The organism is Gordonia sp. CPCC 205515, from assembly GCF_048537925.1.
In the GTDB taxonomy this organism is placed as follows: domain Bacteria; phylum Actinomycetota; class Actinomycetes; order Mycobacteriales; family Mycobacteriaceae; genus Gordonia.
In genome coordinates this window covers 1-52,463 of sequence record NZ_JBCLVJ010000028.1, presented here as the reverse complement: position 1 = coordinate 52,463, position 52,463 = coordinate 1, and the positions used below count along the sequence as shown (strand labels likewise).

The 52,463-nt window shown below is 67.0% G+C and carries 49 protein-coding genes; 31 read left to right on the top strand and 18 right to left on the bottom strand.

Features of this window, described 5'->3' with window-relative positions; genetic code table 11:
- Window positions 1-241: 241 nt before the first annotated feature.
- A complete protein-coding gene (locus AAFP30_RS28535) occupies window positions 242-793 on the bottom strand; it encodes a hypothetical protein (RefSeq protein WP_419233437.1) in 552 nt (183 codons plus the stop codon).
- Window positions 794-1,020: 227 nt separating this feature from the next.
- Between AAFP30_RS28535 and AAFP30_RS28530 the strand changes: the two genes are divergently transcribed.
- Window positions 1,021-3,102: an ArnT family glycosyltransferase gene (locus AAFP30_RS28530; protein ID WP_419233436.1), complete on the top strand. Its 2,082-nt coding sequence runs from the start codon at window positions 1,021-1,023 to the stop codon at window positions 3,100-3,102.
- On the opposite strand, the gene AAFP30_RS28525 is transcribed toward AAFP30_RS28530, so the two are convergent.
- Together AAFP30_RS28525 and AAFP30_RS28520 are read right to left on the bottom strand one after the other, a co-directional pair.
- Window positions 3,099-3,785: a hypothetical protein gene (locus AAFP30_RS28525; RefSeq protein WP_419233435.1), complete on the bottom strand. Its 687-nt coding sequence runs from the start codon at window positions 3,783-3,785 to the stop codon at window positions 3,099-3,101. The genes AAFP30_RS28530 and AAFP30_RS28525 overlap by 4 nt on opposite strands.
- Window positions 3,786-3,874: 89 nt before the next feature.
- On the bottom strand, window positions 3,875-4,567 hold the full coding sequence (locus AAFP30_RS28520; protein WP_419233434.1) for a DUF6474 family protein: 693 nt from the start codon (window positions 4,565-4,567) through the stop codon (window positions 3,875-3,877).
- Between the two features lie 125 nt (window positions 4,568-4,692).
- Between AAFP30_RS28520 and AAFP30_RS28515 the strand changes: the two genes are divergently transcribed.
- Window positions 4,693-6,369: a TM0106 family RecB-like putative nuclease gene (locus AAFP30_RS28515; RefSeq protein WP_419233433.1), complete on the top strand. Its 1,677-nt coding sequence runs from the start codon at window positions 4,693-4,695 to the stop codon at window positions 6,367-6,369.
- Here the strand turns inward: AAFP30_RS28515 and AAFP30_RS28510 are convergent.
- Window positions 6,334-7,371, bottom strand: coding sequence for a hypothetical protein (locus AAFP30_RS28510; RefSeq protein ID WP_419233432.1), 1,038 nt, complete (start codon window positions 7,369-7,371; stop codon window positions 6,334-6,336). The genes AAFP30_RS28515 and AAFP30_RS28510 overlap by 36 nt on opposite strands.
- A 296-nt stretch (window positions 7,372-7,667) precedes the next feature.
- Here AAFP30_RS28510 and AAFP30_RS28505 point away from each other — a divergent pair, with 296 nt between their 5' ends.
- From AAFP30_RS28505 to AAFP30_RS28495, 3 genes are read left to right on the top strand one after another with little or no spacing between them, the layout of a single operon-like run.
- The gene (locus tag AAFP30_RS28505) at window positions 7,668-8,234 is read left to right on the top strand and encodes an XRE family transcriptional regulator (RefSeq protein WP_419233431.1); all 567 of its coding nucleotides are present in this window, start codon (window positions 7,668-7,670) and stop codon (window positions 8,232-8,234) included.
- A 15-nt stretch (window positions 8,235-8,249) separates the two neighbouring features.
- Complete coding sequence (locus AAFP30_RS28500; RefSeq protein WP_419233430.1) at window positions 8,250-8,765, top strand: hypothetical protein; 516 nt, start codon at window positions 8,250-8,252, stop codon at window positions 8,763-8,765.
- Window positions 8,722-9,867, top strand: coding sequence for an MAB_1171c family putative transporter (locus AAFP30_RS28495; protein WP_419233429.1), 1,146 nt, complete (start codon window positions 8,722-8,724; stop codon window positions 9,865-9,867). The genes AAFP30_RS28500 and AAFP30_RS28495 overlap by 44 nt, the downstream gene beginning before the upstream one ends.
- 7 nt (window positions 9,868-9,874) lie before the next feature.
- Here the strand turns inward: AAFP30_RS28495 and AAFP30_RS28490 are convergent, their stop codons facing one another.
- The 3 genes from AAFP30_RS28490 to AAFP30_RS28480 all read right to left on the bottom strand — a co-directional run bounded on the left by AAFP30_RS28490 (window position 9,875) and on the right by AAFP30_RS28480 (window position 12,023).
- Window positions 9,875-10,636, bottom strand: coding sequence for an SDR family NAD(P)-dependent oxidoreductase (locus tag AAFP30_RS28490; RefSeq protein ID WP_419233428.1), 762 nt, complete (start codon window positions 10,634-10,636; stop codon window positions 9,875-9,877).
- A gap of 38 nt (window positions 10,637-10,674) precedes the next feature.
- Window positions 10,675-11,382: a TMEM165/GDT1 family protein gene (locus AAFP30_RS28485; protein ID WP_419233427.1), complete on the bottom strand. Its 708-nt coding sequence runs from the start codon at window positions 11,380-11,382 to the stop codon at window positions 10,675-10,677.
- Window positions 11,383-11,498: 116 nt separating this feature from the next.
- Window positions 11,499-12,023 carry a peptidase gene (locus AAFP30_RS28480; RefSeq protein ID WP_419233426.1) on the bottom strand — a complete coding sequence of 175 codons (525 nt, stop codon included), beginning with the start codon at window positions 12,021-12,023 and terminating at the stop codon, window positions 11,499-11,501.
- Between the two features lie 172 nt (window positions 12,024-12,195).
- On the opposite strand from AAFP30_RS28480, the gene AAFP30_RS28475 reads away from it, so the two are divergent.
- Together AAFP30_RS28475 and AAFP30_RS28470 are read left to right on the top strand one after the other, a co-directional pair.
- Window positions 12,196-14,277, top strand: coding sequence for an ABC transporter ATP-binding protein (locus AAFP30_RS28475; RefSeq protein WP_419233425.1), 2,082 nt, complete (start codon window positions 12,196-12,198; stop codon window positions 14,275-14,277).
- The gene (locus tag AAFP30_RS28470) at window positions 14,274-15,023 is read left to right on the top strand and encodes an energy-coupling factor transporter transmembrane component T family protein (RefSeq protein ID WP_419233424.1); all 750 of its coding nucleotides are present in this window, start codon (window positions 14,274-14,276) and stop codon (window positions 15,021-15,023) included. The genes AAFP30_RS28475 and AAFP30_RS28470 overlap by 4 nt, the downstream gene beginning before the upstream one ends.
- A 128-nt stretch (window positions 15,024-15,151) precedes the next feature.
- Here AAFP30_RS28470 and AAFP30_RS28465 read toward each other — a convergent pair whose 3' ends face one another.
- Both AAFP30_RS28465 and AAFP30_RS28460 read right to left on the bottom strand, forming a co-directional pair.
- Window positions 15,152-15,781, bottom strand: a complete 630-nt coding sequence (locus AAFP30_RS28465) for a superoxide dismutase (RefSeq protein WP_419233423.1) — start codon at window positions 15,779-15,781, stop codon at window positions 15,152-15,154.
- A gap of 99 nt (window positions 15,782-15,880) precedes the next feature.
- Window positions 15,881-16,033, bottom strand: a complete 153-nt coding sequence (locus AAFP30_RS28460) for a hypothetical protein (protein WP_419233422.1) — start codon at window positions 16,031-16,033, stop codon at window positions 15,881-15,883.
- A gap of 136 nt (window positions 16,034-16,169) precedes the next feature.
- Between AAFP30_RS28460 and msrA the strand changes: the two genes are divergently transcribed.
- Entirely contained in the window at window positions 16,170-16,874 is a 705-nt protein-coding gene (msrA, locus tag AAFP30_RS28455; protein WP_419233421.1) for a peptide-methionine (S)-S-oxide reductase MsrA, read from the top strand.
- A gap of 2 nt (window positions 16,875-16,876) precedes the next feature.
- Window positions 16,877-17,947, top strand: a complete 1,071-nt coding sequence (locus AAFP30_RS28450; RefSeq protein ID WP_419233420.1) for a winged helix DNA-binding domain-containing protein — start codon at window positions 16,877-16,879, stop codon at window positions 17,945-17,947.
- Between the two features lie 12 nt (window positions 17,948-17,959).
- Here AAFP30_RS28450 and AAFP30_RS28445 read toward each other — a convergent pair whose 3' ends face one another.
- Window positions 17,960-18,709 carry a VOC family protein gene (locus tag AAFP30_RS28445; protein ID WP_419233419.1) on the bottom strand — a complete coding sequence of 250 codons (750 nt, stop codon included), beginning with the start codon at window positions 18,707-18,709 and terminating at the stop codon, window positions 17,960-17,962.
- Between the two features lie 99 nt (window positions 18,710-18,808).
- On the opposite strand from AAFP30_RS28445, the gene AAFP30_RS28440 reads away from it, so the two are divergent.
- From AAFP30_RS28440 to AAFP30_RS28420, 5 genes are all read left to right on the top strand, one after another.
- Entirely contained in the window at window positions 18,809-19,672 is an 864-nt protein-coding gene (locus AAFP30_RS28440; RefSeq protein WP_419233418.1) for a S49 family peptidase, read from the top strand.
- Window positions 19,673-20,052: 380 nt separating this feature from the next.
- Window positions 20,053-20,388 (top strand): rhodanese-like domain-containing protein, encoded by a 336-nt coding sequence (locus AAFP30_RS28435; RefSeq protein ID WP_419233440.1) that lies wholly within the window; start codon window positions 20,053-20,055, stop codon window positions 20,386-20,388.
- Window positions 20,385-21,383, top strand: coding sequence for a DUF4328 domain-containing protein (locus AAFP30_RS28430; RefSeq protein ID WP_419233417.1), 999 nt, complete (start codon window positions 20,385-20,387; stop codon window positions 21,381-21,383). The genes AAFP30_RS28435 and AAFP30_RS28430 overlap by 4 nt, the downstream gene beginning before the upstream one ends.
- On the top strand, window positions 21,380-22,174 hold the full coding sequence (locus tag AAFP30_RS28425) for a glycerophosphodiester phosphodiesterase (protein WP_419233416.1): 795 nt from the start codon (window positions 21,380-21,382) through the stop codon (window positions 22,172-22,174). The genes AAFP30_RS28430 and AAFP30_RS28425 overlap by 4 nt, the downstream gene beginning before the upstream one ends.
- 18 nt (window positions 22,175-22,192) lie before the next feature.
- Window positions 22,193-23,185, top strand: a complete 993-nt coding sequence (locus tag AAFP30_RS28420) for a DUF5926 family protein (RefSeq protein WP_419233415.1) — start codon at window positions 22,193-22,195, stop codon at window positions 23,183-23,185.
- On the opposite strand, the gene AAFP30_RS28415 is transcribed toward AAFP30_RS28420, so the two are convergent.
- A complete protein-coding gene (locus AAFP30_RS28415) occupies window positions 23,172-24,224 on the bottom strand; it encodes a C40 family peptidase (RefSeq protein WP_419233414.1) in 1,053 nt (350 codons plus the stop codon). The genes AAFP30_RS28420 and AAFP30_RS28415 overlap by 14 nt on opposite strands.
- Window positions 24,224-25,018, bottom strand: a complete 795-nt coding sequence (locus AAFP30_RS28410) for a type VII secretion target (RefSeq protein ID WP_419233413.1) — start codon at window positions 25,016-25,018, stop codon at window positions 24,224-24,226. Before AAFP30_RS28410 ends, AAFP30_RS28415 begins: the two co-directional genes overlap by 1 nt.
- An 85-nt stretch (window positions 25,019-25,103) precedes the next feature.
- Here AAFP30_RS28410 and AAFP30_RS28405 point away from each other — a divergent pair, with 85 nt between their 5' ends.
- Window positions 25,104-26,690, top strand: a complete 1,587-nt coding sequence (locus AAFP30_RS28405) for a hypothetical protein (RefSeq protein WP_419233412.1) — start codon at window positions 25,104-25,106, stop codon at window positions 26,688-26,690.
- Window positions 26,691-26,693: 3 nt separating this feature from the next.
- Here AAFP30_RS28405 and eccA read toward each other — a convergent pair whose 3' ends face one another.
- Both eccA and AAFP30_RS28395 read right to left on the bottom strand, forming a co-directional pair.
- The gene (gene eccA, locus AAFP30_RS28400) at window positions 26,694-28,466 is read right to left on the bottom strand and encodes a type VII secretion AAA-ATPase EccA (RefSeq protein WP_419233411.1); all 1,773 of its coding nucleotides are present in this window, start codon (window positions 28,464-28,466) and stop codon (window positions 26,694-26,696) included.
- Window positions 28,467-28,480: 14 nt separating this feature from the next.
- Complete coding sequence (locus AAFP30_RS28395; protein WP_419233439.1) at window positions 28,481-29,872, bottom strand: AAA family ATPase; 1,392 nt, start codon at window positions 29,870-29,872, stop codon at window positions 28,481-28,483.
- 360 nt (window positions 29,873-30,232) lie between these two features.
- On the opposite strand from AAFP30_RS28395, the gene AAFP30_RS28390 reads away from it, so the two are divergent.
- From AAFP30_RS28390 to AAFP30_RS28350, 9 genes are all read left to right on the top strand, one after another.
- Entirely contained in the window at window positions 30,233-30,547 is a 315-nt protein-coding gene (locus AAFP30_RS28390; RefSeq protein ID WP_419233410.1) for a hypothetical protein, read from the top strand.
- Window positions 30,544-30,885, top strand: a complete 342-nt coding sequence (locus AAFP30_RS28385; RefSeq protein ID WP_419233409.1) for a YbaB/EbfC family nucleoid-associated protein — start codon at window positions 30,544-30,546, stop codon at window positions 30,883-30,885. Before AAFP30_RS28390 ends, AAFP30_RS28385 begins: the two co-directional genes overlap by 4 nt.
- Window positions 30,886-31,067: 182 nt before the next feature.
- Window positions 31,068-31,388 (top strand): hypothetical protein, encoded by a 321-nt coding sequence (locus tag AAFP30_RS28380; protein WP_419233408.1) that lies wholly within the window; start codon window positions 31,068-31,070, stop codon window positions 31,386-31,388.
- A gap of 20 nt (window positions 31,389-31,408) precedes the next feature.
- Complete coding sequence (locus AAFP30_RS28375) at window positions 31,409-32,764, top strand: hypothetical protein (protein ID WP_419233407.1); 1,356 nt, start codon at window positions 31,409-31,411, stop codon at window positions 32,762-32,764.
- 57 nt (window positions 32,765-32,821) lie between these two features.
- Entirely contained in the window at window positions 32,822-33,127 is a 306-nt protein-coding gene (locus tag AAFP30_RS28370; RefSeq protein WP_419233406.1) for a PE family protein, read from the top strand.
- 52 nt (window positions 33,128-33,179) lie between these two features.
- Window positions 33,180-34,271, top strand: a complete 1,092-nt coding sequence (locus AAFP30_RS28365; RefSeq protein WP_419233405.1) for a PPE domain-containing protein — start codon at window positions 33,180-33,182, stop codon at window positions 34,269-34,271.
- Complete coding sequence (locus tag AAFP30_RS28360) at window positions 34,268-35,080, top strand: ESX secretion-associated protein EspG (RefSeq protein WP_419233404.1); 813 nt, start codon at window positions 34,268-34,270, stop codon at window positions 35,078-35,080. Before AAFP30_RS28365 ends, AAFP30_RS28360 begins: the two co-directional genes overlap by 4 nt.
- A gap of 72 nt (window positions 35,081-35,152) precedes the next feature.
- Window positions 35,153-35,473 carry a WXG100 family type VII secretion target gene (locus AAFP30_RS28355; RefSeq protein ID WP_419233403.1) on the top strand — a complete coding sequence of 107 codons (321 nt, stop codon included), beginning with the start codon at window positions 35,153-35,155 and terminating at the stop codon, window positions 35,471-35,473.
- A 41-nt stretch (window positions 35,474-35,514) separates the two neighbouring features.
- Complete coding sequence (locus AAFP30_RS28350; RefSeq protein ID WP_419233402.1) at window positions 35,515-35,811, top strand: WXG100 family type VII secretion target; 297 nt, start codon at window positions 35,515-35,517, stop codon at window positions 35,809-35,811.
- A gap of 66 nt (window positions 35,812-35,877) precedes the next feature.
- Here AAFP30_RS28350 and eccE read toward each other — a convergent pair whose 3' ends face one another.
- Window positions 35,878-37,578, bottom strand: coding sequence for a type VII secretion protein EccE (gene eccE / locus AAFP30_RS28345; RefSeq protein WP_419233401.1), 1,701 nt, complete (start codon window positions 37,576-37,578; stop codon window positions 35,878-35,880).
- Window positions 37,579-37,668: 90 nt separating this feature from the next.
- Here eccE and eccB point away from each other — a divergent pair, with 90 nt between their 5' ends.
- The 3 genes from eccB (at window position 37,669) to AAFP30_RS28330 (ending at window position 41,793) form a co-directional block, all read left to right on the top strand.
- Window positions 37,669-39,159: a type VII secretion protein EccB gene (eccB, locus tag AAFP30_RS28340; RefSeq protein ID WP_419233400.1), complete on the top strand. Its 1,491-nt coding sequence runs from the start codon at window positions 37,669-37,671 to the stop codon at window positions 39,157-39,159.
- A 105-nt stretch (window positions 39,160-39,264) separates the two neighbouring features.
- Window positions 39,265-39,747 carry an enoyl-CoA hydratase gene (locus tag AAFP30_RS28335; RefSeq protein WP_419233399.1) on the top strand — a complete coding sequence of 161 codons (483 nt, stop codon included), beginning with the start codon at window positions 39,265-39,267 and terminating at the stop codon, window positions 39,745-39,747.
- A gap of 732 nt (window positions 39,748-40,479) precedes the next feature.
- Window positions 40,480-41,793, top strand: a complete 1,314-nt coding sequence (locus tag AAFP30_RS28330) for a hypothetical protein (RefSeq protein WP_419233398.1) — start codon at window positions 40,480-40,482, stop codon at window positions 41,791-41,793.
- A 168-nt stretch (window positions 41,794-41,961) separates the two neighbouring features.
- On the opposite strand, the gene mycP is transcribed toward AAFP30_RS28330, so the two are convergent.
- A complete protein-coding gene (gene mycP, locus AAFP30_RS28325) occupies window positions 41,962-43,338 on the bottom strand; it encodes a type VII secretion-associated serine protease mycosin (RefSeq protein ID WP_419233397.1) in 1,377 nt (458 codons plus the stop codon).
- Window positions 43,339-43,349: 11 nt separating this feature from the next.
- The gene (eccD, locus tag AAFP30_RS28320; protein WP_419233396.1) at window positions 43,350-44,840 is read right to left on the bottom strand and encodes a type VII secretion integral membrane protein EccD; all 1,491 of its coding nucleotides are present in this window, start codon (window positions 44,838-44,840) and stop codon (window positions 43,350-43,352) included.
- Between the two features lie 140 nt (window positions 44,841-44,980).
- Here eccD and eccCa point away from each other — a divergent pair, with 140 nt between their 5' ends.
- Window positions 44,981-49,033: a type VII secretion protein EccCa gene (gene eccCa / locus AAFP30_RS28315; protein WP_419233395.1), complete on the top strand. Its 4,053-nt coding sequence runs from the start codon at window positions 44,981-44,983 to the stop codon at window positions 49,031-49,033.
- On the opposite strand, the gene AAFP30_RS28310 is transcribed toward eccCa, so the two are convergent.
- Entirely contained in the window at window positions 49,030-49,950 is a 921-nt protein-coding gene (locus AAFP30_RS28310; protein ID WP_419233394.1) for an LCP family protein, read from the bottom strand. The two genes, eccCa and AAFP30_RS28310, sit on opposite strands and share 4 nt — an antisense overlap.
- 19 nt (window positions 49,951-49,969) lie before the next feature.
- On the opposite strand from AAFP30_RS28310, the gene AAFP30_RS28305 reads away from it, so the two are divergent.
- From AAFP30_RS28305 to AAFP30_RS28295, 3 genes are all read left to right on the top strand, one after another.
- Window positions 49,970-50,173, top strand: coding sequence for a hypothetical protein (locus AAFP30_RS28305; RefSeq protein ID WP_419233393.1), 204 nt, complete (start codon window positions 49,970-49,972; stop codon window positions 50,171-50,173).
- Between the two features lie 537 nt (window positions 50,174-50,710).
- A complete protein-coding gene (locus AAFP30_RS28300; protein ID WP_419233392.1) occupies window positions 50,711-51,601 on the top strand; it encodes an AurF N-oxygenase family protein in 891 nt (296 codons plus the stop codon).
- 5 nt (window positions 51,602-51,606) lie between these two features.
- Entirely contained in the window at window positions 51,607-52,245 is a 639-nt protein-coding gene (locus tag AAFP30_RS28295) for a DUF4873 domain-containing protein (protein ID WP_419233438.1), read from the top strand.
- Window positions 52,246-52,463 lie beyond the last annotated feature (218 nt).

The following is a 52,463-nucleotide window of genomic DNA, read 5'->3' as shown; positions in this document are numbered from 1 at the left end:
CGGGCGATCCGGAGAACTTGGAGCAGTTGCTACCGGGGTTGCGGCGGATTCGGTTCAAGGTGCCCGAGGCCCTTCGAGACGCTCGCTCGGCGGGCGCCTCGCGGGCTCCTCAGGGACCGGAGACACCACCGACTCGTTCGCAGAGTCGGGTGGCGGCCAAACATGCCCGTCGACAACAAGAACGGGAACGTAACCGTCGTCGTCGACGGGAGGAGGCCGCGAAAGAGCAAGAGCGAGAGGACTAGTGCGACGCCCAACCATTCGACTGGCTGGCCTGAATCCATTCCTGGTCCCAGAGTCCGGCGTGCCGGCGGGCGATCCGTCGGTGCACGAGTGCGACTCCGGCCATCGCGACCGCGATGGCCCCGATCCAGCAGAGGAGACCGGCCCATGTCGCGGTGATCACCCGTTCGACGGTGCCGGCGGGGTCTTGTGTGACGTTGCCGTTTCGGTCGGTCCACACCTGCACCGAGTCGCCCACTTTGGTCGATGTCGGGAGCACTGCCGTTCCGGTGTGACGACTGCCGCGCTGGTCCCAGGCGACGGTCGCACCGCGAGCGGGTGACGTCGGGTCCGATGCCGCGATCGAGACGACGCGCGCCGTGACCGGCACGGCTTCGTGGCTGCGATCGGTCACGCTCGAATACGTCGTCATCGCGGCGACGATGCAGAACGGCACCGCGATGAGGGCGACGAGAGCGGCGAGCATCGATGCGGTGGCCGCTACCCGGTCACCACGGCGCATCAGCGGGTTCTTCGACCATGGTCGTAGGACACCCACTCTGCTTGACATCGTTCCGCCCTCCATTGCCCGCCCCCGTGCTGATCGTGAATCCAATTCGTCACTATCCACAATCCGCCGAACGGCGGAAGTATTCCAGTCGCAAAGGTCCCGATCCGTGAGAAGTCGCTCACCTACGTTCACAGGCTTCTCCCAGCGACCATCCAGCCTGGCGGGAGACCGCGCGCGCATCGTTGAAGCATCGATGTTCGACGGTCGGACATCCGACAGGAGGATCCATGACCACCGTGCTGGACACGCCGGGCACGCACACGCCCGGCGGACCGCCACCACCGGCCGCGTCCGAACGCGGTCGCCCCGACAAGCCCCGGCCGCGACGCGCGGTTCGGTGGAGTCCGTTCGCGCTGACCGGTCTGCTCATCACGACCGCCGTGCTCTATATCTGGAACCTCGCGTCCAGCGGCTACGCCAACACGTTCTACGCTGCGGCCGCGCAGGCGGGCTCGCAGAGTTGGAAGGCATGGTTCTTCGGCGCCCTGGACTCGGCCAACTTCATCACCGTCGACAAGCCCCCGGCGTCCCTGTGGGTGACCGGATTGTCGGTCCGCGTCTTCGGCATGAACAGCTGGGCGGTGCTGGTGCCGCAGGCGCTGATGGGCGTCGCGGCGGTTGCGCTGCTGTACTGCGCGATGCGACGCACTTTCCGGAACCCGGTCCATGGCACCGCGGCCGGTCTCATCGCCGGTGCCGTGCTGGCCTTCACCCCGGCGGCCGCGCTGATGTTCCGGTTCAACAACCCCGACGCACTGCTCGTGCTGCTCATGGTGGCCGCCGGGTATGCCCTGACCCGCGCGATCTCCACCAACTCCGGGCGCTGGCTCGCTCTCGTCGGTGTCGCCCTGGGGTTCGCCTTCCTCACCAAGATGCTGCAGGGTCTGCTGGTGCTGCCGGCGTTCGGTCTGGCCTACCTGATGTTCGCGAACAACGGCTGGGTCAAGCGGATCGGACAGCTCCTCGGTGCGATGGTTGCGCTCATCGTCTCCGCCGGATGGTTCGTCGTCGTGACCATGTTGGTGCCGGCGTCGTCGCGGCCCTACATCGGCGGCTCGACCAACAACTCCTTCATGGACCTCGTGTGGGGTTACAACGGCGTCGGCCGGATCAGTGGTGGCGAGGGCAACGGCGGCGGTCCGGGTGGGGGCGGCCAGGCCGGCGGTTCCTTCGGTGGTTCGACCGGCCTCAACCGACTGTTCAGTTCGGAAATGGGGAACGAGATCTCCTGGCTCCTGCCGGTCGCGCTGCTGGCGCTGGCCTTCGCCATCTACCTGATGGTGCGTAGCTTCCCGATCTTCCGCTTCACGAACGGCCTGAGCAGAGTCGAAGGCGGTGCGGTGGTCGCGTGGGGTGGCTGGCTCGTGGTGACCGGGCTGATCTTCAGCTTCATGAGCGGCACCATCCACCCGTATTACACGGTGGCCCTGGCGCCCGCGATCGGTGCGATGGTCGGCATGGGCGGCGTGTTCGCCTGGCGTCGACGCGCCAACTGGGACGGTCGGCTCACCTTGGCCGGCATGATCGGACTCGCCGCCGGGTGGTCGATCGTGCTGCTCAATCGCAACGACTGGGGTCCCGAATGGTGCCGCTGGGCGATCGGGGCGGTGGCCGCGGTGAGCATCGTGGTGCTGCTGGTCGGCAGCGTGCTCGCGTGGCGCAAGGCGGTGGCCGGTGCGGTGATCGCCGGAGCGATCGCGGGGTTCGCCGGAACTGCGGCCTTCTCCATCGCGACCGCCGCGACGCCGCACAGCGGATCAATCCCGACAGCGGTCAGCACGTCGATGGATGGCGGCGGCATGGGCGGTCCAGGTGGCGGCGGCATGGGTGGCGGCGGAATGGGTGGCCAGCGGCCGTCCGGCCAGCAAGGCTCCACCCAGCAGGGTTCGGCCCAGCAGCCTAGCGGTCAGCAGGGCAGCACCGCCCCGAGTGGAACGCCCGGCCAGGGCTCCGGTCACCGATCCGGTGGGGGTCCCGGCGGCATGGGCGACATCTCGTCCAATACCGAGCTGGTGAATCTGCTGAAGGACACCACCTCCACCTGGGCGGCGGCGACCAACGGTTCGCAGTCCGCTTCGGGTATCGAGATCGCCACGGGTAAGGCCGTGATGGCGATCGGCGGGTGGAGTGGTGATCCGGCACCGACCCTCGACCAGTTCATCGCCTATGTGAAGGACGGTAAGATCGCCTATTACATCGGCGGTGGGGGCATGGGCGGTCCGGGCGGCAACTCCGAGATCAGCACGTGGGTCGCACAGAACTACACCGCGACCACCATCGGCGGCCAGACGGTGTACAAGCTGAACTAGCGTCGACGACGCAGAATCACCAAGAGCAGCAGCAGGAGACCCAGTGCTCCTGCTGCTGCCGCCGCTACGGGGGCCTTGCTGCCTCCCGACGGCAACTCGGTCGGGGCACCGGCCCGCAACTGCGCGAATGTTGCCCGCTGCGCGTCGGACTCGGCGACGACATCGACAGGTGCCGGGGACTCGGGTGCAGCAGGTTCGGGGGCCGCCTTCTGCACCGCAGCCTTGGTCGGTGCCGGTTCAGTAGGTGCCGGTTCTGTCGGTGGTTGTTCGGGCACTGCCTGTTCGGTCGGCGCGGGTTTCGCCGGGGTGGCCTTGGCGGGCGTCGGCTGTGCCGCGGCCTTGGTCGCCGGGGCTTTCTTGGCGGCTGGTTGCGGTTCGGCCGGAGCCGGTGCCGCCGGCTTTGTCGCTGCGGGTTTTGTCGCTGCGGGCTTTGACTCTGCGGGCTTTGACTCTGCGGGCTTCGGCGCGGCGGGTTTCGGTGCTGCCGACTTCGTCGCTGCGTGCTTTGGTGGTGCAGGTTTCGGCGCGGCCGGTTTCGGTGCTGCCGACTTGGGTGCCGCGGGCTTCGGTGCTGCCGGTTTGGGTGCCGGTTTGGGTGCTGGAGCCTTCTTGGCAGCGCCACCGCCGACGTTCTCCGCAGGCGGCGTCTCGTGCCGGGTGATGTTGGATTCGGGCTCGGTCATCTACTCACGCTCCCTTGCGCGGTGGGCATCCAGGTGGGGTTGGGCCCCATCGTAGGTGCTTGTCGGTCGCCTCCGGTGCCTGATCGGAATCAGGCCTGCACACCCAGCCGGGCGAGCACGTCGGCGTCGATCGCCCCGAGTTCGGCGTCGATCGACTGATGCGCGGTCCGACGCTGGGCGGGGGGCATGGTCTCCGCGGCGTCGACGGCGATCGCGAGGTTGTCCAAGCGAGTGTTCATCGTTGCGACGAACGTCTGGGCCTCGGGTGACGAATCCCGGGCCGCGACCTTCTCCAGCGCGCCGCGGGCGGTCGTGATCCGCGCCGACAAGGTTGCGCCGTGACCGGAGAACTGCCGCAACACATCGGGACTCACGCCTGCCCGATTGGCCTGCAGTGCCGTCACCTGCCCACGCGCACCCACAGCCGCACGATAAGCGATCGGTATGACAATCGGCGCGACGAGTCGTCCGACGGTGAGATAGCGACGCACGTTGGCAGGGCTGAGCGTCTTTGCGTCAGCGGCCGCCTTGGCCTTCGCCGCGACGGTCTTGGCCTCGGCCTTGTTCACCTTCTCCTGGGCCTTCGCCTCCGCCTTGGTGGTCTTGCGCTGCTGCTTGTGGTCCTGTTTACGCAGCTTGCGCTCGTCCTTGCGGCGCGCCTTCTCCGTCTTGCGTCGACTCTTGTGGTCGAGCTTGGCCTCCATCTTGGCCTTGGCCTTGAGCGCTTTGGCCTCTGCCTTACGCTGCGCTCGGGTCATGCCATCGGACGAGAACAGTCCCATATGAGGACCTACCTCCTGGTGTCTCGGTCAGGTGCTACAAGTCTTGCATAGGCTCGAATCGCCGACCGGTCCGACGAGAAGAACCGACCCAAACGAGAAGAACCGGCCCCGACGAGAGGAAACGCGTGGTGACTGTGCTGCATCCGCGGGACCTCTCGGGCTGTGAACACCGACTCGCGCTCGACCACTCGCACCCTGACCTGGTGCGTGCCCGGCTGGACACCCCGGAGGCGCAGCGGCGCAAGGACGCGGCGGCGGAGCATCGGATCGCTGTCCGGGACATGATCCGCGGACTCCACAGCGATCAGGACCCCGGCACGTTCGTCGAGGTCGCCGCCGACCTCGACCACGACAACCGGGTGCGGGCCACGCTCGACGCCTGCGCCGCCGGTGCGGCTTGGATCTGGAACGCGACGCTCCCCACCGATCGGGAGCGTGGTCGGCGCGGCCATTCCGAGCTCCTCATGCGGAAGGACGCGGGTTACCTCCCGATCATCGTCGTCAATCACCGCGTCAGCTATCCCACCAAACGCGGTCGTCAGGGAAACGGTGTCGCTCCGTCGACGGTCACCAGTCCGGTCTGGGGATGGGCGCCGAGCCCGGATCCCACCCGCAACGGCCGTAACCAACGCCGCGATCAACTGCGCCTCGCGCAGCTCACCGCCATGCTGCTTGACCTCGGGCTCAGCCCGTCCACCGATCCGGAGGAGCTACAGGCCGGACTGATCGGACTCGACGCCGACTGCATCGTCGTCTACGACATGGCGGAACTGCTCGCGGAATACGACGAGGTGTTCGCGCGCCGGATGGCCGTGGCCGACCAGCTCGTGGCCACCGAGCCGCGGCGTATCGGCGAATGCCGTGGTTGTCCGTGGTGGCCACGGTGCGAGCCGGAGCTCGTGGCGCGGCGCGACGTCAGTCTCGTCGTCGGGGGAAACCAAGCTGCATTACTCGCCGACGCCGGAGTGCAGACCATCGACGAACTCGCCCACTACGCCGGGCCGCCGCCCGACGGCTGGCCGGGCAATATCGCGTTCGACGACGTGGTGGTCAACGCGATCGCCTGGCTCACCGACACCCCGCTCATCCGCCGGCTCGACGACCCCGTGGTGGCGCGCGCCGACGTAGAAATCGATGTCGACATGGAGAGTTTCGGCGAGCACGGCGCCTACATGTGGGGCACGTTCCTCACCGACAACACCGATCCGTCGCGGCCGGTGCGCTATCGGTCGTTCGTGACCTGGGAACCGTTGCCGGCCCGCGACGAGGCGCGGTCGTTCGCCGAGTTCTGGACCTGGCTGATGACCGAACGTGCGCACGCCCATGCGGCGGGGAAAAGCTTTGCGGCCTACTGCTATTCACAGCAGGCCGAGAATCGGTGGCTGCTGGGTTCGGCGACCCGATTCGCCGGCGACCGCGGTGTGCCCACCCGCGCCGAGGTGGAGCGGTTCATCGGCTCCGACGAGTGGGTCGACATCTACGCAGCGGTCGCCGAGAACTTCATCTGCCCCAACGGAAAAGGCCTCAAGAAGGTCGCTCCGGTGGCCGGTTTCACGTGGCGCGACGCCGAGGCCGGTGGGGAGGCGTCGATGGACTGGTACCGGCAGGCCGTCGGGTTCGGCGGGGTGCCGGTGGACCTCACCCAGCGCGAACGCCTACTCGAGTACAACGAGGACGACGTCCGCGCCACCAAGGTACTTCGCGAATGGATCTCCGACGGCGCGAAACAGCAAGTGCCGCACAAAGATCAGATTCTGGCCTTTCGGTCAGGCGCGCATCGAGCGCAACGCCTCGAGGAATGATCCACTGCCCAGCAGGGCGATCGCACCGAGCAGCAACAGCGCGCCGGGTGCGAGACCGATGACAATCTTGCGGGTCGCCGCCAACTGCGCCTCGAGTCCCGACGGACTCGACGACGTGGACGACGAGTTCGTTCCTCCGCCAGAGGAATTCGACGCACCCGACGAATTGTCGTCCGAGTTCGCCGCTCCTGCTCCCGCACCCGCCGAGCCGGCCCCGACGCCCGCGGCCGTATTCGAGGACCCCGCACCGCCGGCCGACGACCCGCTGCCTGCGCCTGCGCCGTTCTGGTTGGCGTCGCTCTGACCCCCGTCCGGGTCGACGGCGAGGTTCGCGCCCGCCGTGGGGAGCGGGAGACTCGCGGTGGGCACGCGCGGTACAAGCGCACCGGCAGGAAGCTGCGGCAGTGCGCCTGCGCCGGAGCCACCTGACCCCGCGCCACCGGAGCCGGAGCCACCCGAACCCGAGCCGCCCGAGCCGGAACCGTCGGAGCCGGCAGGTGCGGGTGACGGCGGGTACCAGCCGCCGCTGCCACTCCCGCCACCGCCGCCGCTCCCGGTGCCGCCACTGCCGCCGCCGTTACCGCCGCCACCGTCACTTCCGCCGGGGGTCGTCGTGGTTGTGGTCTCACCCGACGTGCTGGTCTCGCCCGAAGTCGTGGTCTCGCCGGACGTTGTGGGCTCACCGCCGGTGGGCTTTGTTGTCCGCGTTGTCGGATCGACGGTCTTCGTGGGACCGACTGTCTTGGTCGGTTCGGTCCCGGTTTCCTTCGTGCCATTCGTCGCGGTCGCGCCGGTCCTGGTCGCACCCGTCCCCGTCGATCCCGCCTTCTCGGTCTGGGCCGCGGTCCCAGCCGGCGCCTCCTTGGCCTCGTCACCGGTCTCCGACAGCGCCACTCCCGAGCCGACGGCAAACACCAGGGCGGCAATCATCGCGACGGCGGCGGCGAATGCGCCGAAACGTCGACGAAGAGGTCGGGTGCGTCGGGGAAGGCGGTGTGTCATGACGCTCCAGGTTGGCTGTGTAACGGATTATCTGCGTTCGGTAACGGATATGCGAAGTGTTGTGTCGGCATTGTCGCTCTTCGTTCACCCTTCGGTAAACTCAGATTTGCGCGATCGCACCTTATTTACGATCTAGTGTGACAAATGCCACAATAGGTAATCAACGGAGCATAGGCACAGGTGATCCGCGTGGAGGTGACCGTCGGGTAGGTTCAAGACCGCTCAAAGCGTTGCATGAACGATGCACGGCCGCCTTTAATGTTTGCAGGTTCAAGGTTTGTTTGCCGGGGAGAAGAATGACTTCACGAGGTACGGAGATGGCTGCAAGAGACTCGTCGCATGGCGATTCGCCAGGCCAGCCGGAGGTGCTGGATCCCGGGCTGTTCGCACGTCGGCTCGAGGAACTCTTCCGCACTGTCCCGGGACCGAATGGCCGTGCGTACAGCGCAAAGGCCATCGCCGCCCGCTCGACGGAACGAGGCTTCCGCCTGGGTGAGTCGTACCTGAGCCAGCTGCGGTCCGGCAAGGCCAAGTCGCCGTCGTTCCGCACTGTCGAAGGCATCGCCGCGGCGTTCGGTGTCGACGTGCACTACTTCCTCGAGGACCGTGCGGCGCAGCGCACCCGAGACGAGATCGACTTGATGCGACTCCAGGCCGACACCAATGTCCAGCTCGCCGCATTCCGGCTCGCCGGACTGTCCAGCGATTCGGTCACCGTGGTCAACGAACTGATCAAGGTGCTGCGGGAGCAGCAGGGGTTGCCGAAGGATCCGCCGGACGTCCAGGCCGTCGGACTCACCGAGGAGCAGGAGTCCGCCGATTCCCACCTCCGGGTCGTCAACGGTCAGCCGCGCAAGGACTGACCCCGGCCTAGGCCGATGCGCCGAACTACCCGCGCGCTCCGTTCACTGTGTCGAGACACGCTTCGTGGTCTCGATCTCGACCTTCCCCTCGACGTCACCCAGCTGTGCGACCGCTACGGCACGCGCCGGGGACGTCCGATCCGGCTGATCGCCCATCCGCTGCCCGCCGGGGTGCCCAATGGCATCTGGCTGGCCGCCGAGGACGCCGACTACTTCTTCTATCAGGCCAACACCTCACGGGTGCATCAGGACCAGATCATCGTCCACGAGTTCGGCCACATGATCGCCGGACATCAGATGCTCGGTGGACTGTCGGCGGTGGCCGCACTCGACGGTCCGTCCGACGACGACTCGGACGCTGCGCTGCGTCGTACCTGCTACGCCGACGATCGGGAGTGGGAAGCCGAGATGCTGGCGTCGATGATTCTCGATTGGGCCGGCGAGGCGAGTGATACCGTCGGCCACACGTCGGACAATGCCGAGTTGCGTGGACTCCAGCGACTCCTCGGTGGCCACAAGGGATGGTTGTAGCGTGATCGTCGTCGGTGTCCTCAACGCACTCGCCGCGGTGGTCTTCGCCGGCGCTCTGTGTTGGCGGCTCGAGCAGATCCGTCGTCAGGGCGGGGGACTGCAACCCATCGCCATGACCGTGGCGATCGCCGCGCTCACGCTCGCGTTCGTCGTGTCCAACGACGACGTGGCCGACGCACTCAACACCGCCCTGTTCGTCGGTGCCGAACGCGTCGTCTACTGCGCTCTGCTGGCCCTGGGTGTGGCCGCACTGATCGTCGTGTTCTTCTTCCCCGATCACTCGACGCGCGAGCACCGGGCGGGGGTGGAGGCGATCCCGCTCGTCGCGGCGATCATCGGCCTGCAGGTCACCATGCTGGTCATCCCCACCGACATGCGGACGGAGACGATCTCCGAACCGACGGTGCAGAACATCGCGTTCGCGCTGTTCGTGCTCATCGCCAGCGGCTACCTGACCTACGGTTTCCTCGCCTGCGTGCACAGTGTCCGACGGTTTCTCCGGGTCGCCGACGGGTATCTGCGGATTTCCCTGGGCTTGCTGGTGCTCGGGCTGGCCGCGCTGGCCCTGAGCTCGCTGCTGCAGATCGCGTTCGTCATCGGGGCGTCGACCGGGCTGTTCGGCTGGGACTGGCTGCTGACCTGCAACACCGTGTGCGCAATCCTCGGGGTGGTCGCCTTCCTGATCGGTATCAGCTATCCGATGCTGCACGCCCGCTGGCAGTCGATGACCGCCGGTCGTCGGCATCGCCGGGAGGCCGAGGAACTGTTACCGCTGTGGACGCTGATCACCGATGCGATCCCGGAGGTGGTGCTGCCTGCCGGCTCGAGCATGTCGTCGTCGATGCTGCTGCGCCGCCGGGTCATCGAGATCCGCGACGGATTGACCCAGCTCAGCCCGTACCTCACCGAGGACTTCGAGGTCGTCGACGACGCGGCCCGAGCGGAGATGCTGTGGGCCGCCGCCGACGAATATGTCGCAGTCGGACGAGCGCGGGGCGCCGTGCGTGACGTCCTGCCCGCCGACGCCGTCGACCTCGACCAGGACGCCGCGCCGCTGATCCGGCTGTCCCACGCCCTGGCCGAGGTGCAGGCCAGCGTCTAGTACCGACTCAGCGCGGACCCATCCGGATGGCCCCATCCATCCGGATGGTCTCGCCGTTGAGGTAGTTGTGCTCCACGATGAACTCCGCGAGCTGCGCGTATTCGTCGGGTTCGCCCAACCGCTGCGGGAACGGGATCGCCTCGGCGAGGGTCTTCTGGAACTCCGGCGTGACCCCGGCGAGCATCGGGGTGCTGATCGTGCCCGGGGCGATGGTGCAGACCCGGACCCCGATCCGGGCCAGGTCGCGAGCGGCCGAGATGGTCATCGCATGCACGCCGCCCTTCGACGCGGCATAGGCGATCTGCCCGATCTGACCCTCGAAGGCCGCCACCGATGCGGTGTTGATGATGACGCCGCGCTGGCCGTAGCCGTCGACGGTGGACTCCTCGGCCATCCGGTTGGCGGCGAGACGCATCACGTTGAACGTGCCGACCAGGTTGATGTTGATGACCTTCTGGAACAGGTCCAGGCTGTGCGGACCCTCTTTGCCGAGGATGCGGGCCGCCCAGCCCACTCCGGCGCAGTTGACCGCGGCGCGCAGCGGGGCGCCGGCTTCCACGATCGTGTCGATAGCGGCCTGTACATCGGACTCGCTGGTCACGTCGGCGGCGATCAGGGTGACCCCGCCGACGGGTGCGGCATTGTCGATCGATGCCTGTAGATCCAGGCCGAAGACCTGCGCGCCGGCGGCAGCGAAGCGCTTGGCGGTGGCGGCGCCGAGGCCCGACGCCGCGCCGGTGACCAGTACCGAAGAGCCGGAAACGTCCATGATGACGGTGATCCTTTCACACGGGAACACCGACAACCCTAGTGAACGCTCGGTACCTCCTGAACGTCGGTACTGGCCGTTGCCGCGGCTCGTCGTACCCGATGGATGTACACCGCGCCGATGCCGATCAGTGCGACCACCGCCGACAGTGTGGCGATCACGGTGACCGGGCCCGCTTGCGAGAGCCCCTCGTAGAGCAGCCAGGCCGCGAAGCCGAAGAACAGCACCGCTGCACCGCGGGAGATGGCCTTCTCCGGCAGATGCTTGTGCAGCAGGGAGCCGATGAGGATCGCGAGCGCGTCGGCGGCGACCATGCCGATCGTCGAACCGATCCACACACCCACCCAGTTGTGGTTGGTGGCCAGCGTGATGGTCGCGAGCATCGTCTTGTCGCCGAGTTCGGCAAGGAAGAACGCCGACATCACGGCGAAGAACACCGACGCACCGGCCCGTTCGGCCTTGCGGGATTCGTCGTCGTCGAGGCTGTCACCGCGGATGGTCCAGAGGCCGAAGACCAGCATCGCGAGGCCGGCCAGAATGGACATCAGGTCCGACGGGATGGACAACCCGAGGAAGTGGCCGAAGAAGACCGACACGGCGTGCACGGCGGTGGTCGCGACCGTGATGGCGGCCAGCACGACCCACCACTTGTAGCGCATGGCGTAGGTCATGGCCATCAGCTGCGACTTGTCGCCGAGTTCGGCGACGAAGATCACGCCGAAACTCACGAACAGGGCAGCAATCATGTTTGCCAGGTTAGGTCACCCATATTGCATCCTGCAACTAATCGCGTACCCGTATTTATGCAGGTAGGAGGCACAAAATTGAAAGTTTGGGAACCCTAACTCTGCCCCTCTGCTGGTCAGGCGACGAGCAACATGGCCAATACCGCGGTATCCGGGTCGGCGTTCGGGTCGATGCCGACCTGATTGCGCAAGGTCACCACCGTGCCGTCGGCTTCGGCCTCCGCCCATCCCGCGCGATGCTCGAGACCCAGTTCGGGCAGACCCGGCAACAGGACACAACCGGAGGCGACCTCCGAGCACTCCGGCAGCGACGGACGGGTCTGCGACGGCGGGTGCAGCATCACCAACGCCGGCGGGTTGCTGAGGAAGCGGCCCGCCTCGACGAAACTGTCGTCGATCACGTTGCCGACCGCGACCATCATGCCGACGGCATCGGCCTCGGCGTCGTCCGGCCGATCCTCGACGACCCCGAAGATGGTCGTGGTCGGCAGAAAACCGGGTCGGCAGGCGATGCGGACCGACGCGACCAGCGTCTGCGTCCACTCCAGTGTGGACTCGGGCCAGCGGCCGGAGATCATGATGCCGTTCAGGTGACCCTGTTGGTGAAACGGCGTGAGACCGATCGGAATGGACGACGACATCGCTGGCTCCCCTCTACCGCAGAAACCGTGTGGCACAAACCCTGTGGAAGAAAGAATCCCCCGGCCGACGGCCGCTGACAACTCGAACACGGCAGTTGTGACGCTACTTTTACACAGAGCTTCATTTGGACGGGCGACGAGCACGGTTCGGCCGGCAGGCACACTGGATGGGGTGAGAAACTCCGGCCCGCTGCGTCCGATGGAGATGGCATCCATCGCGATCTTCGGGGGACTGACCGTGGCGGCGGTCGTGGTCGCCGCCGTCATACCCTTCGCGTCCGCCGTCGGACTGCTCGCGCCGGTGCCATTGGCGCTGGTCGCGGCCCGAACCCGGCCGCGCGCCCTGATCGCGGCGGCTGTCGCGACCACCGGCGTCAGCTTCGCGATGGCCGGCACCGGCGCGGCGATGACAGTGCTGGGCTCGGCGCTGATCGGCGGCATCGTCGGCGACACGAAACGACGCGGCCGGGGTGTCGGCACCATCGCGGCAGCCGGACTGGTCGCCGCCCCGCTGATCGGCGGCCTGTCGGTGCTGCTCCTCCTCATCCTCAAGCCGCTGCGGGAGTTGGCGCTGGAGGCGCTCGCCAACACCGTCGGGGGCCTGGTCAAACTGCTCAACACACAGTCGGCGTTCAGCGGCCTCGCCGACGCGGTGCAGACCCTCGGCGACAGCATGGTCGATTACTGGTGGGTCTGGATGTGGATCTCCGGTGCCATCGGTACGGCCGTCTCACTCGCGGTGGCGTGGTGGGTGCTCGGCGGGGTGATCGCCCGGCTTGCCGACATCCCCAGCGAGGACACCCTCGACAGCGGCCACGACGACGCCCACCCGGCGCCGCTGCCGCTGGTCCTCGACCACGTCGGCTTCGCCTACCGGCCGGGCGCACCACAGGTGCTCGACGACATCTGCGCCACGGTGGCGCCGGGCGAGTTCGTCGCGGTCGTCGGGGCGAACGGCTCGGGCAAGTCGACGCTGGCCAAGATCCTCGCCGGCCGCGAACCCACCGTCGGTGCGGTCAGCCGCCCCGGCGCCGCAGGTCTCGGCCGGCACGGCGGCACCGCGATGGTGCTGCAGCGACCCGAGACCCAGATGCTGGGCTCGCGCGTCGCCGACGATGTCGTGTGGGGGCTGCCGGCCGACGTCGAGGTCGACGTCGAGGCGTTGCTCGCCGAGGTCGGGCTGGCCGGCCTGGGTGGTCGTGAGACATCGGATCTGTCCGGTGGACAACAGCAACGGTTGGCCATCGCCGCAGCTCTCGCCCGCGACCCGAGGCTGCTCATCGCCGATGAGGTCACCTCGATGGTCGATCCCACCGGCCGCGACGAGTTGCTCGCCCTGCTCGCCGAGCTTCCGCGACGACGTGGCATCACCGTCGTGCTGATCACCCATCGCGGAACCGAGGCCGCCGCCGCCGACCGGGTCATCCACCTGCATCAGGGACGACTGATCCCGCATCCGCCCGATTGGGTACCGCGCCCCGGATCGATCGCCGAGCCGACGGTCCCCGCGCATGCGGCCGTGCATCAGCTCGACCGGCGCGCCCCGGGCGGGCCGCTGCTCGTCCTCGACGGCATCGGGCACACCTATCTGCAGCGCTCCCCCTGGGAGGTGCGGGCGCTGCACGACATCAGCCTGACCATCAACCGCGGCGACGGAGTGCTCATCGTCGGCGGCAACGGGTCCGGAAAGACCACCCTCGCCTGGATCATGGCCGGTCTCATCGTCCCGACCGCCGGGACGGCAGCCCTCGACGGCAAACCCGTCGCGGGGCAGGTCGGGGAGGTCGCGCTGGCGTTCCAGCATCCGCGGCTGCAGTTGCAGAAGCAGATCGTCGGCGACGAGATCATGGCCGCCGGTGGCCTGGCGGTCGGTTCCGCCGAGGTCGCGCGGGTGCTCGAACTGGTCGGTCTGCCCCGCGAGATGGCTGCCCGACAGATTGATTCGCTCTCCGGCGGGCAGATGCGCCGCGTCGTCCTGGCCGGGCTGATCGCACGCCGTCCCCAGGTGGTGGTGCTCGACGAACCCCTGGCCGGTGTCGACCCCTATGCGCGGGTCGAGATCGTCGCACTGCTCGAGCGGCTGCGCGCCGACGGCCTGACCATCGTGATCATCTCCCACGACCTCGCCGATCTGGACAGCGTCATCAATCGCCGGGTCGGACTCGCCGACGGCACACTGACCGAGCTCGCGCCCCACGACACGGCACAGGTCGACACCGCACGCACCGACACCGCCCGGGAGGTGGCCGAATGACCATGCAGAGCGTTCCGCTGCGGCAGGTGCCCGGCGACTCGTTCGTCCATCGACTGTGGGCGGGCACCAAACTGCTGGTCGTGCTGCTGCTCAGCGTGATGACCTGGGTCCTGCCGTCTTGGCCTGCGCTCGGCGTGGTGGCGGCGGTGGTGGTGATCACCGCGCTGGTCGCCGGCATCCCGCTCGGGGCGATACCCCGACCGCCCTGGTGGTTCTGGGGCCTGATCATCGCCGGCGGCGCACTGAACCTGTTCTTCGGGCCCGAAGCGCTGGTGGTGTATCTCCGGGCGACGACGCTGGGTCTGGTGCTGCTCGCGAGTTCGATTCTGGTCATCTGGACCACCGCGATGGCCGAGGTCGCGCCGGCGATCGCCACGCTGATGCGACCACTGCGGTGGCTCCGGCTGCCGGTCGACGAGTGGGCGGTGGCCATCGCGTTGTGCCTACGGGGTTTGCCGCTGTTGATCGACGAACTGCGGCTGCTGCGGGCCGCGCACCGGCTGCGGCCCAGCGCTCCGGCGCGGTCCGGGCACCCGGCCGCGGAGATGGGGGTCGTCGACATGATCACCGCCGCCATGTCCAGCGCGTTGCGACGCAGCGCGGAGATGTCGGAGGCGATCACCGCGCGCGGCGGCACCGGCCGGCTGACGGCCTATCCGTCGCGACCGGGCCGGGTGGACGCGGTGGTGATCACCGTGGTGGTGCTCGCCTGCGTCGGCGCGATCGTCGCGACGATCCTGCTGTAACAGCGGGTAGATAACCGAAACGGAGGGCACCCCGAAGGGGGGGCGGCGGGGCGGGGAGGTGATGAGGTCAGGGGGGGGGGAGGGTGGCCACCCGGAAGGGTGGCCGCCGTCGCGGTAAGTCGATCAGATCAGGCGGAGACGATGAGTCCGGCGCCCTGGCTGGTGGCACGGGCGTACCGCTCACCGGCGTCGGCCCAGTTCACCACGTTCCACCAAGCCTTGACGTAGTCCGGCTTGACGTTCTGGTAGTCGAGGTAGAAGGCGTGCTCCCACATGTCGAGCATGACGACCGGGATGATGGCGGCGGGAATGTTGCCGCTCTGGTCGGTCAGCTGCAGGATCACGAGGTTGCCACCGATGGTGTCGTAACCCAGGATCGCCCAGCCCGAACCCTGCAGGGTGGTGGCTGCGGCGGTGAAGTGCGCCTTGAACTTGTCGAAGCCACCGAACTGCGCGGTGATCGCCGATGCGAGGTCACCCTCTGGCTCGCCACCGCCGTTGGGCGACAGGTTCTTCCAGAAGATCGAGTGGTTGGTGTGGCCACCCAGGTGGAACGACAGGGTCGCCGACAAGCCGTAGACCTTGCCCGCGATGCTCTCGTCGTCGCGCGCCGCAGCGAGCTTCTCGAGGGTGTCGTTGGCGCCCTTCACATAGGTCGCGTGGTGCTTGTCGTGGTGGAGCTCCATGATCCTGCCGGAGATGTGGGGCTCGAGGGCTCCATAGTCGTAAGGGAGATCCGGCAAGGTGTATTCAGCCACGGTATTCCTCTCTGAGGTGCTGGCGGGTACTGGGCGCGTACTCACTCGACCTTACGCAGCGGCATGTCGATTGCAACCACGGGGGAGCCGCCGGGAACGTCAGATCAGCGCGAGGACAACGAATAATGCGAGCAGCGCGACGATGCTGGCGCCGGTGCCCAGGCAGGCCGACCGAACGTTGTAGGTGGCACGCGGGGTACTCGACCGTGACCCCAGGGCCCGGTGGAGATCGGAACTCGCGCGCGTAGCCATGCAATCCCTTCCGACCGCTCTCGCCCGAAGACACACCGAGTGAGCGCCGTCACACCGTCCAACGTGTGGGCAATCATAGGCAGACCGTGCGGCGTGACTCAAGGTGGCGAGTACCTTGCCCGCGTAGGATCGACTCATGTCTTGGCTTGACCAGCTACTTTCCGCCCAGTCCGGCAAGCGCACGATGATCTCGCCCGACAAGGCGCTGCCCGGCCGATCCCAGCGGGTGCCGCTGGCGGCCCAACACCTGCTGCTCGAGCATCCGATGCGGGGTGAGGGCGACGCGGACGGCACCGGTGTCGGCGACTTCGGCGACGGCTTGGCGCGGGTCGTACTCGCGGGTGGCTGCTTCTGGGGCGTCGAGGAGATCTTCTGGCAGGTGCCCGGCGTCTACACCACCGCCGTCGGCTACGCCGGTGGCCACACCCCGAATCCGTCGTATGAGGAGGTGTGCACCGCCCGGACCGGTCACACCGAGTCGGTGCTGGTGGTATTCGATCCGGCGGTCATCGACCTCGAGGGCATCCTCAAGATCTTCTGGGAGACCCATGATCCCACCCAGGAGATGCAACAGGGCAACGACGTCGGCACCCAATACCGCTCGGCGATCTATACATTCACCGAGGCCGACGCCGAACTCGCCCGCGGCACCGCGGAGAAGTTCGGCAAGGTCCTCTCCGACGCCGGGCTCGGTCCGATCGCCACCGAGATCAAGCCGCTCGCCGAGGCCGGGGACGGCACGTTCTATTACGCCGAGGACTACCACCAGCAGTACCTCGCGAAGAACCCGCACGGCTATCGCTGCCACGCGGCCACCGGACTCCACTACCCCGCTGCCTGAGGGTGGCCGACCAGATCACGCTGCGGCAGTGGAATCGGACGCTGTTGCATCGGCAGCACCTGCTGCGTCGCGTCGACGAGGACGCGATCGAGGTGCTCGACCGCTGTGTCGGATTGCAGGCCCAGGACCCGAAGGCGCCGTTCTACGGATTATGGTCGCGCATAACCGAATTCCGCCCGGCTGAACTCGACGCGCTGCTCACCGAACGGGAAGTGGTGCGGATCGCGCTGTTGCGGGGGACGGTGTTCCTGGTCGACGGCGAGGACGCCCGCTGGATGCGGCCGGCCGCCCAACCCGTTCTCGATGCGGCGCTCGTCACCCACAGTCGCCGGCTCGTCCGGGCGAGAGTCGACGACATCCTCCGGACTGCAGCCGAACTCCTCACCGACACACCGGTTTCCGCGTCAGACCTCGGGCAGCGCCTCGCCCGTGCGTACCCGGGCGAGGACACCGCGACCTTGGTCACGATCGCCCGCTGCGGCCTACCGCTGGTACAGGTGCCGCCCCGGGGACTCTGGGCGGGTCGCGGCGCGCCCACCTACACGCTGCTCGACGCCTGGATCGGCGACGGCAGCCCGGCGGTCACCGGCGACGAGGCGCGTAAAGATCTGATCCGCCTGTACCTTCGGGGCTTCGGCCCGGCCACGGTCAAGAGTATCCAGACGTGGTGCGGACTCACCCGGATGCGTCCGTTGATCGAGGCCATGGAGTCCGACTGGGAACTGGTCACGCTCGCCGGGCCCGACGGCGCCGTACTCTACGACCTCGAGGGCCTCGATATCATCGACGAGGACACCGAGGCGCCGCCGCGGTTGATCGCGCCCTATGACAACATCCTTGTCGCCCAAGCCGATCGTCGTCGTATCGCCGATGAGGACCTCTACCGGTCGCTACAGACCACCAATGGGATCTCCCCGGGTTTCGTCCTCGTCGACGGATTACTCGCGGGCACCTGGGGATTCGACGACGCACGGCGGGTCTCCGTGCGCCTCGATGTCGAACCCCGCCGCCGCGAACGCGCCGCGCTGGATGAGGAAGTGCAACGGCTGCAGGACTTTTGCGACGGTTCCTAGCCTGGCTTACAGCTAGCGCCCGGTGCGCGGATTGCGGCCGGTGATGCAGTAGTGCCGGCCGATCGGGTCGGCCATCACGGTCCAGTTCGGCCGATGCTCGACGACCCGCGCGCCCCATCCCTCGTGACGTGCCACCTCGTCCTCGATGGCGGTCGCGGCGACATCGAGGTGGGCGGTGGCGCGCGTCTGGATGGAGTCGGGTCCGTTGCGTTGCAACAGGATTCCCAGCGCGAATCGCGGATCGCGATGCAGTGCCGTCAATTCCGGACGTGACGTTGGCTCGGTCGGTTGACCGAAGAGTCGCGCCCAGAACACGAGTTCGCGGTCGAAGAGTGCCGGTGGCACATCGATGCAGACCTGATCGATGAGGCTGATCGTGTCGCCCGGCCACCGGATCGGCCGGGACCGCTCCGACTCCCCGTGCCATTCGACGATGCAGAACTCGAGGCCCGCCGGCGACTCCAGCGTCAGATGCCCGTCGGTGGCGTCGCGAATGGCATTGGCACCCAGAGCGATCGCCTCGGTGGCCGCGGCCCGCGGATCGTCGACGGACAGATCCAGGTGCACACCGCCGGGTCCGTCGTCGATCCGCTGCACACGCAGATGGGGGTCGCCGTTGAACGGTTCGAGCGACGCGAACTCGCGGTGCGCGCCACGGGGCGGCGACACCGTACTGCCGGCGATGGCTCGCCAGAAGGTGACCTCGGGTCCGAACTGCTCCGCCGGGAAATCGAGGAATGCGGTGAGCCAACGGATGTGCACGCCGACGAGTCTAGTGGTGCGTCTCGGAAATACGTGGCCACCTATTTCCGAGACACACCACCAGGACGTGGATCCCATTCCGCCACTACACTCGCGAACATGAGCGCAAGACCGTGGACACGGTTGACCAAACGGATGGCGGCCAAGCGCGCCGATCGGGTGGCGGTGGTGCGACTCGACGGAGCCATCGGTATGGCCGGCATGGGGCGCCCCGGGCTCACCACCGACACCGTCGAACCCATCCTCAAGCGCGCTTTCGACACCGAGCACGTCAAAGCGGTCGTCATCGTCATCAACTCGCCGGGTGGCTCACCGGCGCAGTCGGAGTACATCGCCGAGCGAATCCGGCAACTCTCGGCCGAGAAGGGTGTCCCGGTTCTCGCGTTCTGCGAGGATGTCGCAGCCTCGGGCGGCTATTGGATCGCCTGTGCCGCCGACGAGATCTTCGCGGCGCACACCTCGATGGTCGGCTCCATCGGCGTCGTGTCGTCGGGGTTCGGCCTCGCCGACGTCCTGACCCGCTTCGGGGTGGAGCGTCGGCTCTACACGAGCGGCGCCAACAAGGCCCGGCTCGACACCTTCTCGCCGGAGCGCCCCGAGGACGTCGAGTGGCTCAAGGCCCTGCAGGCGCAATTGCACGAGGCCTTCATCGCCTGGGTCCGGCAGCGTCGCGGGCGCAAGCTCACCGGCCCCGACACCGAACTGTTCAGCGGGGACATCTGGGTGGGGGAGCGGGCCGTCGAGGTCGGACTCGTCGACGCCATCGGGGTTATGCGGTCGGTCATCTCCGAGCGCTACCCGGATGCGGAGATCGCCATGATCGAAGCACCCAAACCGATCCTCGCGCGGCTGACCGGTGCGCAGGTCACCGTGCCCGGATTGTCGGCAGGGGTGGTCTCCGGGGCGTTGTCAGCCGCCGAGGCATGGCTTGCCGATGAGCGGGTGCGCACCCAGCTGCGCTGACGCCCTGCGTGGTTCTCCCCAAGTTATCCACAGGCAGTTCGCTGTTCTGTAGCAGATTTGAACTGTGACGTGGTTTACACGATGGTGAATCATCTGCCCGGAGGACAGCCGGATTCGTGACACCGATCACAGAGCAGGCCGTCTCGATGTGGTTCGGGTCACAGCCAAGTCACGGTTTGACCCGCGGTTTTCCACAGTTTCCACAGTCTCATCCACAGGTTGACAGTGCGGCAGGCATACCGGGTGCCCGTTTCGCAAACCAGCATGTGGATAGTTATATGTAGGTCGTCATAGTGGTGGCTTGCGAGATCTGCACAAGTCGTCGTGTGGGTCCAGTCGAGAGATTTGTGCACAGGCTGTGCCACCATGGTTCGGTGAGCATGGACGACATCCGACAAGTACCGGTGACGGAACTTCCGGACGATTTCAGCGAAGAAGTCGGCCGCGTTCTGCTCGATGTCCGAGAGGACGACGAGTGGGCGGCAGGACATGTCCGGGGCGCGTTGCACATCCCCCTCGGCGACGTGCCTGCCCGCCTCGACGAGATCGACCTCGACGCCGAACTCCTGGTGGTCTGCCACTCCAGCGGCCGGTCGATGCGCGTACTGCAATACCTCGATCAGGTCGGCTATCACGGCGACTGTGTCCGCGGCGGCATGCTCGCCTGGGTCGAGAACGGCAAACCGGTCGAGACCGGAACCCCCGGCCCACAATGATCGACCTGTGTCCCCGGTGCCGCATCCAGGCGCCGCATCGTCCCGGCCGTGAGCGTTGTCCGCGCTGCGGCGGCCCCCTCGACGTCGTCGGCGCCCAGCGCCCGGCACCCCGTGCCCAGCACCCGGCACCCCCGCCGCGACCCCGCGCCCAGCAACCCGCCCCCCGCGGCCCGCGCAGCGATCGGGTCTACCGCAGCCGGCATGTCCGTTGGGTCGCCCGCCGTCCACCGGAGTCCATCCCGCCCCGCCGCCCGGCCGTGCCGAGCGGACCACGACTGATCCCGCGGTACGTCTACCTGCCGCACTGGGGACTGCGCGACGTCCCCGCTGCACCGGCCGTCGAGCGCGACCGCACTGAGGTGCTCACCGACACTCTGGTGCGGGCGCTGCGACTGCTGGCCGTGGTGTTGTCGGTGGCCGCGGCCGTGCATCTCGCTCGCTACCTGCTGCTGGTCGTCAACAAGTCGACACCCGTACCGGGCTGGACCGACCAGGTGACCGCGTACCTGGTGCTGTTCGCCGGGCTGTTGGCCCTCATCGTCTTCGCCTACGCCACCGTGGTCTTCGTGCGCTGGATCATCGATCTGCGGGCCGACGCCTACCGACGGCATCACCTGCGCGATCCCCGACGGCGTTGGCTGGTCGCGCTGCTGGCCGGGATTCCGTTGGTCAACGTGGTCGGTGCCGGGCTCCTGCTGCACGAGGCGGCCGAACAGCGCGACGACCTCGATGCCCCGCTGACCCGTCAGCGACTCACGAAACTCTGGGTGGCGTGGGCGATCGTCAACGTGGTCGCGATCGTTGCACTGGTCACCCGACTCGTCGCCTATCTCTCCGACTCCATCCAGACCGGTGCCAACGCGCTGCTGGCCGTCGTCGTCAGCTCGGCCGTGTCGGCGGTGTTCGCCTGGTGGATGGCCGGCCGGATCACCACCATCTTCGGTGCTGCCCAACCGGATTCGGTGCCCGATCAGCGATGGGTGATGGTCGCATGACCGGCGGTGTCGAACAGATCTCGCGGTCGGGGAAACCCGCTGTGGTTGCGCATCGGGGCGCGTCCGCCGATCGTGCCGAACACACCCTGGCCGCCTACGAACTCGCGCTGACCCAGGGCGCCGATGGTCTCGAGTGCGATGTCCGACTCACCAGCGATCACCAACTCGTCTGCATCCACGACCGCACCGTGGACCGCACATCCGACGGGACCGGCGCAGTCAGCGAGATGTCGCTGGCCCAACTCCGCGAACTCGACTTCGGCAGCTGGCACGGCTCCGGCGAGACCGCATCGGTCCTCACCTTGCGGGAACTGCTGACGCTGACCCTGGATTGGCGTCGCCCGGTGCGGCTGTTCATCGAGACCAAGCACCCGGTCCGGTACGGCAGCCTCGTCGAACAGAAGCTGCTCGAGACGCTGCACGAGTTCGGGGTGGGCACCCCGCCGTCGGCCGATCACAGTCGCGCCGTGGTCATCTCGTTCTCCTCGGCGGGGGTGTGGCGCATCCGACGGCACGCCCCGATGCTGCCGACGATCCTGCTCGGCGACACCGCCCGATTGTTCGGCGGCAGCGCCGCAACTGCGGTGGGCGCCACCGGAATCGGGCCGTCGGTCGACACCCTGCGGCAGTATCCGGCGCTGGTTGACCGGGCGGCCGCGGCCGGGCGGGTGACCTACTGCTGGACCGTCGACGAGCGCGTCGACGTCCAGTTCTGCGCGGACATCGGCGTGCGCTGGCTGGCCACCAACAAACCCGCGCAGGTACGGGAGTGGCTCGTCACCGTCGACTGACATGAGAGGGTGGGGGCCATGGCGAAGAAGAGCAAGCGCGGCAGCGGACCGCGCCCCGGAGGTAATCGTGCCGAGCGGGTGGCCGCCCGCAAGGAGCGGCAGGCGGCGGCGATGGCTCCCCCGCCGCGGCCGTTTGCCGGCCTGGCCGCCGAATGTGACCTCGTCGCCCTGCGCTCCTTCGTCGCGTCGGCCACCGCGGTCCTCGATCTCGTCGAACCGGGTGCCCCCGCTCCCGTCCTGACTGCCAACGTGCCGTCCGACGAGGTGCCGGCCACCCCGCCCGCACGCCCCGCCGGGGTGCGCAATGACGTCGTCGTCGCGACGATCCTGCCCGGCGCGGTCCCCGCCCTGGTGCGGGAGAACCCCCGGATCGGTGCCGAGGGGATGGTCGGGTTGCAGACCGATCCCGAGCCGACCGATCTGCCCGGCTCGCTCGCGGACGCGATCGATTGGGCCGCACACGCGAATGCCGGTGCCGACTATCGTCCCGCGGGCACCGAGCAGACGCTGACCGACCTCATCGCGCCCGACAGCACCCTCGACATCACCGTCTACGACGACTTCGCCTGGTGGTTCGCCGAGGGCACCGACGTCCCGGCGGAGGTCGCCGCAATGCTGCAGCGCGCCAACGATTCGATCATGCCGACCGCGCGACTGACCCCGAAGAGCGGTCTGGGTGCCCCGTGGTGGGTGGACGCCGGTGAACGCGCCCATCTGCGGTGGGTGCGCCCCGAAGCCGAGGACGACCTGATGACCGCGCTCGCCCGGTTGCATGCGGCCGGACAGCTCACGCTCGGCGAGGGGTCCCGGTTCGCCGGATCGTTCCGCACACACGGTCTGCTGGTGCCGGTCTTCGACCTCGACAACGAACTCCACCACGAGGAGTGGTACCCCGGGGTGGATCAGTTCGACGAGTGGCTGGCGCAGGCGCTGAGCCAGACCGGTGAACTCACCGGCGCCGAACGGCGTTCCCGCGACGGCATCCGCGGCCGTCAGGTCACGCTGCGTTAGCGGTTCCGCCCGCGGTCGGCCGGTACACGCCCATGTACTGCATGCCGATGTTGTCCGTGCGCATCGGCGAAATGTCCACCGGGTCACCGGCTTCGATCAGTGTGCCGTCGCCGAGCGCCATGGCGACATGACCGCTCCAGACCACCAGGTCGCCGGCCTGCGCCTGCCCGTCGGGAACGCGTTCGCCGACCGCCTGGTTTTCGGCGGTGCGCGGAATCTCCACGCCCGCTTGCCGATACGAGTACTGGGTGAGGCCACTACAGTCGAGCCCCTTGCCGGGGGTGGTGCCACCCCACACGTAGGGCACACCTCGCTGGGTCAACGCCGCGCGCACCGCGTTCGCCGCCTTCTCGTTGGGCGCCGTGACCACCTTGCCGTTGGGCAACGTCAGCTGGACGCCGCCGCCGGGCAAGTTCTTCGACGTGATGGATTGAGCAGCAATACCTTTCCCGGCTTCGCTGCCCTTCGACGAGGACGCCACCGAGCGGGCGAGGCCGGTTGCCTCCTTGTGGCGCTTGGTGAACTGCCGCTGTTCGGCGGCCTGCTCGTCGGCGACCTTCTGCAGCTTGCGGGTCTCGCCTGCGAGGTCGTGGCGGACGCGCTTGATGATCGTGTCGGCCCGCTGCAGATGGTTCTCGGCCAGTTGGATCAGCGCCGGAAAACCCGCCGGGGTCAACACCATCGGGGACGCATTCACCGATTCGACGAAGGAGTCGATGACCCCGCCGAGATCGGTGTATCCGCCGCTGATGAGTTCGGATGCGGTGTCGGTGACCGCAGCGATGTGGTTGCCCCGGTCGGACACGTGACCGGTGTCGGTGTGGGCCGTGCTCATGGTCGACACGACCTGCGCCGCGGCGGGACTGTTCCAATGCTGGTCGAGTTCCAGGGTCGATCGTGCGGATTGGGCGCGCACACCGTCGAGCACATCGCTGGCGTCCCGGAGCTGGGTGGAGGGCCCGTGGAACGGCATCGAACCGGTGCCGAACGCCTGCAAGAGGGCATGCAGCGGAGCGAGCAACAGAGCGACCGGGATCATTACGCCTTCACCTGGGTTCCGTCGGCGGGTGCGGTGGTCTGTGCGGTGGCGGCTACGGGCCCAGAGGTATTCAGGCTGCTGAACAGCTGACTGGCCTCGCCCATGCGCTCGGCGTACCGATCAGGAAACGCACTGCGCTGCACGGCTTGCGCGCGATCGCCGGGCGACCCCGACGTGCCCTTCAGCTGCTCGTAGTACGACGTCGCGGCGTCGTCGACGTTCGTCCGGTTGCGGCCGTTGACCGTCCACGGGGCGAAGTCGCGCTGCTGGAAGACACCCACGCTGTCGCGATCGCCATAGGTGATGTTCTGCAGATTCGATTCGACGATGCCGGTGGCGATGGCCGACTTGATCTCGTCGTCGGACATGCCCATCTTGTGGCCGCGGTCGATGATGATGCGCGCGACCTGCTCACGGGTGAGGCTGTTGCTCGTCGGGTCGAGGCCCTTGCCGAGGTTGGCACTCGCGCCGGCCAGCGACTTGGCGGCCGAACCGACCCCGCCCAACTGCTTCGCGTTCTGACTGTCGGTGTCGGAGTAGCTGTTCGCGGCACTCATCACGGCCCGCCCGATCTCCGAATAGCGCTTGCCGAGGTCGCCGATCTGACGATTGTGCGTGTTGGTGACCAGCGAGGCGACGGCCATGAAGTCGGCCCCGATCAGACCGAACACCGAGGTCATCACGGCGGTGTCGAACTCGCCACGTTTCCCCTCGACGGATACGGTTGTGCCACGGTCCTCGGTCCGGACCCCGAAACTGTGGACATCGTCGAGTTCCACATTCAGTTCAGCCACTTGTCCCCCTACATCGCCGCCCGGCGACACAAACAACGCATGTAGGTTATCAATTCTGGTGTCCGATCGAGAATCATGCGATCGAATGGACGACAACGAGGGGGAGCCGACCATGCGCAAACCGCTGATCGTGGCGATCGGGGGTGCAGTCTGCCTGGTGCTCGCACTGATTCTGGCGCTCAGCGGCGTGATTCCGCTGTCCACATCGGGGCAGGCGGTGGCCTCGGCACCCACCCGCGCGCAGCACCAGCTGAATGACGCGACGCTGCCGATGGCCGATGCACCGGCCGCCCAGTACTCCGGCGAGATGGCCGTGGACGGCCGCACCCTCGCGGTGCAGGATCTGACGGTCACCGCGGCGGGTGACGTGTCCGGCAAGATTGCCGTCAACCAGCAGCCCGCCGAGGTGCTCGAGCTCGACGGCACCACCTACGTGAAGGCCGGTGCCGGGTTCTGGGAGGCGTGGAACTCCGACGGACCCGACAACATCCGCCGCGATTCGACCGGGGCCGCGGGCAATTGGGCGATGGTGCCCCCGGGCTTCTTCGGCGTCGACCTCGGCACCTTGCTGCGACCGTCGTCGTTCGCCCTCACCTCGCAGGATCAGGACGATCGCATCCAACCGGATGCCCCGACCACGCCTGTCGCGGCAGGCGACCAGACACCGGACCGGCGTGGTACCCCCACCGGCGACCCGGCGGATATCCGAATCGGTCCGATGCAGGACGATGGCCAGACCATTGTGGCCGGACAGAATCCGGTGCGGCTCAACCCCGATGGCACGATCTACGGCATCGCCGGACCGGTCCGTACCGCGCCTGCGGATCGGCCGACCACCAGCAAACTGAAGGTGACCCTGCTCAGCAACGACGGCGTCACCGAGTTCTACGCCACCGTGCAGGGACTCAAGGATCCGCTGTCCAAGGTGGCCGCACCCGAGGTGAACGTCCCCAAACCTGTCGGCAACCTGGACAATTGCACCAACACCTACTGTCTGCTGGTCTACAACTTCAGCAACTCGATGCCCGGCGCCGACCGCGGCACGGTGACCATCGTGCAGACGTCGTCGCTGACGGTGAACGGCGCTCCGGCCGGAACCTGCACCCGCACAACGACGATGAAGATGAACGGCACCGGGATGTCGCAGTGCGTGTTCACCTTCGCCGACCCGCGCACTCGCACCATCAACTACCATGCCGACAGCAACTTCACCATCTCGGCGACCGCAGAGAAGGACGTCACGGTGATCGTGCAATCCGCGGAGCGGGGGCGTGACGTCGCGACCAAGCAGCCGGGCCACTGGTTCCCTGTCGGCTACAAGCTGGACCCCAACGCTCGCCGATTCAATCAGCAGATCACCGGCAACCCTTCGGGTTTCGCCTATCTGGTGGGTGACGTCCCGTTCGACGGCCGGGAAACCGACGGCACCTTGCTGATGACCGCGGCACCCGGCTACGACTCCCACGTGTCCGCGGGCGGTGTCTTCGACCCGGCGTGGCCGGGCACCGCTCAGCTGCTGGATCAGGCGAAGAAGGCCGCCGCGGCCGGCGAGGGTCAGCCGGTACGCTGGGTGTTCGCCGAGCAGCGGTCCGCGGGAGCAGCATCGAAGCTGTTGGCGGACAACGGCATCAGCGGGATCCAGGTGGTCACGGTGCCGTTGGCCGGGGCGTGATCCTCAGCCCCGCTGCAACATCCCCAGCACGGTGTCGAGTGCGGCGTTGATGTCGGCCGACTCGATCCGCATGAGTGCTTGCTCGTCGAGTTCGTCGATGCCGACATCGCCGGTACTCAACCGATATTCGCGTTCTTCCTCCGCTGCCTCGAGCACGTTGCGGATGAACCGGCCGTTACCGGCGAGGTCGATGCTGCGACGCACTTCGCCGCTCTGATCCATCCGGGTCGTCTCGTAGAGCGGCGCCACCCGTGCGATGAGTACGTCGAAGGCGTCGTCGGAGATGATCGAATCCCGTTTGTGTGCCATGAGTTTCCCGATCCGGGCGAGCTCTTCGGGGGCGTAGGAATCGAATCGGATCCGGCGGGCGAAGCGGGAGGCGAGGCCGTCATTGGATGCGAGGAATCGGTCGATCTCGCCGTCATAGCCGGCGATGATCACGACGAGACGGTCGCGATCGTTCTCCATGCGGGCGAGTAGCGTGTCGACGGCTTCGCGGCCGAACGCGTCGCCGCCTGACAAGCCGGTCTGGATGAGTGTGTAGGCCTCGTCGATGAACAGCACGCCGTCGAGCGCACGGTCGACGAGGGCGCCGGTCTTGATGGCGGTCGAACCCAGGTGCTCGCCGACGAAGTCCCGGCGGCTGGCCTCGACCACCGTGTCAGTCTTCAAAATGCCCAGCGCACAATAGATCTTGGCCACGATACGAGCGATGGTGGTCTTGCCGGTACCGGGCGGTCCGGTGAATGCGAGGTGCTGCGAGCGGGCGCCGCTGGCCAGTCCGCGCTCGGCCCGCACCTTCGCCAGCGACGCCGCCGACTCGAGTTTCGCGACCTGGGCCTTGACCGATTCCAGACCGATCTGTTCGTCCAGTTCGCGCTGGGCCTCGGCGAGCAGATCGGGCTTACCCTCGCTGGGTGCATCCGGCTCGGCGGGCACCGAGTCCGGGTCCCAGCGGTCGGTGCGCTTGTCGATCTCCTCCTTGGAGGTCACGACGATGCGGAACTTGGGGTCCGCCAACGCCTTTCCGTTGTCGGTGAAGTCGGGTCGGCGCGAGTAGACGGTCTCGAACACGGCGCGCGCCTCGGGCTCCTTGCCCATGTCGCGCAGACACAGTCCGCGGGTGAACATCGCCATGGGTGCGATGTTCTCGATCGGGCCGGCCTCGGCGGCCTCGAGTCGCTTGACCGCTTCGCCGAACAATCCCAGCTGGGCGCAAGCGGTGCCGACCATGAGGTGACCGGCCGCTGCCATGTACTCGTCGGTCCAATTCGCCGAGCCGGCAAGCGCGGTCAGCACGTCCGGCCACCGCTGGGTGGTGAAATGCAGGCGGCCGCGGGCGAAGTCGACGATCGGCGGCTTGCTCGCGGGGTCAACCGAATCGAGGGCTTGCTCGGCCTCGTCGTAGTCACCCTCGGTGATCATCGCGAAGGCGTAGGCAGCGGCGGCCTCGGCGGGGTCCGACACCGGATAGTCGATGTGGAAACCGGTGGACACGCGACCGAACAGCGTACGCGGCGTCAAACCCAGACGACGCTGCTCGACGAACAGCGACTCGCGGTGCTTGAAGATGTTGAACAGCACCTCGGTCGACGCATCGCCGGTCGCGAGGCGCCCGAGCCACGCGTCGGCCATGATCGGTGCATACTCGGTGGCCCGCTTGAACGCGAGCGACGCGTATCGCTCATCACGTTGCGTCTCTTGGCCATCGACGGGAATGCCCCAGGCCAACACACCCGCGTCGAACACCCGGCGGGCCTGCATCAGATCTGCCATTTACATTGGCCTTACTACTGGTAGTGCTGTTCGGGCGTGGATTCGGCAACCGCGAAGTCCTCGGCCACCGTGGCGGCCAGTTCGACGAAAGATCGTCGGGTCGTCTTGTCCAGCAGGGACAGGTCGACTTCGGCGCCTTCGGCGAGGTGGTCATCGTACGGGATGATCTGTACGGCCCGGGTGCGTGCCAGGAAGTGCTGCGCCAGACGATCGACGTCGATCTTGGTGGAATCCTTGCGGGGTCCGCTGAGCACCACCACCGCGCGCGACACGAGATGTCCGTAGCCGTGGGCCTCGAGCCAGTCCAGGGTGGCGCTCGCGCTGCGCGCGCCGTCGAGCGCAGGCGTCGACACCAGGATCAGCGCCTGCGCGAGGTCGAGGACGCCGTTCATCGCCGAATGCGACAGCCCGGTCCCGCAGTCGGTGAGGATGATGTTGTAGTACCGCTGCAGGACGCGCATGACACTGCGGTAGTCCTGCTCGTTGAAGGTCTCGGCGGTGGCCGGATCACGCTCGGATGCAAGCACTTCCAGGCGACTGCTGGACTGCGAGGTGTGCCGTCGGATATCGGAGTAGCGGAAGATCGAATCGTCGAGTAACACGTCGCGGACGGTGGACGCGGTCTGCAATCGAACCCGCTGCGAGAGCGTGCCCAGGTCGGGGTTCGCGTCGACCGCGATGACCCGATCGCCCCGCAGGTTGGCGAAGGTGGAGCCGAGGCCCACTGTGGTGGTGGTCTTTCCGACGCCGCCCTTGAGGGACAGCACCGCGATCCGGAAGTCACCGCGTACCGGCGCATTCACCTGGCGGACGAGATGGTCGTAGTAGACGGTCTGTTGCGATTCACCGGGATTCACCATGCCGCCGGTGATCCGGTGCACGGTGCGCCGCCAGCCGGAGCGGGGCGCACGCCGTGCTTTACGGAGCAGCGCCGCGGATTCCAGTCCGTCACCGGAGTTCCCGGCTCCGTAGCCCGGTCCCGCATGGCCCGGGCCACCGAAACCCGGTGCGCCGAAACCCTGCGGTGCGTAGTGCGGTGCCGGTGCGTGTTGCTGCGGTGGGTGGAACTGCTGCTGTTGCGGTGGTGGGCCGTCCGGCCGTCCGGCGGGAGGGCCGGCAGGTGGGCGCAAGTGCCGGTCCGGTGCTGCCGGTGGCGCAGGCTGGGCCGACCGCGGCATCGGCTGGGGTGCCAGGGGCTGCTGCGGCCTGGGTTCCTGGGGGATCGGCGGCTGCGGCATCGGTGGCTGGGGCATCGGTTGTTGCGGCATCGGGAACTGGGGCACCGGGGGTTGCCCCTGCGGAGCCATCGGTGCCTGGGGCATGGGTGACTGCGGTTCCAGAGGTGCCTGGGGCGGTGCCACGGGTGCCTGCGGCATGGGTGGCTGCGAAATGGGTGGCTGCGACATGGCCGACGCTGACGGCTCGTCGGTCACCACCCGCAGCGGCGGTCGCGGCGTGTCGACCGAGGGCTGCTGAGAAGGCGCGTCGTACGATGAGCCGTCCGCGTAGTCGTCATCGAAATCTCGGTCGTCGGTGAGCGGCGGTGGCGGTGGTACGTTTGCCCCGCCACCGGCCAGCCACGGTGGCACCGCAGGCATCCGGCTATTGTCAAACGTCACGATTGTCCTCGCATCCCCCATATCGACACCCCAGGTCCAACCCCCCACTATAGGGCCGAGGGTTGCCCATAGCGGAATCGTCATTCACGGGAATGGATTCGCCGCAGGCGTTATGCGACCATCGGGAGCACGACAACAGGGGGAACGATGACGACCGCAGCCAGCAGGGACGGTGCGTTGCGGGTGGTGACCACCGAACAGGGCCTACCCACCGCGCTCACCATCGACAACGCGCAATTGCGCCGGGATCCACGGGCACTCGCGAAGGATGTGCTGCGGCTGTGCCGTCAGGCCGCGCAGCGGGCGGGTCTCGAACGGCGCGCACAGATGGTCGAAGAAGGCTATCCGGCGCACGTCATCGAACTGTTCAACCTGCCCAAACCCGAGGACGTGGCGCGCGAAGAGATCGTCACCGAATGGGAAGACGGCTACGACACGTCGAGCTGGATGAGGTCGGTATGAGCTGGGCCATGGACGAATTGGAGGCGCGGGCGCGACGCCAGCTGGACAGCCTCAACTCCGTGAGTGAGCGCATGGCGAGTGTGCGGGTCAGCGAACGCTCGCCCGACGGTGAAGTACTCGCCGTCGTCGACGGCAATGGTGCGCTGATCGACCTCGAGTTCTCCGATCGCATCTCCATGCTGACGGGCAAGCAGCTCGAACAATTGGTCGTTGCCACCGCAAACGTGGCCTGCCAGAAAGCATTTGCCTCGCGGGCGCAGATCATCGAAGAGTTCAACGCGGAGTTCGCGGATCTCGTTGCGCCCCCAGAGGCTGCAGGTAGCGCGTCGACCGAGTAGACCCACGTCACTCGATAGCGTAAACTACGGATTCGCTACAGCAATGTCGGGGAGCATTCACAGCGTCTGTCGATCGTTCAGATGACGCGTGTCGGTCACGCGACCCACAGGGTAAGCACGCACTATCGAAGGTGCGATACGGTGGTCCACGCGACGGACAAAACGGGGATTGGGGGACAGTCGTGAGTGATGTGCTAGCAGATCCACTGGGGATTTCGGCGTACGGGGATGCCGAGGCCGCCATCGCGGCCGAGATCGCCAGCGCCGGACTTGTCGATGTCGCGGCGATTGCCGGAATCCTGACGCCGACCTTCGGGCTCCTCGGGGCCGAGCACGTGGCCGCCACCATCGTCGCGATGACCACGAATCTCTTTGAAACCGGCCAACTTGCGGCGGTGCATGCAGGCCAGGCCGCCGCCGCCTTCGGGTCTGCGGCCGCCTACACCGCCACGGATACCAGCCACGCGGAGTCCCTCAACGGCATCGCGGCGCTGAACCTCTGACGGCGGGGTCGCATCTTCCCATGACGCACTCGGGCAAAACGCCGTTCGAGAGCACCAACTCACTGGTGCCGGCACCCATCGACCAGTCCTTGATCGAGATGGTCAATCACAGTCCGCTCGGGCCGATTCTGAACACGCCGGTCAGCAAGGTGCTCGCCGATCTCGGACTGCCGCCATTGCCGGTGGCGCCGCCGCCGGTCCCGGCGATGCCCGGCCTGCCACCGTTTCCGGCTATCAACATCGACGATCTCTTCAAACCGGTGACCGATCTGTCCCAGTCGATCGGCTCAGGCAACCTGGGCGACAGCGGTTTTGATCCGACCATGATCTTCACCGGACTCTCGACAATGATGCAGAGCACCATCGGGCTGTCCAGCGGTGCGCTCAAAGCAGCGGACGCCGTCTGGAAGGGTAACGCGGCCACCGCCAACGCCGGCAAGTCGGCCTCGGCCGCCACCGACGCCGCAGCCGTCAGCACCAAGTCGTCCGATGTCGCCGTCAACACAACCAACGGTGCGGGCACCGTTGCCACCGGGCGAGCCTCGATGGATGCGGTGCTCGCCGAGTTCTCCGCCGAGGCCGCCGCCGCATTGGCAACCGGACCGACTTGTCCGCCCCTGCTCATCGCCGCCGCGATCAAGGCGTTGAACAGTGCGATCGCGGTCATCACCGGCACGAAATCGGCTCTCGCGCCGCAAACGGCCCAGCAGCTCGCCAACGGGACCCAGATCCCCATCACCGGCGCGCCGAACAGCCCGTCGCCGTTCGGCATCGCCGCGACCGTGCTCGAGAGCGTGGGACAGCCGCTGTCCAGCTTCAGCAGCACAGGGTCGCAGTTAATGGGCTCCATGACCAAGCAACTCACCTCCGCGGCGGTGAAAACCACCGGGGCCAAAGACAAGAAGGACGGCAAGGGTACAACGCCTGCCTCCCTTGCCCACGGTGGCGGCGCCCTGGGCGGCGGTGGCGGAGCCGGCGGCGCCGGAGCGAAGAAGGCCGGCGGTGGCGGCGGCGGAGTTGGTGGTGTCGGCGGGATCGCCACACCGCTGTCCGCCCGCCCCGGCGTGCCGAATCTCAGCACTGCGGCGGTGGGAGAAGCCGCGGCACCGACTACACCGGGCGCACGCGCATCCGGGATCGCTTCCACCACAACTTCGTCCAACGGCGGCATGATGCCGATGGGCGCCGGTGCGGCGGGCGCGGCCGGCGCCGCACGCGGTGCCGGAAGCGACGACGGGCACGGCTCACCGGACTTCCTCGTCACCGCCGAACACGGGTCAGAGGTGGTCGGCGACATGCCGAAGGCGGCGCCCGCGGTTCTCGGTGGTGAACACGAGACCGAGGTCGAGTCGCCGGATATCGATCTGCGGCTCTAGGCCGACGGCACCGCTTCACAAACTGCACCACGTACACAACCAGGGAGGGACACCGAAATGAGCGACAACCAACTTTCCGTCGATCCGCAGCAATTGCACTCGGCGGCAGCCAAACTCGACGCACTCGCGGATCGGCTGGACAAGACGCTGACCGCGCAGGTACCGGGTCTGAAGGTGCCTGCGGCCGGCTCGGACGAGGTGTCGGTGCGCGCGGCATCGAGCTTCAACAAGGTCGCCGACGAGTTCGCCTCCGACGGCGACAACTCCGCCCTCGAACTGCGAAAGATCGCCGCCGTACTGCGCCTGCAGGCCAACAGCTTTGGGCGTGCCGAAGACTCGAATATGCAGACCTTCCTCTCCTGAGGCCGGTTACGTCGACACACCGTTCTACTGATACATCGTTGGGGATGAAGCCATGATCGTTGGATTCACCGGAGTGATCTGGGAGGCGCGGCCGGCCGATCGGCTCGCGCACGACCTGCACGACGGGCTCGGTCCGGTGCATCTGGCCGAAAGCGGTGCTGCCTGGGCCAAACTCGGCGCCGAACTCGTCGACATCGGAGTGGAGTACGGAAAGATCCTGGCCGACCTCGGCCTGCATTGGGAATCGTCGTCGTACAACCATGCCTTCACCAAACTCACCCAAATGGTGCCGTGGTTCGCCGACGCCGCGAGTCATGCCGCTTTCACCGCGGGCAAGGCGGAGGAGCAGGCGGTGGCCACCACCGTCGCACTGACCGCGATGCCCAATCCGGTGGAGATCGCGGCGACCGAGGCGATCCAGGATGCGTTGTCCCACGTGCATATGGCGGCCGGCTCACCGCTGCACGCGGTGGCCGCGGATACCGAACGGGCGCATCAGGATCAGAAGCAACGCGCCTCACGCGTCATGGAGAGCTACGAGCGCGCCACCACGCAGGTGTCCGCGCCGTGGCAGCAGCCCAATCCGCCCAAGATCGTCGCGGCCGACGCGTTGAACGCTGAGGTGGCTGCGGCGCGCGAAGCGGCCGAAAACGCCAAGGCTGCAGTACCTTCCGGAATTCATGCGGGCCTCGCTGCGGCACCGGCCATCGGTGGCATCCGCGGTGGCGTCGCAGCCGGCTCCTATCAGCGGGAGAAGACCAAGTACACCGCGGTCGATCTGGCTGCCGAGGTGTCGCCCGCGCCGGCGGCCGCCCAGTCCGGTACCGGCATGTCAGCCGAGCCCACTCGGTCGGCGATGCCCATGGCGCCGATGAGTGCGGCTGCGGCACAGGGCAATCGCGACGAGGACGTGCACCACGCAGAAAGCTACGGTGTCACCGCTGCGGCCACCGGTGCGACGGCGTCCGAGGTGAACCTGCCCGCCGGATGGGTGCAGGCCGATCAGCACGACTCCGCCGTCACCTGGTCCGACATCGCCAACCGGTACGAGACGCCCAAACCGACACTGCCCGAAGGGGTTTTGAACCTCGGCAACACGGTCGCCCCCGCGGTGCTCGGTGCACCCGACGGAGGTGGGCCATGATGATGTGGGACACCACGTCTGACACCCGGGTCACGGTGTCCGCAGACGCGTTGTGGCGGGTGGGTGAACTGATCGACGTGCAGATCTGGCCCAGCGTGCTGAACATGTCCCTGGCCTACGACACCATCGAGGCCTACCAGGACGGAATGCGCCGCGCGGAGGACGAACTGCGCGGCGCCGGCCTCCTGGGGCCCGAAGGCGTCGACGACGGACTGCACCTCGCACTGCAGGTTCTCACCCGCAGCGAATGTGGTTTGCAAGCACGGATTTTCGGCACCGACGGCGTGCGCCGCGTGGCGTTGGCGCGCCGTGGCCGCGACCACGTGCTGGCCCTGCGATTCGGCGACTCCATCACCATCGAGACGGTGGCGGTCGACGGCGTGCAGACCGCAGCCCAACGGATCATCGCCTGTCTGGGTGACGCCACTGCCGCCGACGTGGGATCCATCAGTGCGCCCACCGGTGACGTCGTGCGTCGACTCGATGAGGCGACCACTCCCGCCGGGTACACCGATGCGCTGTACGCGCTCGGTGCCGACGAGCGCGAAGCAATGAAACTTGGTACTGCCCTTGCCGATTGCCACGGCTACACGGAGATCGTGGCCGTCGAATCCTGGGAGGGCCGTACCCAACAGTCGTCTGGAGCTGTCGTTGTCTACGAGACCGTCCGCGGTCGCGTGGTCGGCAGTCCCAGCGTGTCACCGGACGGTCAGATGTGGACGACACTGTCCGCTGGTTCGGGACATCGCATCAAGCAGGCCATCGGCCTGCTGGTGGAAACCTTGCCGAGTGGGCAGTGGATGCCATGACCGTGGGGCGGGGGAGGAACATCGGACACCGATCCGGTGACCGACATCAACAAGAGAGAATGAGGTGACCACATGTCCAACAATTTCGAGCTCGATCTCGATGCTGGATTCAAGCACACAGACACCGTCAACGAGATCATCGACTCGTTGCGCAACACTCTGAAGACCATCAGCAATGAGGTCGACACCGCCCGTTCGTCGTGGAAGGGTGGCGCGTTCGACGCCTTCCAGAACACTTCGGTCGAGTGGGATGCCGAGGCGACGCGTCTCAACCAGAAGCTCAACGACCTGGCGGAAACGCTGGGCGGCACCGTGTTCAAGGGTTCGGATACCGCGAACGAGAGCATCGCGCAGAGCTTCAAGGGTATTCACGCCGGCGGACTCAACCTCTGATCCGGCACATCACCACTACTTCATAGACGAAAGGAACGATCATGAGTTCGATGCTGTACAACTTCGGCGCGATCGAGGGCCTGGCTTCCGCACTGGAGCAGAACGGCCGCAACCTCATCAGCCAGACCGAGACCCTGGATTCGGCTGTCAAGCAGCTGAGCAACACCTTCACCGGTGGCGCCCAGGAGGCCTACGACGCGAAGATGGCGTCGTGGCGCTCGGAGATGAGCGACACCCAGGACATCCTGCACCGGATCGCCAACGCGGTGCGTGAGGGTGGCCAGCACATGGCTCAGACCGACGCGAAGAACGCTGCCGCCGTGCACAATGCCGGCTAGGATCGCATACCAACTGTGCCCGCACCGAAAAACGGTGCGGGCACAGTCATTTGTGGAGACTATTGGTCAGTGTCGAGCGTGCGTGCGACGGCGAGGTCGACGGTCCGGCGCGTTGAGTGACGCCCCGATGTACCGCATTTCGTCGTCGGTGGCGACCATGATCACCTGATCGGTGACACCGCCGCTACGCACGGTCACCCACGGCCCGGCGTCGGCGCTTTGCATGAGTGCGACGTCCGCGGTCGGATCGGCGACCACGCCACTGGCGGTCACCGTGATGATGGTGACCTCCGCGTTGATCGATTCCGGTGGCACACCGTCGAATACGAGTACCGAGTAACCCTGCCGCTGGCCGGCTACCTGCGTGCCGGCGGCGGCACCGGCCACCGCAAGCGTGCGCGGATCGCCGACGGCGTGCGCCATCGGCATCCAATGCGCCGGACGATCGGTGCTCACCATGACTCTCGCGCCGAGCGCAATCGCGCGCAGCACCACCTGCTGGCACAGGTTGAGCGTGCCCGCGACCTCCACGGTGCGGACCGCTGAGCCCACCAAGGACAGCGCGACCGCGCGACCTTCCGGGTCCGCGCCGACGAGTTGGCCACAGCCGGCAGCGGGGAGATCCAGCGCAGCAAGCGAATCCAACGTCGTCAGATACTCCATCGAACTGCGGTCAGAGAAGGGGTCGGCCAGCGGTAGGCATGCGACGAAGGCGTCGCGCTGATGCCCGGTACACGGATGGAAGCCGGCGGGCACGGGCATCGGCTCGGGGCTCGTCGAGCTGAAGCGTGCGATCGCCGACAGGCGCACCTCGTTGTCGTCGGCGGGCTCGAGATGGAGTGCCAGAACGGTACTCAAGCTCGGGACCGTCCACGCCGCACCCAGACCCGGTTCGGAGAGCGCCTCCTGGTCGAGATGGAACGACTGGTTGGACAGGGCACCGAGTTGGACGTGATCCCACGCCTCGGTCAGCGAATCCGGCGACGCTCCTTCGAGCAGTGAGGAGAACACCGCGTTGATCTCGGCGGCGGTGAGGATGGTCGCGTCATGTCCCTTGCCGGACAGCTTGTTCGCGACCCGTCGGGTCGCCACCAGCGCGGTCTTGAGGACACCCGTCGAGCCGCCGCCTCGACGCTCGACGGCGTCTGCGTTGTCGAGCGGGTTCATCCGTAGGACCACGGTCACGGTGCGAAATGCGGTGGCGGGCAACGGCCCGAGGATGCTGCCGTAGATCCGGGCGATAGGGCCGTCGCCGTAGGCGCGGGAACCGTGGCTGACGATGTCGGCGGATTCGAGTTGGATGTCGAACTGGTGCAGGCATTCGGCGATCAGGTCGAGCGGCACCACGTCGTCGGTGATGATGCGGCCGGGCGCGAATCGGGTCAGGGCACGGGGATTGGACTCGATGCGCACCATGGTGATGACACGGTCACCGTCCCAACGCATACCGCAACTGCCGCCCTCGGCGAGCGGCACGTCGAAGGGTGCCTCGTACCAGAAATCGGGTGTGCGACTGCGTCGTCCGAGAAAACCCAACCGGTCGGACAACGTGCGGGCGACCGAGGTACCGCCGGGGCGCAGGAACACCGGTATCGCCAGCACGACACCCACGATCACCCCGATCCACCAGGGCAGACCGACGATCGCGGCGACGATCGTCACCACCATGACGATCGCCTCGGCGATCAACAGCACCGATGTCGGCAACCAGCGTTTGGCCCAGAACGAGTCGGCCGTGTGGACGCGAAACGTCGTTTGATCGAACACCTCGCGCAGCCTCCCCCGTGCTCGTTTACCAGCGCCAAGCCCTTGTACGGTACCCTGCACGACGGATACCGGGGGAATCAGGGAGGGTGCATGCCCGCACAGTTGACGACGCGACAGCAGGTCAACGGGTATCGTTTCCTGCTCCGTCGCCTCGAACACGCACTCATGCGCCGCGATGTCCGCATGCTGCACGATCCGATGCGATCGCATTTCCGGGCGGTGGCCGTCGGACTGGGTCTTGCTCTTCTGGTGACCGGTGCCTGTGCCGTCTACGGACTGATCAAGCCGGCCGGCTCGGTTGGGGACAGCAAGGTCATCGTCAGCAAAGAATCCGGCGGCCTGTTCGTGATGATCGACGACACACTGCACCCGGTACTGAATCTCGCGTCGGCGCGACTGATCATCGGCAGTCCGGAGAAGCCGAAGTCGGTGTCGGAATCCAAGCTGGCCGGCTACAAGCGCGGACCGCTCGTCGGCATTCCCGGTGCGCCACAAACCCTTCCGGGCCCAGCCGATCCGGACCACTCTTACTGGACCGTCTGCGACACCGTCCTGGTGCCCACCGGCTCGGGTTCGATGGGCGGCGGCGTCAGCACCACCGTGCTGGCCAGCGCACCCGAGAACTCTGGAGCCGCACACGCACTGTCGGCCAAGGAGGGGTTGCTGGTGCAGAGCGGTGGCAAGACCTACTTGCTCACTGACGGCAAGCGCTACCTCGTCGACACCGACGACCCGGCCGTGCAGCGAGCCTTCGGACTCGACGGTGTCTCGCCGCGACCGGTCAGTGCGAGCATGCTGAACGCATTTCCCGATGCCGACGAACTGGCCACTCCCGACATCCCGGATCGGGGCAAGTCGTCGACGACCGGTCTCGGGTCGGTCGGCACCGTCGTGCAGGTCTCCGGTGTCGGCAACTCGGCACCGACCCTGTATGTGGTGCTCGAGGACGGCATCCAGCGCATCGGACAGGCGGCCGCCGACGTCATCCGCTACTCCGACACTGCCGCCGGTGGACAGGTCAAGACCGTTGCCCCGGCGGCCATCACCAACGCCACACAGAGCCATGACCTGCCGCTCGACGACTTCCCGGCGACCGCGCCGACCATCGTCGGCCAGGAGCAGGCGCCCGTCGGATGCCTCGCCTGGGATCGCGCCAACACCGACAATGCGACCGCCACACTGCGGGTTCTTGCCGGCACCGGACTCCCCCTCGACGAGGGCAAAGAGCCTGTCGCGCTGGCCAGTAGCGACGGCTCGGGCCCCGGGCTCGACGCGGCCTATGTCCCCCCGAGCACCGGCGCCTACGTCGCGACCACCGGCAGCGACCCGGACTCGCCGCGGCGGGAGTCTCTCATTTACGTGAATGACGCAGGTGTCAGCTTCGAAGTGGCCGACGACGCCGCCGGCAAGGCGCTCGGACTGGGTGACAAGCCACAGGTTGCGCCGTGGCCCATCGTCGGATTGTTGCCGCCCGGCCCGCGACTTTCCCAGCATGACGCGTTGGTGGAACGGGATTCGATGAGTGCTGAGGGGCAGGATGTGGCGTCGGGCGATTCGGCGCAGTCGGGTTCGGGCGGGTAGAAATCGGCGGTGCGGCGAGACTCGCGCACCGTCACGATTTCGCTGACATCACTGGTGCGATCTACCCTCAACGCGGTAGGTGTTCACATATCTCATCGGGGGACGATGATGCGTAAGTTCGGGGCGCTCTTTGGGGCATTCGTTGTTGGCAGCATGGCGTGGATGGGCGCCGGCAGTGCCGCCGCCGAGCCGCAATTGCCGCGGGTGATGCTGTACAGCGAGAATCTGGGATCGTTTGGTGATCACGCTTTCTGCCACGGGGCATACAACATCGGGCTGGTGGCGCCGAAAGGGAAACGTGGGACGGTGCGACTGACCCTGACCTCCTTCGGGTTCACGGGATCAGGTTCGGCCTGGGCGCGGGATCCGCACTGTCGGTTCAAGGTTCAGGTCAGCTATAACGCTTCGAGTGGACTTGGCAAGTACTTCTACGTTCCGGTTTCGTTTGGACCTCGTCCCGGACAGCGCGTTGTTCGCGACGTCTATACCGGTTCTGGCCCAGCTCATATTGGCGTCGGGTCGGTCTCGTCCAACAACGTTGCAGCGCTCCAGAGTTATGGCACGTCCATCATCACCGTAGTGCCCTGACGGCAAGCGGTGGAACTGATCACACTCGAGTTGCTCGATTTCGCGAAGTGTGAGTTTATGCACTATTCTTAATTGGTTGTTTGCTTTAATAACTCATCGGGGGGCGATGATGCGTAGGGTCGGAACTTTCTTTGTGGTCGTGCTTGTTGGCGCGATGGCGTGGTTTGGGTTTGGTGCGGGGAGTGCCAGCGCCGAGCCGCAGTTGCCGCGGGTGACTTTGTACAGCGAGAACTTAGGCACTGTGGGTGACCACGCTTCTTGTCATGGAGCGTTCAACATTGGAGTTGTCGCGCCTAAAGGGAAGCGTGGGGTTGTTCGAATCACGCTGACCTCGTTTGGGTTCGCGGGCAACGGGCCCGGGTGGATGCGGGACCCGCACTGCCGGTTCTTGGCCCGGATCGGCGTGATTGGCGCTATCGGCTACAAGATCAGTTACTTTCCGGTGACTTTCGGCTCACGGCCCGGCGAAAAGGTTGTGCGAGAAGTCACCACAGGATCGGGGCCGATCAGCCTCGGAGTGCTGGCGGTTCAGCTACCCAATCGGGCGCCGGCACCGAGCGTCGGTGCGGACATCATCACAGTGGTTCCCTGACTCGGGGTACCTCGGGCTCTAGGTGTGAATCGTGTGAAGCGCACGGTCTTGCAACTCCTCGCCCTTTGATCCAGTCATGCGGATGACTACTTGACCACACGGCCTTCTGTCGGGGGCTCAGAGAAAGGAAGTGTTTCAACATGTCTCATTCGAGCAGGCGGAAGCCGCTGCTGACGGGGGTAACCTCGGCGGCACTGGTGGCTTCGATTGCGATGGGAGCCGGCGCGGGCCTCGCGCAAGCCGCACCCGAGCAGGGCGGGACGAACCCGAATGACACTGCGCCACAACAGGGTGGCACCAGCCCCGATTCGGAGGCGCCCCCGGTTCTGGAGCAGGGCGGCACGACGCCGACCCCGGAGCCCGCTCCGGTGGAACCCGCTTACAACTACAACCCCGGGCCGGGCACGCTGCCCTCGCCTCCGCAGGAAGCCCCGTACCAGCCGTACGTCGAGCAGAGCACCTACAGCGGCAACAGCGGTCCGAGCTATGAGACCACCTACACGCCAATCCCCGAAGCTCCGTTGACCGCGCCGAAGCCGACCGCGCCGGTGCGTCCGATCGCGCCGCCGCCGGAGAAGATCCGCGTCGGAAACTACATCACCGACATCCCGAAGGGCATGTCGAAGCGTGACGTCACCTCGATCAACGAATGGGCGGCGTACGGCGAAGCCAAGATCGCCCAGAACCTGATCGCCGTGGGTGTGCCCAAGGACGAGGCGTCGCGTCGCGCTGCAGCAACGATTATTGGTGTGGCGCTTGGTGGTACGACCGGTGCGGCAGTGGGCTCGTCGGCTGCTTTGCTCGGCGTCGTGCCAGGTGCGGTGGTCGGGACCGGCGTTGGAGCAATCGCGGGCGGCATCTACAACGCAGTCACATTCTCAGCATCTGCACTTGCCGGGCCGGAAGTCTATGGTCCCATCATTGGTCTCGGTGCCGCTGCAGGCGCAGGCATCGGCCTCGTCGGCGGTGCAGCTGCGGGCGCTGCCGCAGCCGGCGCTGCCGGTGCTGCCACGGGCGCCGTCATCGGCGGAACCATCGGCGGCGTAACCGCTTACACGCTTGGTGCGGGCGACCCGGGTGCGCATCCCGTCGAGCCGTGGAAACAGGGCGACAAGCCGGGCACCCCGAAGGCGCCCGAGGCGAAGCCGCTGCCGAATCCGAAGGCCAACCAGTTCGAGCTGCACCTCCCGGCCGAGAAGGCCGCGCAGGCTGGTCTACCGCGCGTCGACTACGTGGTCAATCAGCGCGGCGACGTGAACGTTCAGGTCGGCACCGCCCAGACCGGCTGGTCGGCGGAGCAGGCGAATGCGCCGTATCAGGCCATGGGCGCCAACGGTTCTGCGCAGAAAGAAAACGCGAAGCGGTACACCAAGCAGAATGCACCGCAGATCAAGCAGGTGCTGCCGGGCGTCAACATCTCCTGGCCGCAGGAGATCGCTCCGGCTGCTCGCTGATCAGCGACCGCGCATAGCAAATCGTCCCGCAACCTCCGTCCGAGGGTGCGGGACGATTTCTGTTGCCGGGGTGGCCATCAGGGCTCAGGCCGCATCAGCATCACCACAGCGGAGCGTCACGACGATTATCGTCGTAGCGTGCGTGTCTGGTGACGTTGATGCCAACTCTCAGTAGTCGTCCTCACCCAACCGCCGCAATCGGCGACGAGGGATGGACACGGCCCACCAGATGAGCGCGGTCAGCAGGCACAATCCGGTGCCGACGAGCGCGACGTTTCGCGCGGTGTTGTCCGGTGGGTGGCTGCCGGGTGCGGCGACCGCGCGGGTGGCGCCTGGATCGGTGCTCGTCGTGACAACGGTGTCGCTCAGTGCGGCAACGGGATCCGCGACGCCATAGCCGATGACCTGGTTGCGTCCGGAACCGGCACCGTGCGCGGTGGCGGTGATCCGACGGATCACGTCGGCCGCGCTGATACCCGGGAAGCGGGCCTTGATCAGCGCGGCGAGGCCGGCGACGTAGGGGCTGGCGAAGCTGGTGCCGTCGAGCGTCGTCGCACCGTTCTCGCCTTCCTGGCGGTTGACGGCTTGTCCTCGCAGTCCGACGCTGACGATCTCGGTGGCGGGCGCAGCGACCGAGACCCACGGTCCGTTCACGCTCAGGGGCCAGGGGCTACCGGTGGCCGATTGCACGCCGCCGACAGTCAGCACGTACTGCTCGTACCAGCTCGGGCTGACGATCGTGTTGAGCGAATCCCAGCCTCGGGCAGCAGGATTGGCCGGATTGACGCCGGTATTCTGCGGCTTGCACGGCTCGACGAGGTTGCCGGCGGCCGCGACCACCACCACGTTCCGGCGATACGCGTACTGCAGGGCAGCACCGAGCGCCTTGTCGTGCATGTCGGTTCCGGCCGGCGCGCAGGCGACTTCGGAGATGTTGATGACATCGGCGCCCTTCTGCACGGCCGCCACCACCGCGTACGCGAGGGTCTGCACGCTGCCGACGCTGCTCGACGCCATGTCGCCGGGATTGTTCGAGTTGTTGTTGTCCTTGGTGCCGTAGCTCAACGAGGTCTGCCGGATCGCAATGATCTCCGCGTCGGGTGCGACCCCGGCGAATCCATCACTCGAACTGGGCTGTGCGGCAATGATTCCGGCGACCATCGTGCCATGGCCGTCGCAGTCGTCGGTGCCGTTGCCGCTGCTGACGAAGTCGCCGCCGCCGGTGATCCTCTTGAACCGCTTCGACGGTTCCACGCCGGTGTCGATGACGGCGACCTTGACGCCCTTGCCGGTGCTGTAGCGCCAGGCGGCCTGCACCTCCATCAACTGCTGGGCGGGCGACGGATCCCGGACGTCGGCGCTACTCGAGGCGAACGGACGTCCGCAGATGGCCTTCTGCTCGGTCGGCTGCGGCGGGCCGGAGGGCACCTGCAACACCAGGTTCGACGGGGAGGCGGTGGGCGGTGTGACGGCTGCCGCCGGTCCGGCCGACGTCCACATCGCAGCGCACACGCCGGCGAGCGCCCCGGCCTGGAGCAGCCGCATCCGGGCGCGCATCAGAGGTTGCGGACCGCGCTGTAGACGCCCATCACCCAGAACGCCAGCGGTGCTATGACCCCGACGAGGGTGTACTCGAGGATCTCGCCGGTGCGCTTCATCACCGGGGAGAACTCCTGCTGCGGCGCGACCACTCCGGTCAGCAGCGCCAGGATGCCCAGGGCGAGGATGAGGCCGAACGCGATGTAGATCCACGACGTCCCACCGCCGACGGCGAGTCCGGCCATCAGCAGGGTGAAGACGATGGCGCCGGCGGCCACCAGCACGGCGGTCTGTGCCACATCGGTGTGGGCGCGACCCCGTAACGCCAGCACGACCGCCACGATCACCGCGAGCAGGGTGGTCCGCCAGTCGAATCCGTGCAGCGGGTCGGCGGCGAGGAGCGCCCCGACCCCGGCGAGGACCGCAATCCCCAGCACGGTGCCGGTCAGATATTGGTTGGCGGTGTAGGCGCGGCGTTCGAGCGCGGCAGCCGACGGCAGGGCCATGGCGCCGATCGCGCCGATGCCCTCGATGGTCGGGCGTACCTCCGCGTCGATCGGGTCGATGGGGCCGCCGGAGGTGGGTACCGGCGGCAGCGGTAGCCGCGCCATCCCGATGGTGAACCGCGGGGCGAGCAGCACGCACAGCACCGCGACGGCGGCGAGTCCGGCACCCACCGACACCGTGCTGGTACCGAAGATCACGACCACGCCGGCGGCGATGAGACCGCCGAGCGAGGCGAACAATACGGCGCTGTGCAGCATCGGGCCGACCGCGGTGACGCGGTAGACGATGACGGCCATGAGTAGCGACGCGGCGCAGGCGAACGTCAGATGCGGCGCACCGAAGGCGTGCGGGGTGAGCAGCAGAGCTCCGGCGAACACGAGCGGTTGCGCACACGCCGACAGAACGGTCGCGGTGCCAGTGTCCTTGTAGTAGCGCACCACGATCACCGCGGCGGCCACGAAACCGATCCCCAGCAGCGCACTGACGAGTCCCGGCAGCCAACTGTCGACGTGCAGTCGGGACGTGCAGAGGACGATCGCCGCGGCCACGCTGGTCACCAGCGCGACGACGTAGGCCATGATCCGCGCGGACCGTGCTGTCCACATGGTGAAACGAGATTCGTTCAATCGACCGACAGCGTCGATGACGTCGTCGAACAGTGCCGGCGTCTCTCGGGAGACCACGGATTTGAGGATCAGGAGGTCGCCGTCGAGGATGCCGGCCTCGTTGAGTGTGCGGTGCGAGTCGATCGGGTCCTGCCCGACCCTGCTCAGCGTCCAGTGTTCGCGCTTGTCGTCGCGGGACGGGTCGTCGTTGCGACGCGGCGGATTCCGCGATTCGATCAGGGCGACCAGGTCCGGTAGCAGCGCTGCGACCGGCAGCGACGACGGTAACGCGACATCGACCTGGGTGTTGCCCCCCAACACCGAGATACGCGTCAGATCCGGTTCGCCGGCCCCCGCCTCTTGATCGAGATCGGCGAGCGGGTCCTCGATCGTCATGTCAGCTATTCCCCCAGTTCACTGCCCTCGGGCCATTCCTGGATATCCCCGGTCGTTTAGGCAATCTAGTCAAGATCTGGCTAGCATCCAACTCGCAACCTGCGGTACCTGTGCAGGCGTAGACGCATATGGAGGGGGCCATGGCGACCACGGGCTTTGTGCGACGGCCGAGAATCTCGCCGCCGCGCACACCGGGCGGCGAGGTCGCGGTTCAGCCGCCGCCGGACGTGCCGCGGGTGATTCCCGGCAGCATCCTGATGAAGATGCTGCCGATCATCATGATCCTGGCCATCGTCGGCATGATCGCGATGATGTTCACCGTCGGCGGGCGGTCGATGCTGACCAACCCGATGATGCTCATGTTCCCGATGATCATGATCATGTCGACACTGGGCATGTTCATGGGCGGCGGGCGTTCGGGCGGCAAGAAGGCCGCCGAGCTCAACGAGGAACGCAAGGACTACTTCCGCTACCTCGCACAACTGCGCGACGACGTCAACGCGACCGGCGACGCGCAACGGCAGGCCCTCGAGTGGAGCCACCCCGAACCCAAGGCGCTGCAGGGCGTGGTCGGCAGTCGCCGCATGTGGGAACGACGACCCGGTGACCACGACTTCGGCAACGTCCGCGTCGGCGTCGGCAACCAGCGTCTCGCCTCCCGGCTGATGCCACCGGAAACCGGCCCGCTCGAAGACCTCGAACCGGTGTCGACCGTGGCGCTGCGCCGCTTCGTGCGCACCTACTCCGTGGTGCACCGACTGCCCACTGCCGTCTCGCTGCGCGGCTTCCCGGCCATCAGCATCGACGGCCGCCGCCAGGAGACCCGCGCCCTCGTGCGGTCCATGGTCATGGAACTCTGCGCCTTCCACGGCCCCGACCACCTCCGCATCGGCATCGTGTGTGCCGACGCCGAGGCCGAATCGTGGTCGTGGACCAAGTGGTTGCCCCAACTGCATCACCCCAGCAAGCGGGACGCGGTCGGTGCCGAACGCATGCTCTACGGGTCGGTCGCCGAACTCGAAGAGGCCATCGCCCCCGATCTGCTCGACCGCGGCCGCTTCTCCCGCACCGCGCCGCCCACACCCGGGCGGCTGCACTACGTGGTCATCGTCGACGACGGGTACGTCAACGGCGACGAACGGCTGATCAGCGACGCCGGCATGGACGGTGTGACCGTGCTGGATCTGACCGCGGCCCCTGACGGACTGGCCGCGCGGCGTGGGCTGCGGTTGGTGGTCGACGACGGCACCATCGCCGCGATCGGCGCCAACGGTCCCGAAACCTTCGCCGACATCGACACCATCTCGGTCGCCGACGCCGAGGTGTTCGCGCGCGCCATGTCGCGCTACCGCATCGCGACGGCCGCGCAGATCGTCAGCCTCGAAAGTGACAGTTCTCCGGTCGATCCCGGGTTGATGGCGTTGCTCAAGATCCCGGATGCCAACTTGATCGACCCGAACGTGGTGTGGCGGCCGCGTACCCCGCGCGAGCGTCTGCGGGTGCCGATCGGTGTGTCGCAGAACGGCACTCCGGTCGAGCTCGACATCAAGGAAGCTGCCGAGAACGGCATGGGTCCCCATGGATTGTGTATTGGCGCAACGGGCTCAGGAAAATCGGAATTTCTTCGGACACTTGTACTTTCGATGATCACCACGCATTCGCCGGATGCGTTGAACCTGGTGCTGGTCGACTTCAAGGGTGGCGCAACGTTTCTCGGGTTGGATTCGGCACCGCACGTCGCCGCGGTCATCACCAACCTCGAAGAAGAACTGTCGATGGTCGACCGCATGAAGGACGCGCTGGCGGGTGAGATGAACCGCCGGCAGGAATTGCTGCGCGCCTCCGGCAATTTCGCGAACGTCGGCGACTACGAACGTGCCCGTGCGGCCGGACAACCTCTGGACCCGCTGCCTGCGTTGTTCATCGTCGTCGACGAGTTCTCCGAACTCCTCTCCCAGAAGCCGGATTTCGCGGAACTGTTCGTCGCGATCGGCCGACTCGGCCGCTCGCTGCACATGCATCTGCTGCTCGCCTCGCAGCGACTCGAAGAGGGCAAGCTCCGTGGCCTGGACAGTCACCTGTCCTACCGCATCGGCCTGAAGACGTTTTCCGCCAACGAATCCCGCACAGTTCTCGGTGTACCGGACGCCTACCACCTGCCCAGCATCCCGGGTTCCGGCTACCTCAAATGCGATTCGGCCGACCTCATCCGGTTCAACGGCTGCTACGTGTCGGGGGCCTACACCACACCGGATTCCATGCCGGAGACCATCGCCGAGGGCCGCCAGAGCCGGATGAAGATGTTCACCGCCGGGCGCGTGCCGATCGACTGGGACGACGAACCCGGTACCGCCACACCGGCGTTGCCATCCGGTTTGCCCTCTCTCGAGGAACTCGAAGCGCCGATCCCGACGAAATCGGCTGTCGGACCGACGCTTCTCGACGTCGTGGTGTCTCGCCTGGCGGGTCACGGCCGCGCCGCCCACGAGGTCTGGCTGCCGCCGCTCAACGAGTCGCCGACCGTGGACATGCTTGTCCCGTCGGCTGATTGGCGCGAAGGTACCAATCAGCTCGGCAATCTGGCATTCCAGATCGGCGTCGTGGATCGGCCCTACGATCAGCGTCGCGACCTGCTGGTGCTCGACGTCAGTGGTGCCGCGGGCAACGTCGCCGTGGTCGGCGGCCCGCAGTCCGGTAAGTCGACGTCGCTGCGCACGATGATCATGTCCGCGGCCGCGACCCACACCCCGGAGCAGGTTCAGTTCTACTGCCTCGACCTCGGTGGCGGCACGTTGTCGGGTCTCTCGGAGCTACCGCATGTCGGTGTCGTGGCAACACGTTCGGACGCCGACGGGGTGCGTCGCACGGTTGCCGAACTGGCGACCCTGCTGCGCGAACGCGAGGAGCGATTCCGGGAGATCGGTATCGAGAGCATGCGGGACTTCCGAAAGCGCAAGTCCGCGTTGCTCACCGGTGTCGCCGGCGCCGATCGTGATCCGGTCGCCGCCGACGGGTTCGGCGACGTTTTCCTGGTGATCGACAACTGGGCGGCGTTCCGCACCGACTTCGAGCCGCTCGAGGGCACCGTCACCACGCTCATCAACCAGGGCCTCACCTACGGCATCCACGTCGTGCTCACCGCCTCCCGGTGGGGCGAAATCCGGCCGGCCGTCAAGGATCTCATCGGATCGCGCTTGGAGCTGCGGCTCGGTGACCCGATGGAGTCCGACATGGCGCGTAAGGTCGCGGCGCTGGTGCCGCAGGGCCGTCCCGGCCGCGGTATTTCCCCGGAGGCACTGCATCTGCTCGTCGGCCTGCCGCGACTCGACGGCGACAGCGATCCCGATTCACTCACCGATGCCGTCGCCTGGTCGGTGGATCAGGTGCGCCAGGTCTATCCGGGTCGTTCCGCACGGCGTATCCGCAAGCTGAGTCTGCATCTGTCGCGGGCCGAGATGTATGCGCAGGCACAGGAAATGGGGATGCGGTTCGGGCCGTCGCAGATCCCGGTCGGACTCGGCGAGAACGAACTCGCGCCGCTGGTGCTCGACTTCGACTCCCAGCCGCTGCTGATCGCGTTCGCCGACAACGAGTCCGGAAAGACGACCCTCCTTCGCAACGTCGCCATGGGACTGATGGAGCAAGGCGATCCGACACGCAACAAGATCGTGCTCATCGACTACCGCCGCACTATGCTCGGCGTCGTCGAAGGCGATCATCTGGCCGGCTACGCGACCTCGGGTCAGGCGGCCGGGCCGATGATGCAGCAGCTGCATCAGGTGCTCAGCGGTCGTCTGCCCGGTCCCGACCTCACCCAGCAGCAACTACGCGACCAGAGCTGGTGGGAGGGACCGAACGTGCACGTCCTCGTCGACGACTACGACATGGTCGCCTCGGCATCGAGCGGAAACCCGTTGGCGGCGTTGAGTGAGCTGCTGCCGTCGGCGCGGGACATCGGCCTGCGGCTGGTCGTCTGTCGCCGCTCCGGTGGTGCGAGCCGTGCGCTGTTCGACCCGGTGATGGGCAAGATCAAGGACCTCTCGGGCGACCTGTTGCTGATGAGCGGCGACCGCGACGAGGGGAACATCGTGGGCCGCACCAAGATGCAGAAACTACCGCCGGGCCGCGGCGAGTTCATCTCGCGGGCACGTGGCCACGAGATGGTGCAGATCTGCGAGTTGCCGCCGCTCTAACCGATTGCGCCGCCCGCGTTCGACAGCAGGTCCTCGGGCACCGGCGTGCCCTTGCTGATGTGGTCGAAGAACTGTGTGGTGGAGTCGTCGGGGATGAGGGCGTCACCGTCGTCGGTGTATTCGTCACCGCCGGTGGGGGTTGTCGTGGTGATCGGGTTGCCGCGCAACGTCCATGCGAGCCCCATCAGGTTCCAGAGGTGATCGCCCTCGTCGACGGTGACCGCGTCGACCGCGCCATTGACGAACGGGATCACCCGGAACGGGTTGGCCAGTACCGATGGGCTGGTCGCCTTGGACATCAACGCACTCAGGAACTTTCGCTGATTGACGACCCGCTCGAGGTCGGCGTTCGGGAAGGCGCGGGTGCGGACCAGACCCAGCGCCTGTTGCCCGTTGAGATTCTGGCAGCCCTTGGGCAGGTTGAGGCCCGCCTTGGGGTCGCGAAGTGGTTGGTCGAGGCAGATGCGCACGCCGCCGACCGCATCGACGACACTGTCGAATCCGCCGAAACCGATCTCGGCGTAATGGTCGATGTGGACGCCGGTGAATCCTTCGATGGTCTGCACCAGCAGCTGCGGCCCGCCGAAGTTGAACGCGGCGTTGACCTTATGTGATCCCATGCCGGGGATCGGCACGTACAGATCGCGCGGGATGCTGGTGATCATCGCCTTTCCGCCCGGCGGCTTGGACACCATCATGATGGTGTCGGTGCGGGATCCGTCGCTGTCGCCGGTGGACAGTTCCTTTTTCTGTTCGGCCGACAGATCCGATCGGGAGTCGGTACCGACGATCAGCCAGTTGGTGCCCGGCGTGTTCGACGGCCGGCCGGCGTAGGCGGCGAGAGCGTCGGTGCGATGCAGTTGGGAGTCGTAGTAGAAGAGCAGGCCGAGTGATCCGACGACGAACACCAGCAACACGGTCAGGATGATCCGGCCGATGCGCAGTTTGCGGCGACGTCGCGGCTTCGGGCTGCTCGGGGCCGGGGAACTCGATCCCGGCTTGCGCGGCGGGGTGCCGGATGAGCCACCCGACGGCTTCGGTGGTCGCGGCGGAGGCGGCGACGATCGGCGGGGGGCAGCCGGGATCGGTTCGGGTCGCTGGGTGGGGGCGTACCCGGCGTTCGATCGGTTGGCCTGCTGATCGGGAGTGTTCGACCAGGCCAGGGGCGGTTGGTAGCGAGAATCTGCCGGCGCGACCCGCTGCGTCGGCCGATTGTCGGACGGTGCCGGGTTGCGGGTCGGCTGGGCCTGGCGGGGCGGTGAAGGATTGCGCGGGGGTGGACTGCCTGGTGGCGGATTGCGCGGGGGCGGGTTGCGGGCAGGCGGGTTGCCCCGGGGTGGATTGCGGGGTGGCATGCCACCGGGTTGGGCTCCGGGTGGAGGCGGCGCGGGATTGCGATGGTTACGGATGTTCGGGTTGGGTCCGGCGCCGGGGTCGCCTGGGCGAGGTGCGGGTCCCTGAGGAGCACCCCGTCGCATCATCGGCGGCTCTGGCTGGTTCATCCCAACCAATGTACGCAGGTGGGATGTGCGGGAGGCCCAACTGAATGACAGCAATCGGACCCCTGTGACGGCTGCGTTGGGCTCCATTCGAAAATGTCACAGTGAGTATTGACACGATTCTGGCGTGTGCCTAGTGTCGGAAGTCACAGCTATATCGCTCTCAGGGAGGTTCGCCATGAGCATGACCGTCGAGCGCGAGGCGATTGCCCGCCGGCTCATCAAGGGATCGGTCAAGCGGTCCTACGCACCGGTCGTCGATCTCGATTGGGACTCTCCACCGAAGCCTGACCACTACTTCCTGCCGCCGACAGTGCTGAGCCTGGTGGGCACCGACATCTGGGCGGGACTGTCGGAGGAACAGCGGATCGAGGTCTCCCGACAGGAGCTCGCGAACATCCTGTCGGTGGGCATCTGGTTCGAGAACCTGCTCAATCGCACTCTGCTGGCGCGCTTGATGACCGCGGATCCGGCTGCCGCGTCCACCCACTACGCGCTGACGGAGATGGGTGACGAGTGCCGGCACATGGTGATGTTCGGACGCGCCATCGAATGGTCGGGGGCGCGACCGTTCCGCATGCGACTCGACGAACGTCTGGGTATGGCGCTGCTGCCGTACGCGCTGCGAGGGAGTCTGCTGTGGGTGGCGGCGCTGGTCGGTGAGGAGATCTTCGACGCCCTGCAGCGCGAGATGCTCGACCATCCCCAGTTGCAACCCCTGGTCTCGCGCCTGATGCAGGTGCATGTGGCCGAGGAAGCGCGCCACATCGGGTTTGCGCGGGACGGCATCATGCGACGCAAGCCGACACGAAGCCGGTGGGAGACCTTCGTGGCGTCCAACGGTCACGCCGTCGCCGGCGTGCTGTTCCGGCGACTGTTCACCAATCCCGCGATGTACCGCCGGGCCGGACTCGATGGCCGGGCGGCTGCCCGTGCCGCCCGCGCGAATCCGCACTTCCACGAGGTGCAGATTCGCGGATTCGCCTCGCTGGCCTCCTTTCTGGAGGAGGCCGGGCTGATGTCGCGGGCGTCGCGATACGGCTGGCGGCGGGGTGGGTTCCTGCCGTGACTGTGATGATCGACGGCCACGGTCCGCTCGCCGAACGATTGCGGGCACGGATTGCCAAGACGCCCTTGCCGATTCCGCGGGTCGCGGTGCGGATTCAACCTCCGCCGGTGCCCAACTATCTGGGTGTGGCGTCGGCCGACCATCGCGGCGAACTGTTTCTTGACGATCCGCGTGCCCTCGATCATGTGATGGCCGTGCTCGAACACCTGGCGACTTCCGGCGCCTCGTCGATGGTGGTGCGACGTTCGGTGCAGAGCCAGTGGATGACGATCGCCTCATCACGAAAGTTGCGCAAGCGTTTACGCAGATTCGAGCCCGACGACTACGACTGGATCGGCACCGAGTCCATCGACGACGACGTCTTCGACGGCCCACTCGTCCTCTCCACCGACGACACCGAGACGGTGGCTCGCGCCAGGATCGCCGGCTATCTCGATCCGCTCGACGGCCAATACCACTGGTCCGGAACAATTTTCGGCACCGAGGTGCGCTCGTGGAAGGAAGCGCGGGTCACCGCGGTGTCCGTGGCGGTGGCCGGTGAGTCGGCGGTGGATGCTCGGCTGACCGAGATCACGCCGTCTGGCGATGTGCGGGTGGTGGGCGTGGGTACGCCGCCGTATGTGTTGGAGTCATTGGTCGTCTGAGTCCTCCTGTTCTCGCCTGCGGCGGTTGCGTTCGCGTTCTTGTTGTCTGCGGACATGTTTGGCCGCCACCCGACTCTGCGAACGAGTCGGTGGTGTCTCCGATCCCTGAGGAGCCCGCGAGGCGCCAGCCGAGCGAGCGTCTCGAAGGGCCTCGGGCACCTTGAACCGAATCCGCCGCAACCCCGGTAGCAACTGCTCCAAGTTCTCCGGATCGCCCG

What these genes read in the sequence shown, in the direction of transcription:
- AAFP30_RS28360 (WP_419233404.1), top strand. Translation starts at nt 34,268, where the DNA reads ATGATGATGTGGGACACCACGTCTGACACCCGGGTCACGGTGTCCGCA.
- AAFP30_RS28390 (WP_419233410.1), top strand. Translation starts at nt 30,233, where the DNA reads ATGACGACCGCAGCCAGCAGGGACGGTGCGTTGCGGGTGGTGACCACC.
- eccB (WP_419233400.1), top strand. Translation starts at nt 37,669, where the DNA reads ATGCCCGCACAGTTGACGACGCGACAGCAGGTCAACGGGTATCGTTTC.
- AAFP30_RS28470 (WP_419233424.1), top strand. Translation starts at nt 14,274, where the DNA reads ATGACCATGCAGAGCGTTCCGCTGCGGCAGGTGCCCGGCGACTCGTTC.
- AAFP30_RS28375 (WP_419233407.1), top strand. Translation starts at nt 31,409, where the DNA reads ATGACGCACTCGGGCAAAACGCCGTTCGAGAGCACCAACTCACTGGTG.
- AAFP30_RS28460 (WP_419233422.1), bottom strand. Translation starts at nt 16,033, where the DNA reads ATGGCTACGCGCGCGAGTTCCGATCTCCACCGGGCCCTGGGGTCACGG.
- eccA (WP_419233411.1), bottom strand. Translation starts at nt 28,466, where the DNA reads ATGGCAGATCTGATGCAGGCCCGCCGGGTGTTCGACGCGGGTGTGTTG.
- AAFP30_RS28305 (WP_419233393.1), top strand. Translation starts at nt 49,970, where the DNA reads ATGCGCAGTTTGCGGCGACGTCGCGGCTTCGGGCTGCTCGGGGCCGGG.
- AAFP30_RS28440 (WP_419233418.1), top strand. Translation starts at nt 18,809, where the DNA reads ATGAGCGCAAGACCGTGGACACGGTTGACCAAACGGATGGCGGCCAAG.
- AAFP30_RS28420 (WP_419233415.1), top strand. Translation starts at nt 22,193, where the DNA reads ATGGCGAAGAAGAGCAAGCGCGGCAGCGGACCGCGCCCCGGAGGTAAT.
- AAFP30_RS28480 (WP_419233426.1), bottom strand. Translation starts at nt 12,023, where the DNA reads ATGTCGTCGTCCATTCCGATCGGTCTCACGCCGTTTCACCAACAGGGT.
- AAFP30_RS28365 (WP_419233405.1), top strand. Translation starts at nt 33,180, where the DNA reads ATGATCGTTGGATTCACCGGAGTGATCTGGGAGGCGCGGCCGGCCGAT.
- AAFP30_RS28500 (WP_419233430.1), top strand. Translation starts at nt 8,250, where the DNA reads ATGCGCCGAACTACCCGCGCGCTCCGTTCACTGTGTCGAGACACGCTT.
- AAFP30_RS28510 (WP_419233432.1), bottom strand. Translation starts at nt 7,371, where the DNA reads ATGACACACCGCCTTCCCCGACGCACCCGACCTCTTCGTCGACGTTTC.
- AAFP30_RS28370 (WP_419233406.1), top strand. Translation starts at nt 32,822, where the DNA reads ATGAGCGACAACCAACTTTCCGTCGATCCGCAGCAATTGCACTCGGCG.
- AAFP30_RS28430 (WP_419233417.1), top strand. Translation starts at nt 20,385, where the DNA reads ATGATCGACCTGTGTCCCCGGTGCCGCATCCAGGCGCCGCATCGTCCC.
- eccD (WP_419233396.1), bottom strand. Translation starts at nt 44,840, where the DNA reads ATGACGATCGAGGACCCGCTCGCCGATCTCGATCAAGAGGCGGGGGCC.
- mycP (WP_419233397.1), bottom strand. Translation starts at nt 43,338, where the DNA reads ATGCGGCTGCTCCAGGCCGGGGCGCTCGCCGGCGTGTGCGCTGCGATG.
- AAFP30_RS28535 (WP_419233437.1), bottom strand. Translation starts at nt 793, where the DNA reads ATGTCAAGCAGAGTGGGTGTCCTACGACCATGGTCGAAGAACCCGCTG.
- AAFP30_RS28505 (WP_419233431.1), top strand. Translation starts at nt 7,668, where the DNA reads ATGACTTCACGAGGTACGGAGATGGCTGCAAGAGACTCGTCGCATGGC.
- AAFP30_RS28335 (WP_419233399.1), top strand. Translation starts at nt 39,265, where the DNA reads ATGATGCGTAAGTTCGGGGCGCTCTTTGGGGCATTCGTTGTTGGCAGC.
- AAFP30_RS28405 (WP_419233412.1), top strand. Translation starts at nt 25,104, where the DNA reads ATGGACGACAACGAGGGGGAGCCGACCATGCGCAAACCGCTGATCGTG.
- AAFP30_RS28435 (WP_419233440.1), top strand. Translation starts at nt 20,053, where the DNA reads ATGGACGACATCCGACAAGTACCGGTGACGGAACTTCCGGACGATTTC.
- AAFP30_RS28525 (WP_419233435.1), bottom strand. Translation starts at nt 3,785, where the DNA reads ATGACCGAGCCCGAATCCAACATCACCCGGCACGAGACGCCGCCTGCG.
- AAFP30_RS28485 (WP_419233427.1), bottom strand. Translation starts at nt 11,382, where the DNA reads ATGATTGCTGCCCTGTTCGTGAGTTTCGGCGTGATCTTCGTCGCCGAA.
- AAFP30_RS28300 (WP_419233392.1), top strand. Translation starts at nt 50,711, where the DNA reads ATGAGCATGACCGTCGAGCGCGAGGCGATTGCCCGCCGGCTCATCAAG.
- AAFP30_RS28425 (WP_419233416.1), top strand. Translation starts at nt 21,380, where the DNA reads ATGACCGGCGGTGTCGAACAGATCTCGCGGTCGGGGAAACCCGCTGTG.
- AAFP30_RS28385 (WP_419233409.1), top strand. Translation starts at nt 30,544, where the DNA reads ATGAGCTGGGCCATGGACGAATTGGAGGCGCGGGCGCGACGCCAGCTG.
- msrA (WP_419233421.1), top strand. Translation starts at nt 16,170, where the DNA reads ATGTCTTGGCTTGACCAGCTACTTTCCGCCCAGTCCGGCAAGCGCACG.
- AAFP30_RS28520 (WP_419233434.1), bottom strand. Translation starts at nt 4,567, where the DNA reads ATGGGACTGTTCTCGTCCGATGGCATGACCCGAGCGCAGCGTAAGGCA.
- AAFP30_RS28395 (WP_419233439.1), bottom strand. Translation starts at nt 29,872, where the DNA reads ATGTCGCAGCCACCCATTTCGCAGCCACCCATGCCGCAGGCACCCGTG.
- AAFP30_RS28295 (WP_419233438.1), top strand. Translation starts at nt 51,607, where the DNA reads ATGATCGACGGCCACGGTCCGCTCGCCGAACGATTGCGGGCACGGATT.
- AAFP30_RS28415 (WP_419233414.1), bottom strand. Translation starts at nt 24,224, where the DNA reads ATGATCCCGGTCGCTCTGTTGCTCGCTCCGCTGCATGCCCTCTTGCAG.
- AAFP30_RS28490 (WP_419233428.1), bottom strand. Translation starts at nt 10,636, where the DNA reads ATGGACGTTTCCGGCTCTTCGGTACTGGTCACCGGCGCGGCGTCGGGC.
- AAFP30_RS28350 (WP_419233402.1), top strand. Translation starts at nt 35,515, where the DNA reads ATGAGTTCGATGCTGTACAACTTCGGCGCGATCGAGGGCCTGGCTTCC.
- AAFP30_RS28530 (WP_419233436.1), top strand. Translation starts at nt 1,021, where the DNA reads ATGACCACCGTGCTGGACACGCCGGGCACGCACACGCCCGGCGGACCG.
- AAFP30_RS28355 (WP_419233403.1), top strand. Translation starts at nt 35,153, where the DNA reads ATGTCCAACAATTTCGAGCTCGATCTCGATGCTGGATTCAAGCACACA.
- AAFP30_RS28330 (WP_419233398.1), top strand. Translation starts at nt 40,480, where the DNA reads ATGTCTCATTCGAGCAGGCGGAAGCCGCTGCTGACGGGGGTAACCTCG.
- eccCa (WP_419233395.1), top strand. Translation starts at nt 44,981, where the DNA reads ATGGCGACCACGGGCTTTGTGCGACGGCCGAGAATCTCGCCGCCGCGC.